Below are 54787 nucleotides of genomic sequence, written 5' to 3' on the forward strand. Positions count from 1 at the left end.
CGTGTGAAAGTAGGTCATCGTCAGGCTATTACAGCCCTCAAAACCCCCTCCCTTTACTGGGCGGGGGTTTTGTCTTTGGGGACTCCAAAACCACTACCCCCTCTCTCGCCAAACGCCAAACGCCAAACGCAGAGCAGGCAAGCTCACCACACCCCACAACAAAAAACAGCTCCCAAAGGAGCTGTTCTTGTTGGAAAAATGACGCCCAGAAGCGTCGCCAATTACTTCAAACGTTTGATCAGGCTGGATGTGTCCCAGCGCTGCCCACCCATTTGCTGGACATCGGCATAAAACTGATCGACCAAGGCAGTCACGGGCAGGCGAGCACCATTGCGCTTGGCTTCGTCCAACACCAAACCCAAGTCTTTTCGCATCCAGTCCACAGCGAAACCAAAATCGAACTTGTCGGCCACCATGGTCTTGCCACGGTTGTCCATCTGCCAGCTTTGGGCAGCCCCTTTGCCGATCACATCCAGTACCTGTTCCATGTTGAGGCCCGCCTTTTGGCCAAAGGAAATGGCTTCAGACAGACCTTGAACGAGGCCCGCAATGCAGATTTGGTTCACCATCTTGGCCAATTGCCCGGCACCGCTCTCACCCAGCAGGGTGAATGCGCGGGAAAAAGCCAAGCCCACGGGGCGGGCTGCTTCAAAAGCGGCGCTGTCCCCCCCACACATGACGGTCAGTGCGCCGTTCTGAGCACCGGCTTGGCCGCCAGACACAGGTGCATCAACAAACTTCAGACCAATTTGACGTGCGGCAGTGGCCAGCTCCCGCGCCACAGCGGCTGAAGCCGTGGTGTGATCCACGAACACAGCTCCCGGCTTCATGCCCGCAAAAGCGCCATCGGCACCCAAGGTGACCGAGCGCAGGTCCTCATCATTGCCGACACAGCAAAAAACCAGGTCGGCCTCTTGCGCTGCCAAGCGGGGCGTGGCTGCCGTCCGGGGGGCTGCGGTGCCGGAGAATTCCTGGACCCAGGCTTCGGCTTTGGCCGGCGTGCGGTTGTACACAGTGACTTGGTGGCCGGCCAGCGCCAAGTGGCCAGCCATGGGGTAGCCCATGACGCCCAAGCCGATGAAAGCGACTTTTTGCGAGGAGATGGCGTCGTAAGCGCGTGCGTTGGTGCTAGACATGTGGTTTCAATGAGCTCGTGTGGGTGACATGAAAACGCCCGCCACCGCCTTCAGGCGCTGGCGGGCGCTGTAGATTAAACAATGGCGAAGTGTTCGGTACCGGCTGAAAGGTCTTGATTGCGTGCTCGCTGGCTGTTGAGCTTGATCTGCAAGCGAAGGTCGTTCAGCGAATCGGCGTTTCGCAGCGCATCTTCATAGGTGATCACGTTGCCTTCGTACAGGTCGAACAGGGACTGGTCGAAGGTTTGCATCCCCAGGTTGCGGCTCTTCTTCATGACTTCCTTGATTTCAGAGACCTCGCCTTTGAAGATGAGATCAGAGATCAAGGGGGTATTGAGCATCACCTCGACCGCCGCTGCCCGGCCTTTGCCGTCTTGCTTGGGAATGAGGCGTTGCGAGATCATGCCGCGCAGGTTCAGCGACAAGTCCATCAACAACTGGGCACGCCGCTCCTCAGGGAAGAAGTTGACGATGCGATCCAGCGCCTGGTTGGCACTGTTGGCGTGCAAGGTGGCCAGGCACAGGTGACCGGTCTCGGCGAAGACCACGGCGTGCTCCATGGTTTCGCGGTCGCGGATCTCCCCCATCAGGATCACATCAGGGGCCTGGCGCAAGGTGTTTTTGAGCGCGGCCTCCCAGCTGTCGGTGTCCAGCCCCACTTCGCGGTGGGTCACCACGCAGTTCTTGTGGGCGTGCACAAACTCCACCGGATCTTCCACCGTGATGATGTGCCCATAAGAATTCTCATTGCGCCAGTCCACCATGGAGGCCAGGGTGGTCGATTTGCCTGAGCCCGTTGCCCCCACCATGATGCACAGGCCGCGCTTGGTCATGGCCACTTCCTTGAGCACCTGGGGCAGGCCCAGTTGGTCGATGGTGGGCAGGGTCATAGGGATCACGCGCAGCACCATGCCCACCTTGCCTTGTTGCAGGAAGGCGTTGACGCGGAAGCGGCCAATGCCCGCCGGCGAAATCGCGAAGTTGCATTCCTTGGTGCGCTCAAACTCCGCCGCTTGCTTGTCGTTCATGATGGAGCGGGCCAGCGCGATGGTGTGCGTCCCCGCCAAGGGCTGGGGCGACACCTTGGTGATGCGGCCGTCTACCTTGATCGCAGGCGGAAAGTCAGCGGTGATGAAAAGGTCACTGCCGTTGCGGCTGACCATCAGCTTGAGCAGGTCGTTGATGAACTTACTGGCCTGATCACGTTCCATGTGCAGATATCCTGTTTACTTGTGGTTGTCGCTGAGGCGGGCGCTCACCACCCGCAAGCGCAGCGACAACTTGCGGGCCAGCAAGGCCACCAAGCTGGCAGCCAGTTGCGGGTCTTGCGTCATCATGTCGTCCAAGGCTTCGGCGCTGAGCACCGCAACCTCGCAGTCGGTCAAGGTGGTGCAGGCCGAGAACCGAATGCCACTGTCTAGCAGTGACATTTCGCCCAGGATGTCCCCCGGACGTGTTTCAGCCAAGCGCAGATGCTCACCCCAAGGTTGAGCCCGGTCCACGGCGATGGTGCCGGTGAGCAGCACCACCATGAAGTTGCCATATTCGTCTTGAAGGATCAGGTCGCGGTTGGCCGGTACGGTGGCAAACACGAAGAAGCGCTCCATGCGTTCCACCCCGTTGGCTTGCAGCAAGGCCATGTACTTGTCCTTGGCCCACAGGTTCTGCAGCAATTTGCTGCCCCGTGAGGCGGACAGGCGTTTGGCCCCCACTTCAACCGCTCGCGCTTCCCAGGGCACCAGCATGGACTGGTCCACGCCTTGGCCCGCGAAGGCGGTGGAGAACAGGATGGAGTCCTGCGTTTCCTCGGGGCGTGGGGCGGTCTTTTGCTTGAGCAGACCCAGAATGCCTTTCATGGTGACTCCCTTTTTTAGTTTTGTCTTGTGAGCTGGGGGCGGATTGGCGGACTCAGCCCGGGAAGTTGTCCGGTACCTTGGCCTTGCCGCGCGCTTCAGCTGGACTGATGACGTTGCGCCGCACCAGGTCACTCAGGCACTGGTCCAGCGTCTGCATCCCCATGCTGTTGCCGGTCTGGATGGCGGAATACATCTGCGCCACCTTGGCCTCGCGGATCAGGTTGCGGATGGCGCTGGTGCCGACCATGATTTCATGCGCGGCCACGCGGCCTTGGCCGTCCTTGGTCTTGCACAAGGTTTGTGAGATCACCGCCTGCAACGACTCAGACAGCATGGCGCGCACCATCTCTTTTTCTTCCGCCGGGAACACGTCAATGATCCGGTCGATGGTCTTGGCCGCGCTCGAGGTGTGCAGCGTGCCAAACACCAGGTGCCCTGTTTCCGCCGCGGTCATGGCCAGGCGGATGGTTTCCAGGTCGCGCATTTCACCCACCAGAATGGCGTCCGGGTCTTCACGCAGCGCGGACTTGAGCGCCGCGTTGAAGCTCAGGGTGTGCGGGCCAACCTCGCGTTGGTTGATCAGGCACTTCTTGGACTCGTGCACAAACTCGATCGGGTCTTCCACCGTCAGGATGTGGCCGTACTCGTTTTCGTTGAGGTAATTGACCATGGCGGCCAAGGTGGTCGACTTGCCCGAGCCTGTGGGGCCCGTGACCAAGACCAAGCCCCGGGGCTTGAGGGCCAGGTCGGCAAAAATCTTGGGCGCGTTGAGTTGCTCCAGCGTCAGGATCTTGGACGGAATGGTTCGGAACACCGCGCCCGAGCCGCGCTGGTGGTTGAAGGCATTGACCCGGAAGCGGGCCAGACCTTCGATCTCGAACGAAAAGTCGACCTCCAGAAACTCTTCATACGCTTTGCGCTGCGAGTCATTCATGATGTCGTACACCATGGCGTGCACGGTCTTGTGGTCCAGCGCATCCACATTGATGCGGCGCACGTCGCCGTGGACCCGGATCATGGGCGGCAGCCCGGCCGAGAGGTGGAGGTCAGACGCCTTGTTTTTGACGCTGAAAGCCAGTAACTGGGTGATGTCCACGAATTCCCTCTTGGTTGTTTGCTACGCTCTGAGGCAATTATGACGATGATTGTTAACAAGCTCCACCTGGTGCGGGATCGCATTCACCAGGCTTGCCAAGACGCCGGCCGTGACCCTGCTTCTGTGCAGCTGCTGGCCGTGTCCAAGACCTTCGGTCCCGAGGCTGTGCGCGAGGCGGCCGCGGCTGGCCAAACGGCTTTTGGCGAGAACTACCTGCAAGAGGGCGTGGACAAGATGGCGGCTTTGGACGCCCCGCCCCATCCCCTCCTGCCCCGCCCGGCGTGGCATTGCATTGGTCCGGTGCAGTCCAACAAGACCAAGCTGGTGGCGACCCATTTTGACTGGCTGCACACCCTGGATCGGCTCAAGATCGCCCAGCGCCTGAATGAGCAACGCGGTGACGACCAGGCCCCCTTGCAGGTTTGCCTGCAGGTCAACATCGACGGCGGCGCCAACAAATCCGGACTGGCGCCCCAAGAGGTGTTGCCCCTGGCCCGCGCGGTCCTGGGCCTGCCCCGGCTGCGCCTGCGCGGCCTGATGACCATCCCGGAACCTCAACCTGATTTCGAGTCGCAAAAGCAAGTGCACCTGCAGGCGCGAGCGTTGTTCGACTTCGTGCGTCAGACCTTGCTGGAGGAGGGCCTGCCCGGTTCCGCCGACTTTGACACCCTGTCCATGGGCATGACGGGCGATCTGGAGGCGGCCATCCATGCGGGCAGCACGATGGTGCGGGTGGGCTCGGCTATTTTTGGTGGGCGCAGTTACCCTGCCGCGACTTGAGCGAACCCGAACCAGTTGAAGCGCGCCGGGGTCAGCCCTGTGATGTGGCCGGGCCCACCGGCCGGTGACCTGGAACCGGCCCGGCTCAGAGCAGGCGCAAATGGGTGGAGTTTTTCACTTCTTCCATGACCGCGTAGGTGCGGGTTTCCCGAACCCCCGGCAGCTGCCACAGCACGGTGCCAGCAAAGGCGCGGTAGGAGGCCATGTCGGCCATGCGCGTCTTGAGCAGGTAGTCAAAGCCACCCGCCACCATGTGGCATTCCATGATCTCTGGGCGCACCTGGACGGCCGCTTGGAACTCATCGAACACATTGGGTGTGGTGCGGTCCAGCAGCACCTCGACAAACACCATCATCGCCGCGCCCAGCTTGAGTGGGTTGAGCCGCGCCTCGTAGCCGAGGATGTAGCCCTCGCGGGTCAGCCGCTGCACGCGCGCCAGCACCGCCGTGGGCGACAGGCTCACGCTCTCCGCCAATTTGAGGTTGGACAGGCGACCATCTTGCTGCAAGGCTTGCAGGATCTTCAGGTCGATGCGGTCCAGTTCAGGCAGGGGGGAGTTCATGGGCGTTTGGTGGTGAGGCTGCCCGATTATGGAGAAAGTCACCTGGATGAAACTGAAATGCCCGTGAGTTCGTCGGTGAACCCTGCGTGAAGCAGAGAGCGCCGGGCAGAGCTGCTCAGGTATCGCCGTCCATTCGACATGGACGCCCGACTGGCGAATGACCATGCCCACGGCCCCGGGCCAAAGACGGGGCTGTCGCTGTGCATGCCATGTCCGGGCCCCGTGGCGCAAAGGGCTTTGGCGCGCAAAGTCCTCCGTGGAGCCCCCCACCAAAGCGGTGCCAGGGCCAGATTGTCGCCATGAACTCTGCGGCACACTGGCGCACCAGTGACCGAGCGGCGAGAGCCTTCATGCCAGACGCACTGGGCCCGTGGACCGATCCAAGGAGACGCGATGCTCCCTCCTCCCCCCCACCGCGCGCGCGTCGTTCACGCGCGGTTCAATCCCCGCGCGGCGCTGGCTGCCTTGCTGTGTTGGGGCGGCGGCGTGGTCTGCGCACAGACCTTGTCGGACGTGGTGGTGTCGGCCAGCCGCAGTGAGCAAAAGGCCATGGATACAGCGGCCTCGATCAGCCTGATTCAGCAGGACCAGATTCAAGAGGGCCAGGCCCAGGCCCATCTCTCTGAAGCCTTGGTGCGCGTGCCCGGTGTGTCGGCGCTGAACCGGCACAACCACGCCCAGGACCTGCAAATTTCGGTGCGCGGCTTCGGTGCCAACTCCACCTTTGGCGCGCGCGGCCTGCGCATCCTGGTCGATGGCATCCCCGGCACTGTTGCCGATGGGCAGGGTCAGATCTCGCACATCGACCTGGCCTCTGCCGCGCGCATCGAGGTCCTGCGCGGACCGTTCTCAACCCTTTACGGCAACGCCTCTGGCGGGGTGATCCAGGTCTTCACCGAACAGGGCCAAGCAGGTCAGCAGCTCACCCCTTACCAGGAGACCGGCTCCTACGGCTTTGACAAGGGCGGCATCAAAGCCAGCGGCGAGCAAGACGGGATCAACTACCTGTTGGACGCCGGTCGTCTGCACAGCGATGGTTTTCGCCAGCACAGTGCCGCCACGCGCAGCAACGGCAATGCCAAGCTGAAGCTGGACCTGGGGCGTGGCACCCAGGTCCAACTGGTGGCCAACACCGTGTCTTTGAACGCACAAGACCCGCTGGGCTTGACGCGCACGCAGTGGCAGCAAAACGAGCGCCAGGCTGGCCACAACGCGCTCGCCTACGACACCCGCAAATCCGTGCACCAGACCCAGTACGGCCTGGTGCTGACCCAGCAGGTCGACGGTCTCAACACCGTGGTGATTTCGCCTTACTACGGCGAGCGCCGCACCACCCAGTTCCTGGCCGGCAGCGCTGCCAGCGGTGCCACCCCGGCCAGCAATGGCGTCATCAAGTTGTCCCGCACTTTTTATGGCGTAGACGCCCATTGGCGCCACCAAGATCAACTGGCGGGTGGTCCCTGGCATTGGGTGGCCGGGTTGGACACCAACCGCAACAGCGACCGCCGACTGACCGCCAACAACATGGCGGGCATCGCCTTGCCAACCGCCGCCAGCCACCAGGACCTGCGCCAGTACGCGAGCAACCTCGACGGCTACCTGCAGACCGAGTGGCGGCCCGAGCCGCGCAGCACCCTCGGTGCCGGTCTGCGCCAGTCACACACCGAGTTGGGATCGACCAGCAGCAACGCCCAGCCCGGCAGCGGGCAGAGCCGCTACAACGCGACCACGGGCCTGCTGTCGGCTCAGCACCATGTGCGCGACGACACCCATGTCTACCTCGCCTTCGGCACTGGCTGGGACACCCCCACGCTCAACCAAGTGGCCTACAACCCGGCCACCTTGCTCAACAGCGGCGTACCCAACGCCGGCAACTTCGGCTTGCAGGCTGCGCGCACGCGTCAGTGGGAGCTGGGCCTGAAAAGCGAGCTGGCCGACGGCGCCCGTGTGCAGGCCGCCTGGTTCGATGCCCGCACCCGCAACGACTTGGTGATCGGCGTCAGCAATGGTGGCCGCACCGCCTTCACCAACACGCCCCAAACCAGTCGCCAAGGCCTCGAATTCAGCGCCCATGTGGACCTGCTCCGGCAGTTGCAGCTCAACAGCGCGCTGACCCTGATGCGCGCCACGGTGGACACGCCCTACACCAGCTACGCGGGCAGCAGCCCAGTCACCATCGCAGCGGGCCGGCGTATCCCCGGTGTGGCCGGGCGCAGCCTCTACACCGAACTGCTGTGGCAGCGCGCCGACAAGGCCTGGGAGTTCGCCATCGAGGGCCGCGCCGTGGGCAACATGGCGGGCAACGATGCCAACACCGCTTGGGCCTCGGGTTACGGATGGCTCAACGCGCGTTGGTTGACCCGCCAGCAGCTGGGGCCTTGCTTGGTGACGGGCTTTGTGCGGGTAGACAACCTTTTGAATCGGTCCTATGTGGGATCGATGATCGTCAACCAGGCCAACAGCCAGTTCTATGAGCCGGCCCCCGGGCGCCAATGGCTGCTGGGGGTCAAGGCCTTGTGGCGGTATTGAGCGTTGTGCGGCGACCGCCAACCGGCCCCATGTCACCTCACTGCGGCCGCGCCATGCGGCACTCCGTGCCCTGGGCGAGTTCGTTGCCGCTGTAAAGCGCGTCGGTCCGAAAGCCGTAATTCGTGCCTTCCCAGCCCAGTTTGACGGCCTTGCCATCCACCGGCGCGATGGTGTTGACCACCTGGGGCAGCAAAGCCTGGTGGTCTTCACCACGCATGCGAACCGGGCCGACCACGGTGTCCAGGCTCAGGTCTTCCAGCGCGCGTGCGATCTGCCGTGCTTCCAGCGATTGGGCCTTCTGGATGGCGGCAGCCAAAAAGCGCGGCGTCATGTCGATGCGCGGTGCCAGAAAGTCTTTGCCGGTGCGGGCACGGTAGGCCTTGGCCAGCGCGTCCACCCGGGCTGAATCGGCTTGGCCCGGATGCCATTCGGCGACCCAGGTCAGCTCGCCCATCTTGGCCTGCGACACGGCCAGCACCGTGCCCGGCACCGAGCCGGCGCTGTGGTTGAAGTAGCGCAGCTTGTAACCCGCATCGCCCGCTGCCTTGAGCAGCAGCGTCATGTCCTGGCCCCAGTTGCCGGTGATCACCGAATCGGCCCCACTGGCCTTGATCTTGGCCACGTAGGGCGAAAAATCCTTGACCCGGCCAATGGGGTGCAGGGTGTCGCCCACGAACTGGATGTCGGGCCGAGCCAGGCCCACCAGCTCCTGCCCGTAGCGCGCCCATTGCTTGCCGTGCGCGTAGTCCTGGTTCAGCAGGTAGACCTTCTGGATGCTGGGCTGCTTCTTGATGGTGTTGGCAATCGCCTTCATCTTCATGGCCGTGTTGGCCTCGAATTGGAAGTGCCAGAAATTGCAGCTCTTGCCTGTCAGGTCGGGGTCGATGGAGGAGTGGTTGAGCACCAGCACCGCCCGATCCGGGTTGCGCTCGTTGTGCTTGGCGGCGGCCTGCACCAGGGCCGACACCACCGAGGAGCCCGAGCCCCCGGTGATGATGGCGCGCGCCCCTTGGTCGATGGCGGCTTGCAGGGCGCTCAGGCTCTCCTGTGCCGACAGCTTGCTGTCGAACTGCAGCAGCTGCAGCTTGACGCCTTGTGGCCCCGGCTTGAGCACACCGCCCTTGGCGTTGATCTCGTCCACCGCGTACTGGGTGTGCAGCAGCATCAGCTCGCCCACGTTGGCAAACGGGCCCGACAGCGGATCGATGTAGGCGATCTTGAACGTCGCCGGGTCAGCCGCCTGGGCCGCAGCGGCCAGGCTCAGCAGGGTGCTGGCACTGAGGTGGCGCAGGAGGTGCCGCGGTGGGCGGGCGGGTGGGCAAGAAGCAAAAGGCATGGCGATGTCTCCGGACAGGGGTGGAACGGTCTGCGCCGTCTAGGGTTGAAGGCGCCGTCGGCTGCGGCGCAGGCCCAGCACACGCCAGGCCAGGGGGGTCAACTCGCGCACCACCTCGTCCGGCGAAAGCCGGCCCTCGGGGCGGTACCAGTTGTACAGAAAACCAGGCAGGCTGCAGGCAGCCAACGCGGTGATGCGGGTTTCGTTGAAGTCGAACATGCCTTCGGCCCGCCCTTGCTCCAGCAAGGCGCACAACTGGTCATAGAAGTGCGTGGCCAACTCTTTTTGCGCGGCCAAGTAGGCCGGTCGGTACACCTGCGGCTCGCGGTAGGGAAAGAAGGCCGCGGGGTGGTGTGCCAAGGTCGCGCGGATCAAGCGCTCGATGCCATCGCACACCTTGACGTGGGCGGGGCGCAGGTCGTCGGGTGGGAAGTCCATGCTGGTGAAGCAGGCCACGGCGGGGCGCCATGAGAGGGTCTCGAAGATCTCTTGCTTGTTGTGAAAGTAGTAGTAGACGAAGGGCTTGGTCACGCCCAGTTGCTCGGCAATCTGGGCCAGCGTGGTGTTGGCGTAGCCCTGGCGCGCAAACAGGCCTTCGGCGGCCTGCAGAATGCTTTCACGCTTCTCATCGGTTTGGGCGTTGTCGGCCTTTTGGCGGCCACGGGGTCGGGCCTGTGCTGGCTTCATGCGCCTTCCTTGTTCTTTGAATGCGGGCTTGTCACTTGTGTTCTACCCATGGGTAGCATTGTTCTACCCGTGGGTATATATTGGCAAGACGCTGGCGGGTGGGCGGCCCTATCGCAAACCCTGAGAACCGGCGACCGACCTTCCGCTCAGGAGACAAACACCATGGCCGAGACTGCGCAACCGGGGCAAGCCTTGCCTGCTGCCGCCCCCGATCTAGCTTCCGCTTCCTTCCAGCCCCTGCATGAGCGCTTGCGTGAACATGCGCGGCGCCAGCCCGACCGCACCGCCTACCAGTGGTATGGCCGCAGCCTCAGCTGGGCCGAGCTGGACCAGGCCAGCGACGCTTTTGCCGCCCGCCTGCAGGCCTTGGGCGTGGCCCGTGGCGAGCCGGTGGCGCTGTTCCTCAACAATTGCCCGCAGTACGTGGTGGCGCACTTCGGCATTCAAAAAATCGGGGCCATCGTCTGCCCCTGTGGCCCGCTCAACAAGGAGCACGAACTCAGCTACCAGCTGCAGGATCTGCAGGCCCGCGTCATCGTGGCGGCCGACGTGCTGCTGCCCGTGGTCGAGCAGGTGCGCGCCCAGACCGCCCTGGCCCATGTGTTCGTTGTGCGCCAGGCCGAGCTGCTGCCGGCCCAGCCCAGCCTGCCGGTGCCCACCGACTTGGTGGCCCAGCAGGCGGCGCCACAGGCATGGCCCGCCGGCGGTGAAGATTTCTGGGCGGTGGCGCTGTCGGGCGCGCGCCCCACGCCGGTCCGCGTGAGCGCCGACGAGGTGGCGTTGATGACCTACACCTCGGGCACCACCGGCCTGCCCAAGGGCGCCATGCTCAGCTACGGCAACGCGGTCTTCAAAACCCACGCCGCGGCCAGTTGCAACGGCGTGGGCCCCGACGATGTGCTGCTGGCCGTGGCGCCTCTGTACCACATTGCCGGCATGCTGATGGGCATCAACGTGGCGGTCTACAGCGGCGCCACCACCGTGCTGCTGCACCGCTTCGACCCCCTGGCCGTGGCCCAGGCGCTGGCCTTGTACCGGGTCAGTTGGTGGTACAGCATCGCGCCCATGAATGTGGCGGTGATGCAGGTGCCCGGCGCAGCGGCCCTGGACTGGTCAGCACTGCGCATGAACCCCGTGACCAGTTTTGGCATCACCTTCACCGAGGCCCTGGCGCGCCAGTGGCAGGCGCTGGCGCCGAACTGCCACTGCTTTGAGGCCGCCTACGGCCTCAGCGAAACCCACACCGCCGACACCTACATGCCGCACGACGCCATCCGCTGGGGCGCGCATGGCAAGCCGGTGCCCGGCACCGAGATCCGCATCATCGACCCCGACAGCGGGGCCGTGCTGCCATCCGACACGGTGGGTGAAATCATCTTGCGCAGCCCGGGCAATTTCAAGGGCTACTGGAACAAGCCCGAGGCCACGGCCAAGACCTTGCGCGAGGGCTGGGTGCACACCGGTGACATGGGCCGTCTCGACGCCGACGGCTACCTGACCTTCATCGGCCGCTTCAAGGAAATGATCAAGGTCTCGGGCTACAGCGTCTTCCCTGAAGAGGTCGAGACCCTGCTCATCAAACACCCGGCCGTGGCTCAGGCGGCCGTGTTGGGCGTGCCGGACCCCGACAAGGGCGAGGTGGTGCGGGCCTTCATTGTGCTCAAAGCCGGTCAGCAGGTCGACGCGGCCGAGCTGATCGCCTGGTCGCGTGCCAACATGGCGCCCTACAAGGTGCCGCGCGAGCTGCGCTTCATCACCGCCCTGCCCACCACGGGTGCGGGCAAGGTGCTGCGCCGCCTGCTCAAAGATCCGTCCTGAACCGGCCGCCCTCGGCCCCACCTTGCGGCTGCGGCCGCCGGAAGAACCTGTGTCCAAGCCCCTGTTTTCCAAAGTTCTGGTTGCCAACCGCGGTGAGGTGGCCTTGCGCATCGTGCGCGCTCTGCACGACCTGGGCATTGCCAGCCTGGCCGTCTATGCCCAAGACGACGCGGGCGCCCCCCATGTCAGCGCCGCCACCGAGTCAACGGCCCTGGGCGCCACCGGCCCCTCGGCCTACCTCGATGTCCCCGCTCTGCTGGCCCTGGCCCGCGCGCACGGCTGTGATGCGGTGCACCCGGGCTATGGCTTTCTCAGCGAACGCGCGGATTTCGCCGAGGCCTGCGCCCAGTCGGGTCTGCGCTTCATCGGCCCCACGGTCGAGCAGCTCAGCCTGCTGGGCGACAAGGCGCGCGCCCGCGCGCTGGCCCAGCGTTGCGGCCTGCCCCTGATGCCCGGCAGTGCCGGCGCCGTCACCCTGGAGGCCGCGCAGGCCTTCTTCGCCGCGCAGGGGCGCGCGGGGGTGATGGTCAAGGCCATTGGTGGTGGCGGTGGGCGCGGCATGCGCGCCGTGCTGAATGCGGCCGACCTGCCCGACGCCTGGGACCGCTGCCGCTCCGAGGCGCTGGCCGCCTTTGGCGTGGAGGGCGTGTACGTCGAGCGCCTGATGCCAAGCGCCCGCCACATCGAGATCCAGGTGTTGGGCGATGGCCACGAGGTCATGGCCTTGGGCGAGCGCGAGTGCAGCCTCCAGCGTCGCTTTCAGAAGCTGGTCGAGATCGCGCCCAGCCCCAGCCTGGGCTCGCTGCTGCGCCAGTCCCTCATCGATGCCGCCCTGCGGCTGGCGCGCGAGCTGCGCTACCAGGGCCTGGGTACTTTTGAGTTTTTGGTCGACCTGGACAGCAGCGAGCTGCCCTTTGTCTTCATCGAAGCCAACCCGCGTTTGCAGGTTGAACACACGGTGACCGAAGAGGTCACCGGCCTGGACTTGGTGCAGCTGCAGATCGCCCTGGCCGCCGGCCGCCGCCTGAGCGAGCTGGGCCTGAACCCCTTGCAAGCACCGCAGCCCCAAGGCTTTGCTATCCAGTGGCGCATCAACGCCGAAACCCTCGACGCCCAGGGCCAGTCCCGCCCAGGCCACGGCACCCTGACGCGCTTTGACCTGCCCAGCGGCCCCGGCATCCGGGTGGACAGCCATGGCGTGACCGGGGCCCGTCCCTCGCCGCATTACGACACCCTGCTGGCCAAGCTCATTGTCAGCGGCCGCAGCGCGTCGTTTGCCGACGTGCTGCGCCGCTCGCAGCGCGCGCTGGCCGAGTGCCGCATCGAAGGCGTGGCCCACAACCTGGACCTGTTGCAGGCCCTGGCCGCCCGGCCCGAAATGGCCAGTCAGGCGGTGCACACACGCTGGCTGGAGCCCCTCTTGCCCGAGCTGCTGCAAGCCGCCGAGGCCCTGGCCGCACAGCGCCAGGCGCGCGCGCCGCAGGCCGCGGTCACGGCGGCCGTGCGCGTGGCCGCGCCCGAAGACGCGGTCTGCGCCCCCATGCCTGCCCGCCTGGTGCAAAGCCTGGTGGCCGTGGGCGACGTGGTGCCGGCGGGCGCGCCGCTGGCCGTGCTGGAAGCCATGAAGATGGAGCATGTGCTGCAGGCCCCCCAGGCCAGCCGCGTGCTGGCCTTGCTGGCCGAAGCGGGGGCTTATGTGCTTGAAGGCCAGGCCTTGCTGCGCCTGGAGGCGGTGGCCGGCGAGCTGGCGCCGACCCGCACCGAGGCCGCCTTGGACCCGGCGCACATCCGCCCCGACCTGCAGCGCGTGCTCGACCGCCATGCTTTCACCCTGGACGCACAGCGCCCCGCGGCCGTGGCCAAGCGCCACGCGCAAGGCGGGCGCACGGCGCGCGAGAACATCGCCCAGCTGTGTGACGAAGGCAGCTTCATCGAGTACGGCGCCTTGGCCATTGCCGCCCAGACCCGGCGCCGCAGCCTGGAGGACCTGGTCGCCAACACCCCCGCCGATGGCCTGCTCACCGGCCTGGGCACCATCAACGCGGCGGACTTTGGGCCGCAGCGCTCGCGCGCTGCCGTGCTGGCCTATGACTACACCGTGCTGGCCGGTACCCAGGGCCTGCGCAACCACCAGAAGACCGACCGCCTGCTGGCGCTGGCCCACCAGCTGCGCCTGCCGGTGGTGCTGTTTGCGGAAGGCGGCGGGGGCCGGCCGGGCGACACCGACATGCCCATCGTGGCCGGCTTGAACAACCACACCTTCAGCCAGTTCGCCGCGCTGTCGGGCCAGGTCCCGGTGGTGGGCATCGTGCACGGGCGCTGCTTTGCCGGCAACGCGGCCTTGTTGGGCTGCGCTGACGTGATCATCGCCACCGAGGCCAGCAACATCGGCATGAGCGGGCCCGCCATGATCGAAGGCGGCGGCCTGGGCCGCTTCAGTCCCGAGCAGATCGGCCCCAGCCCCGTGCAGTCAGCCAATGGCGTGATCGACGTGCTGGTGCGCGATGAGGTCGAAGCTGTGGCCGTGGCCCAGCGCTACCTGAGTTACTTCCAAGGACCGGTCGCGCACTGGCAGGCTGCCGATCAGCGCCTGCTGCGCCACGCCATTCCCGAGAACCGGCTGCGTGTCTACGAGGTGCGTGAGGTGATGCGCGGCCTGGTGGATGAGGGCTCGCTGCTGGAGCTGCGCGCTGGCTTCGGGGCTGGCATGGTCACCGCGCTGGCCCGCATCGAGGGCCGTCCCGTGGGCGTGATCGCCAACAACCCCCAGCACCTGGGCGGTGCCATCGACGTGGCGGCGGCCGACAAGGCGGCGCGCTTCATGCAGCTGTGCAACGCACATGGTCTGCCCATCGTCTCCCTGACGGACACCCCGGGCTTCATGGTCGGCCCTGACATCGAGGCCCAGGCCCAGGTGCGCCATGTGTGCCGCTTGTTCGTGGTGGCGGCCCACCTCAGCGTGCCATTCTTTGCCGTGGTCTTGCGCAAGGGCTATGGCTTGGGCGCCCAGGCCATGACGGCTGGCGGCTTCGATGCGCCCGTGTTCACCGTGGCCTGGCCGAGCGGCGAGTTCGGCGCCATGGGCCTGGAGGGGGCGGTGCGCCTGGGCTACCGCAAGGAACTGGAAGCCGTGGCCGCCGGACCCGAGCGCGACGCCTTGTTCCAGCAACTGGTGGCCCAGCAGTACGCCAATGGCGAGGCGATGAACATGGCGGCGACCTTGGAGATCGACGCCGTCATTGACCCGGCCGACACCCGCTCCTGGCTGGTGCGCGGGCTGGACTCGGCGGCGCGGCAGCCGCGCACCGTGTCGCGCTTTGTGGACACCTGGTAAGCCCGGTTCGAGTGGGAAGGGCTGCGTGCTAAAGTGATCAGCCCCGGGCCAGCGCGGGTGCGGACGGCGTGCCCCAGGCACCGGGATTTGACTGAGAGAGACAACATGCCCGGACTTTTGCCCCAGGTGGACCCCGACGGTCTGCTCGAATTCTCGGTGGTCTACACCGACCGCGCCCTCAACCACATGTCCGCGCGCTTTCGCAGCGTCATGCTCGACATCGGCGACATGCTCAAGGAAGTCTACGGCGCACACAGCGCCGTGCTGGTGCCCGGCAGCGGCACCTTCGGCATGGAGTCCGTGGCGCGCCAGTTCGCCACCGGCCAAAAGGTCCTGATCCTGCGCAACGGCTGGTTCAGCTTCCGCTGGTCGCAAATCCTGGAGATGGGTGGCATCAGCCAGGACGTCACCGTGCTCAAGGCCCGCCGCACAGGTTCGGGGCCTCAAGCGCCCTGGGCCCCCGCACCCATCGAACAGGTGCTGGCCACCATCCGCACCGAGCGACCCGCCGTGGTCTTCGCACCCCACGTTGAAACCGCCAGCGGCATGATCCTGCCCGACGATTACCTCAAGGCCGTGGCTGACGCGGTGCACGAGGTGGGCGGCCTGTTTGTGCTGGACTGCATCGCCTCTGGCGCGGTCTGGGTCAACATGAAGGACACCGGGGTGGATCTGCTGATTTCCGCCCCGCAAAAAGGCTGGAGTGGCTCGCCGGCCTGCGCGATGGTCATGTTGTCCGAGCGCGCCCGCACGGCGATCGAGGGCACCACCAGCACCAGCTTTGCTTGCGACTTGAAGAAGTGGTTGCAGATTGCCGAAAGCTACGAAAACGGCAGCCACGCCTACCACACGACCATGCCCACCGACGCCCTGCTGCGTCTGCGCGACACCATGCAAGAGACCCGTGCCCTGGGCTTTGCCCGCATGCGCGAGGCCCAGTGGGCGTTGGGTCGGGCCGTGCGTGGCCTGTTCGAGTCGCGCGGCATTCCCAGTGTGGCCGCGCCAGGCTTCCAGGCCCCGGGTGTGGTAGTCAGCTATACCGAAGACCCGGACATCCAGTCGAGCCAGAAATTCCGCGCGGCGGGTCTCCAAACCGCCGCCGGCGTGCCCTTGCAGTGCGATGAAGGCGCCGACTTCCGCACTTTCCGCATCGGCCTGTTTGGTTTGGACAAGTGGCAGCACATCGACCGCACCGTGGCCCATTTGGCCGCTGCGTTGGACGAGGTGGGCTACCCCGCGCGTGAGGCCGTCAGCGCCTGATCCAGGCCGCGGGTCGGCTTGGCTGGGCCTGGCCCACCAGCTCCTGGTGTCGCCGCCCCCAAGCCGATGAAAAACAGTGCTGTTTTCGCGTGTTTTCAGGGCCTGTTCGCAGGCCCTTTTTCATGGGGTGTAAATCCTGATGAAGGCGTGTCAGCTTTCTCGCCACCCGCTCCTTAATAATCACCACTGATCCATGAATCTGGCTTGTTATTTCATGGTGTAACGTCCTTGCAATAATTGCAGTATTTGAAATAACACTTTCACATTCACCTCCCCGTACATTTTCAGCCAGGGTGTCTTTCTGGGGCTGCCCAGAGGGTCTTCAAATCAATGGCGAATTCATCCGGCTGAGGTGTTTATGGGGCGCTTACGGTTTTCAAGTCTGTCTTGGGTCATGGTGTGCGGGTGCGCGCTTTCAGGCACAGCCGCCCTGGCGGCTGAGGGCTTTCAGGTGCGGTACAACATTGCGGGCTCTTTAGGGGGTGAAATGTTCGCTCCTCCTGATTTGTCGGGATGGGTCGGGGGCATGGCCCTCACCCACATCAATATCAGCCGAACGACTGGCGGGGATGGCGGTGATTTCCGGGCCACCATGCCAGGTGGTCATCTGCCTTTGTCGAATAATGCAGCACTGAATCCCACGTTTGGCAGCAGCCAAGTCGCGGTGATTGGTACCGGGTCCATGAACATGTGGAACCTGGGGGCGGCATATGCCACCACCGGGGAATATGCCGGGGGACGTTTGGTGTTTGGCTTGAACATCCCATACGCGACCATGAAGCAAAACGTGCGCAACGTGGGGACCGCCCCTGCCTTGCATTGGCCGACCCAAGGGGCTCCCAGTGCCGCGGTGCAGAATGGTGTTGCCCAGCAATTCAATGCGGCCTACCAGCAAGAACTCAGTGCAGCAGCGGCGGGCCAAAATGGTGAGTTGGCGGGTTTGGGCGATGTGGAGGTACTGGCCAGCTGGGCGCACCGAACCGAGCAGTTCCGCACAACGGTGGGCCTGAATTTGGTATTGCCCACCGGCAATTACAACTCTGCTGCCGCGTTTTATGTGGGTGGGGGCAACTTTTACACTGTGCGGCCTGGTGTGCAATTGGTTTACTTGCCCACCCCCAAAGTGGCCTTGGCTGGCAAGGTCTCGCTGGGCTTGAACAGCCGCAACCAAGACACCCATGTTCGCAGTGGCAATTGGGCCGGCTTAGAAGCCGCCGCGGGCTATTTCACCCCCTTGGGCCCCGTGGGCGTCCACTGGGTGCGGGTGCAGCAATACCACGATGACGTGGACAACCCTCTTGGTACCAACCGCCTGCGTTTGAATAATTTCGGAGCCTTTTTCACCACCAAGGTGCCCATGCTGGATGCAGCGCTCACTTTGCAATACATGAATACTGCCAACTCCCAATATGCCAAGTCGGGTAGTTTCACCCAGCTTCGGATGAGTAAAGAGTTTTAAGTCCAGTCATTGGGGCGGTTATTTCGATCGGATGGCGCCGCAACTCCCTGCATTCACTCCCAACACGAAAGATCAGCCATGGGCCTCAACCGAGTCAAAGCGGGCAGCGACGCTCCAAACACCTTCAATGTGGTCATTGAGATCCCCATGGATGCCGACCCCATCAAATACGAGGTGGACAAGGAATCCGGCGCCATTTTTGTCGACCGGTTCATGGGAACCGCCATGCATTACCCGGCCAACTATGGCTATGTGCCGCAGACCCTCGGTGGAGACGGTGACCCGGTGGATGTGTTGGTGATCACGCCTTTCCCCCTGATCCCCGGCGTGGTCGTGACCTGCCGCCCCATCGGCATTTTGAAGATGGAAGATGAAGGGGGCGAAGACGGTAAGGTGCTGGCTGTGCCCACCGACAAGATCCTGCCGATCTACACCCAGTGGCAAACGCCCGACGATGTGAACCCCATGCGTCTGAAGCAAATTGCCCACTTCTTTGAGCACTACAAAGACCTGGAGCCCGGCAAGTGGGTCAGGGTGCTGGGCTGGGAAGGCGTGGACGCCGCCAAGCAGGAGGTCGCGGACGGTATGAGCCGTTACCGCGAGTCGGTTTAGGGCACAGGCTGGCGCTCCTGCCAGCCCAGCGCCTCGGCGGGGCTTCAGAAGCGGGGCAGATCCGGGTGCTTGATCTTCCCGCCTCGCACCAATTCTTTGCCGTACTCGGCACAGCGGTTTTTGCTGGGAATCACTTTGCCAGGGTTGAGCAGGCCTTGGGGGTCGAACGCGTGCTTCACGCCCAGCATCTGCTCACGCTCTTCCGGGCTGAACTGCACGCACATGCTGTTGAGCTTTTCGATGCCCACGCCATGCTCGCCCGTCACCGTGCCACCCATGGCGACACTGGTTTCCAGAATATCGGCGCCGAACAGCTCACAGCGGTGAAGCTGGTCCGCGTCGTTGGCATCGAACATGATCAGCGGGTGCAGGTTGCCGTCGCCCGCGTGGAACACGTTGGCGCAGCGCAGTTGGTACTTCTTTTCCATCTCGGCAATGGCCAGCAGGATGTCCGCCAGGCGTTTGCGCGGGATGGTGGAGTCCATGCACATGTAGTCGGGACTGATCCGTCCGCTGGCTGGGAAGGCGTTCTTGCGGCCGCTCCAGAAACGCAGGCGCTCGCCTTCGTCGCGGCTGACCGCGATGGCGGTCGCACCGCAGCGGCGCAGCACATCGCTCATGCGGCCGATTTCTTCTTCGACCTCCTCGGGGGTGCCGTCGCTCTCGCACAGCAAAATGGCTTCGGCGTTCAGGTCATAGCCGGCGTGGACAAAGTCCTCCACCGCCGCCGTCATGGGCTTGTCCATCATTTCCAGGCCCGCCGGGATGATGCCCGCGGCGATGACCTGGGCCACGGCGTCGCCCGCTTTGCGCATGTCGTCAAAGCTGGCCATGATGCAACGCGCCAGTTGGGGCTTGGGGACCAGCTTGACTGTGACCTCCGTGGTCACGGCCAGCATGCCCTCGCTGCCCACGACCACGGACAGCAGATCCAGTCCGGCGCAGTCCAGTGCGTCGCTGCCAAATTCGACAGGCTCGCCAGCCATGGTGAAGCCGCGAACCTTGAGCACGTTGTGCAAGGTCAGACCGTACTTGAGGCAATGCACACCGCCAGAATTCTCGGCCACGTTACCGCCAATGGTGCAGGCGATCTGACTGCTGGGGTCGGGCGCGTAATACAGGCCAAACGGAGCAGCCGCCTCGCTGATGGCCAGGTTGCGCACACCGCCTTGCACCACGGCGCTGCGGCTGGCCGGGTCAATGCGCACGATTTGGTTGAATTTGGCGAGCGACATGGTCACGCCCATCTTGTGCGGCATGGCGCCACCCGAGAGACCGGTGCCAGCGCCGCGGGCCACCACCGGCACTTTGAGGGCGTGGCAGGTGCTCAGGACGGCCTGCACTTCGTCCTCGGTCTCCGGCAAGGCCACGACCAGGGGGCGCTCACGGTAAGCGGTGAGGCCATCGCATTCGTAAGGCACGGTGTCTTCGGTGTGCCACAGCAGGGCGTGGGCGGGCAGCACGGACTGCAAGGCTTGCACCACGGTGGCCTGACGTTCGGCGCGGTGGTGGTGATCTTGGCTGGCTGCGGACAGGGGGGCGTTCATGAAACAGCACTCCAGGGGGCGATGGACTGGGGCGAGCGGTGCCTTGGGCACGGTCGCGTAGCGCTGTAATTTAAGTCAAAAGCCAGGGGCCACGGCGTGAAGTTTCTTTCAGCCCTCTGTGAAAAAGGGCCGCATGCTTGAGCTGGCACCAGCGCTTTGGGGTGGGCCGCCGCGCTGGGTAGAGGGGCCCGGTGCCGCACGCTGCCGAGATCCCCCGGCTCTCAAGCCGCCGCTGCTGCCTCAGCCGACGGCGCTTCGGCGGCGCTGGCGCCTGCCGGCACCGCTGCGGCCTTGCCAGCCTTGGGGCGGGCCGAACGGCGTGACCGTGGGACGCTGGCCGTGCTCACTGGACTGGCGGCCCCGTTGGCCGCCTCTTTGCTCGGTGGCCGTCGCCGGGGGGCGGTGGCCGCTGCGTCGCTGCGCGCTTCGCTGGGGCGTGTTTCGGTCTGGCTTTGGCGAGTGACGGCAGGTCCCGCGCCCTCGTTGAGTGCCTGTGCCGCTGCCAGCAACTGGCGGTGTTCGTCGAGCAGGAAGTCCGCCAGTTCATGGATTTGCGGCAGGGTGCGCCGGCAGGCGATGAGCCCGTAGTCCATGCGCCCGTTGTAGCTCGTCACGGTCACATTGAGTGCCATGCCATGGAAGGCGATCGACACCGGGTAGTTGCACACCACCTCGGCCCCCGCGCAGTAGAGCTGCTGCTGCAGACCCGGCACATTGGAGATGGCGACGTTGGAGAAGGGCGGTAGCCGGTCATACAGGCCCGCGCGCGCCGTCATGGCCGCGAGACCCGAGATCACCCAGGGCGCTGCCAGCACCGGCAGGTCGGTCGGAATGACCGCCTTGATGCGACCCATGAATCCTTTGCTCAGGATCGAGGCATCGCGGATCTTGTGCAGGCGCTTCACCGGGTCGGCCTCGTCAGTGGACAAGGGGATGACCACCGCGCTCACCTGGTTGTTGGCACTGCCGTCTCCCGCTTCACGCAGGCTGACTGGGACCCCGGCGGTCAGGGACTTCTCGGGCAGGGCGTTCAGGTCTTTGAGGTAGCGACGCAAGGCGCCCGCCGTAGCGGCCATCACCACGTCATTGACAGTGACCCCAAAGGCCTTGGCCACGTACTTCATCTCGGCCAACGGCACGGTGCGGGCGGCGAAGGCCCGCTGGTTGGTGATGGTTTTGTTCAGCGGTGTGCGCGGCGACAGCAGTTGCAGGTTCTTGGGCAGGGACCAGTCGCGCTGACCATCGGCATCGCGCGGAGGCACCAGCATCGACTTCGCGACGCGGGCCATGTCGGGCAGCATCTTGACCAGTTTGACGTACTGTTGGGCCGTGTGTTTGAGGCCGGAGGCCGCCAGCTCGGCCATCCCCACGCCGTCACCTTGTGCTGCGGGCTTGGGCAACGGCTTGGGGATTTTGCGGCCCTGCGGCGTCGTGTCGAACAAGGCGGCCCCCAGGGCCACGCCGGCTTGGCCGTCCATGCCGGAATGGTGAACCTTGATGTAGATCGCCACCTGGCCACTGCGCAGGCCATCGATCACCGCCAATTCCCACAGGGGGCGGCTGCGGTCCAGCAAGGACGAGTGCAGTCGGGCCGTCAAGGCCTGCAGTTGGGTGTTGCTGCCGGGCTTGGGCAGGGTAATGGCCCGGACGTGGTAGTCCCAGTCGATGTGCTCGTCCGGGACCCAGGCGGGGTCAGACAGGTCAAAGGGCATCTTGACCAGTTTTCGGGTCAGCAGGGGGGCCAGGTGCTGGCGCTCCTGGATGTGGCGCTTGACGACTTCAACGAAGTTGTCGTCATGGCCTTCTGGCAGGTTGAGCACCATCAAGGAGCCCACATGCATGGGGACTTCGGGTGCTTCGAGGTGGAGAAAAATGGCGTCCATGCCGCTGAGGTGGTCCATACGACTTCCTTTGGAATCAGAAAAATGAGGGCTGAGCCGTGTTCAGGCTTCAGGGGGCGAAGGCTGGGGGCGCAGGGGTGGTTTGCCTGGGTACAGGCAACGGGTGAGCCCCTGGAGTTTGAAGTGCGTCCAGTGCTCTTCCGCCTGCGCCAAGCGGTCACCGATCACGTACCAAACCAGCGGGTTCACGCCCAAGCCCAGGTGGCTGGCGGTGTTGACCTCGACGTTGTCCGTGCGGGGCCCGCTGTACTCCACTGAGGCCCCCCAGCCAACCACGCTGTCGGTGCGTGTGTAGATGGAGGTGGTGGGCACGGGGGGCGGGGTACTTCCCCGCACCAGCGCCGCTTGCTGGCTGGTGAAGCCAGGGTTGAGGGCTTTGAACAGCTGCCAGACCAAGGGGTTGGAGTCCTGGGCCGCGCCGTACAGTGGACTGCCCAGGCTGATCACCTGGCGGGTCAGTCCCGGGAGGTCGCGCGCCAGCTCGCGCGCAAAGACCCCGCCCAGGCTCCAACCGATGATGCTGACCTTGCGCTGCTCCATGTCGTAGAGCTGCTGCAGCTTGTCCGCCAACCGCGGGCGGACGTGGCTGCGCGGCCCCAGGTTGGAACCCAGGCCCCAACCATGGGCGTCGTAGCCGAGCAGGGCCAGGAATTGGCGCAAGGGCAGGGTCGAGGCGTCGCTGGCCATCAGGCCAGGCAGAACCAGCACGGGATGCCCATCGCCGCGCGGCAGTTGCCGCAGCAGCCAGGGCAGTGCCAGGGGCATGCTGAGGAACTCCAGCATGGCCCGGCCTTCCAGCAGTGCCAACAGCGCGGGCGGGCGGCCACTGAGCTGACTGGCAGCCCGGGGCAAGCTCCAGAGAGGTGGATTCACAAGTGTGGACATGGTGCTTGGCTTGCGCGTTGAGAGGCTGTTTCAGCGCTGGCTGGCCAGTTCGTCCATCAGCATTTTTTTGGACAGCTTGCCCACGGCCGTCTTGGGCAGCTCGTTGCGCAGTTCCATGGCGTGGACCATCTCGTGCTTGCCCAGGCGGTCTTTCAGGAATGCCTGCAGTTCGCTCAAGCTCAGGCCGCTGGCGCCTTCTTTGATCTTGATGAAGGCCTTGGGTGACTGGCCTCGGTAGGGGTCGTCAATGCCGATGACGATCACCTCTTGCACCAGGGGGTGGGCGTAGATGGCTTCTTCGATGATGCGGGGGTAGACGTTGAAGCCGCCGCACAGCAGCATGTCCTTGGTGCGGTCCACGATGTAGATGAAGCCGTCTTCGTCCATGGTGCCCACATCGCCGGTGCGCAAAAAGCCATCGTTGGTGAAGTACGCGCTGTGTTCGGCTTCTTTTCTCCAGTAGTTGGGCATGACGTTGGGGCCCGAGATCACGATCTCCCCGGGCTGCCCGGCTGGGGCTGGGCGATTGGCATCGTCAAGGTCGCGGAACTCGATCACCACGCCAGGGGCGGGAATGCCGCAAGAGCCTGGCTTGCGCACGCCGGTGGTGGGGGTGAAGGTGCCCAAGGCGCTGGTCTCCGACATGCCCCAGCCTTCGGACAAGATGCAGCCGCTGAGGGCCTCGAAGCGGTGCAGCAGTTCCACCGGCAGGGGGGCGCCGCCGGAGCCGCAGGTCTTGAGGCTGCGCAGATCGAAGTCGGCCACGTTGGGTTGGCTGGCCAGCGAGGTGAACATGGTGGGCACACCCGGGAAGCAGGAGATGTGTTTTTCAGCGATGTCCCGCAGCGCCTGCTGCGGGTCGAACTTCATGATCAACACCAGCTCGGCGCCGATGTTGGTGCCCATCAACACCGTGACCACCATCGCATAGACGTGGAACATGGGCAGGGCGACGTAGACGCGCTCCTGGCCTTCCTGGAGCAGGGTCCCGCCCATGGCCGTGAAGTGGGTGGCCTGCGCGGTGGCGGCGGTCAGGTTGGCATGGGTCAGGATGGCACCCTTCGGGAAGCCGGTGGTGCCCCCGGTGTACTGCAGTACCGCGATTTCGGTGGCCGCACCGCTGTCCGGGTAGGCGCTCAGTTCGCCGGTGTGTTCCAGCAGTTCATTGAATCTCACCAAGCCTTCCGCCTCGTGCACGATGCTGAGCTGACCGGCCTTCAGCAACTGGTCGTTGACCGCACCGGGGTCCGCGGACAAGTCACCCACCTGCCCCACCACCAGATGGCGCAGGCCGTGGAACCCCAACTGGGATTTGACCTTGTCATACAGGCTGCTCAAGTCCAGCGTGATCAGCACCTGGGTCTGACTGTCCTCGATCTTGTGGGCAATGGTGTTGGCCGCATCCAGCGGGGAGTAATTGACCACCGTGCCGCCGGCTTTGAGGATGGCGTAGAAGCTGATCACGTACTGCGGCGTGTTGGGCAGGAACAAGCCCACATGCACGCCAGGGCCGACCCCCAGGGACCGCAACCCAACGGCCATGCGGTCCACCAGCGCGCCCAGTTCGCGGTAGCTGATCAGGCGGCCCATGAAGCTCATCGCGGTCTTGTTGGGCCATTGGTCGCAGGCCCGCTCGAGCAGGCGTTCGACACGACCCAGGGCGAGCGGTGTGTCCCAGCGTGTGCCTTCGGGGTAGGACTTGATCCAGGGATGCGTGGTCATGGGTGTCTCCATCGTTGTGGGCTGCGGCTCGGGTTGAGGGGTAGAAAGAAAGGCCGCATTGAGGGCTTAATTTCTGCGACTCGACAGGGCCTTCTTGTCGCCTAGGACACAGCCGGCGGTAAGAATTTGAGGGTGTTTGTAGGCAACTGTCACGGCGTTAGATAGGCGGCTTTTTTCTCCGCCCAATGGGCGTTCTCGACCTCTCGCACTGCGGGATGCTTGAGGTCCGCACGACGGCGGAAGATCCAAAAAGCGAGGGGGATGCATGGGCTCAAGTGGCGGGAGGTACACCGGCCTTTTGATCGCAATGGCTGGGTGGGTGGCTGGGGCGGGGGGCGCTACCCAGGCGCAGGGGCTGCAGGTCGATGGCCAGATCGGCTACGGCCTGAACCACCGCAATCACCAAGTGGGGGGTGGCCGCTTGACCGACTTGAACACCGCGGCGGTGGCGGTCTCCTACCTGGGCCTGTATGGGCGTGAGGACTTGGGCGTGGGGCAATCGGTGGTGTACCGCCTGGAGTCCAGTCTCAACCCCGCCACGGGCGAAGCGGGCAAGACCTTTGCAGGCAGCCACAGGTACTTTGATCGGCAAGCCTATCTGGGCTGGGAGCACCAGGCCGGGGCCAGCCTGACGCTGGGACGCCAATTCCATGCGGCCACCGAGCGCATCGTGTACTCCTTCGACGTGTTGTTGCGCGCCGGGGCCAATGTGCACCTGTCGCCCACCGCCCTGTACGGCTTGAACTCCTACCAGGGCTATGACGGCCGGGTCGACAACGCCGTGAAGTGGAGGCTGGGTCACTTGCTCCGAGGCACGACCTTGGCCGCCAGCTATGGCATGGGTCTGCAAGACGGGGCGCGGTCGCGCGGCGCCAGCCACTCCTGGGAGCTCAGCCATGTCCAGCCCCAGGCCTACACCGTGGGACTGGCCTATGTGCGCTACAACGCCACCGTGCCCACCCCGGGCACGGATCGCTGGCCCAACAACAGCTTCTGGACCTGGGGGCTGAATTGGAACTGGGGGGCGGTCCGGCCATATGTGGCTTATTACCATTCGCGCCTGACCCCGTCGGTCACAGGCGTTGATTGGGTCAATCGAATTTGGGGCCTGGGTCTGCGCTGGCAGAGCTCGGATCGCTTCATCTGGCGCTCGGCCTACTACCTGGACAAAGGCTCAGGCCTGAATCATGTGTCGGGGCGCGATGGGCGCAAAGTCACCCTGGTGCTGTTGGGCGAGTACCTGCTGTCGTCCCACACCAGCCTGTACGGGCTGGCCGCGCGCAACACGCTGGCGGGGGGCTACCTGACCGAACCGGTGGCCAGCAGCGCGCTCGGCCGCGACAGTTCAGCCCGTGCGCTGCTGTTCTATTCGATCGGGATCAACCACCGCTTTTGAGTGCTGCGGTGCGTGCGAGGGAGGGGCTACCCGTTGGGCAGCGCTTCAGAGCAAGGCCTTGCGCAGCCATTCGGCAAAGGCCGCGCATTCCCAGCGGTCCATGGAGCCGGTGCGCCAGCACAGGTAGTGGGCGTGGGGGCTGGGCACCTCGCGTTCGTACAGGCGCACCAGCGAGCCCGCCTCCAGCCAAGGCCGGCCCAGCTTGAGTCGGATCAGGGCCACGCCCATGCCGGCCGCTGCGGCGTCGCACATCAGGCCCACGTCGTTGAACTGCGAGCCCTCGGCAGGCTCGGGCCAGTCCAGGTGATGGGCCGCGAACCAGGTGCGCCAGGGCTCCAGGGGGCTGCGCAGCAGGGGCAGGCCTTCGATGTCTTCTGGGCGTTCAAACGGGCCATGCTCGCGCAAGAAGGTGGGCGAGGCCAGGGGCGTCACATCGTCACCGGCCAGCTTGATGTGCTCCAAGTCGGCGTAGCGGCCCGGGCCAAAGCGCACGATCAGGTCGGCGTCCTCGGCGATCACGTCCAGCAGCGGGATGGAAACATGCAGCGCCAGGTCGATCTCGGGGTAGGCGTCAGTGAACTGCCTCAGGCGCGGGATCAGGATGGAACGCGCAAAGGTCGGCGTCACCGCCAGTTTGAGTTTGCGCTTGCCCGTGTGACCCTGGGCTCCGGGGAATTTTTGCAGCGCGTCCAGCCCTTCGCGCACATGGGCCAGGTACTCGCTGCCTTCGGTGGTGAGCGAAAAATCGGCCCGCCCGAACAGCTTGGTGCCAATGATCTGTTCGAGCTGGCGCACCCGGTGGCTGACCGCGCTGGGCGTCACACACAGCTCTTCGGCTGCCTGGGTCACGCTGCGCAGCCGCGCCAGGGCCTCGAAGGTGAGCAGGCACTGAATCGGCGGAATGCGCTGTGCGCTGGCCGGGCTGCTGCGTTCGTCCATGGCGGGCCGCGCCGGGTTTACTTGAAGATCACGGTCTTGTGGCCGTTGAGCAGCACGCGGTGCTCACTGTGCCACTTGACGGCGCGAGCCAGCACCTGGCTTTCGGTGTCGCGGCCCAGGGCGGTCAGGTCCTCCACCGTGCGGCTGTGGTCCACGCGGGCCACGTCCTGCTCGATGATCGGGCCTTCGTCGAGGTCGGCGGTCACGTAGTGGGCGGTGGCGCCGATCAGCTTCACGCCGCGGTCGTGCGCCTGGTAGTAGGGCTTGGCGCCCTTGAAGCTGGGCAGGAAGCTGTGGTGGATGTTGATGGCGCGGCCGGCCAGCTTGCGGCACAGGTCGTCACTGAGGATTTGCATGTAGCGCGCCAGCACCACCAGTTCAGCGCCTTCGGCCTGGATGATTTCGTACTGCTTGGCCTCGGCCTGGGCCTTGGTCGCTGCCGTCACCGGGATGTGGTGGAAGGGCACGTTGTAGCTGGCCGCCAGTTGGTAGAACTCGCGGTGGTTGCTGATGATGGCGCGGATGTCCAGCGGCAGCAGGCCCGACTTCCAGCGGAACAGCAAGTCGTTGAGGCAGTGGCCTTCCTTGCTGACCAGCAGCACGGTTTTCACGGGCTCAGCGGTGGCGTGAAGGCTCCACTTCATGCCGAAGTCGGTGGCCAGCGGGCTCAATTTGGCCTTGAGTTCGTCAAAGCTCAGGCTGTCGCAGGCGAACTGCACCCGCATGAAAAACAGGCCCGTGTCATGGTCGTTGTACTGGGCCGCTTCCTCGATGTTGCCGCCTTGCTCCAGCAGAAAACCGGAGACAGCGTGCACGATCCCCGTGCGGTCGGGGCAGGACAGGGTGAGAATGTAGGCTTTGGTCATAACCCCTGGATTGTCGCAGCACTCGGCCCCCTGCCGTTGTTCGCGGCCTTTGCCTGAGCCCTTGCGATGGTGTCTCCCCTGGTTTTGCATGCCCCGCCCGCCGTGGGCTTTGAGTCCCCGTTCGAGATGCTCGACGCCTGCCACGAGCGCGTCGAGCGCACGCTGGCGTTGCTCGAGCGCCTGAGCGCCCACCTGCAGACCCAGGGCGAGCCGGGCCCGGCCCAGTCGGCCGCACGCGATGTGCTGCGCTACTTTGATCTGGCGGCGCCGCTGCACCACGAGGACGAGGAACAGCATGTTTTCCCGCCCCTGCTGACGGGGGCCGATCCGGTGTTGGCCGCCCTGGCGCAGGCCCTGATCGACGAACACCGCCTGCTGGCGCAGGCCTGGACGCGGGTGCGCCAGGATCTGCAGGCCTGTCTGGCGCCGCCCCCGCTGCCCGCCTTCTCCGCTGCGCAGGCCCAGGGGTGGGCGGACTTCTGTGCCCTCTACCGCCAGCACCTGCGGCGCGAAGACCAAGTGGCTTACCCCGCCGCCCAGGCCGTGCTGGACCGCCCGGCGCGCCAGCACATGGGGCGCGAGATGGCGGCGCGGCGTGGCCAGCGCCCACCGGAGGCCTGACCTTGCGCGCCGGCCTCAGCCCAGGTGCCGCGCCAGGTGCTTGGCCGTGAAGTCCGCCCCGTAGGCAAAGCGCAGCAGCGGGCCAAAACTGTTGGCCGCCATCGCGCCAATGAAGTACAGGCCTGGCACCGAGCTTTGGAAATGCCCGTCCAGCACCGGCGTCTGGTTCACGGTGCGCACTGCTTCGCGCAGTTCGGGGTCGATGTAGGCCAGGCGCTGCAGATCGGTGCGGTAGCCGGTGGCGGCGATGACATGGTCCACCACCAGGCTGCTGCGGGCACCATCGGCCTGCTGGAAGGTCAGTCGCAGTTGCGCCCCCTCGGCCTGGGCGCTTTGCAAGCTCAGACCAGGCTTCAGGGTGACCTTGCCCACCACCTTGTCGCGCACAAACCAGCCCGGCGCTGGGCCCAGGTGGCGCGCCACGGCGCGCAGGCGCAGCGATTGCGGCAGGGCATGGAAGACGCGCGGTGCGTACGCACACAGGTAGGACTTCCAGCCCGGGCCCAAGCCCGAATCCGGCTGGCGCAGTCGCTGCCACAGGCTGCGCGGGCCGTTCGGTGGGTTGTGAAAGCGCACCGGGCGGCGCGAGGCCAGCGTGACCTGGGCGCCCCCTTCTTGCAGCAAGGCGGCCGTGTCACCGGCCGAGGCACCACTGCCCAGCACGGCCACGGTCTGGCCCGCAAAGCGGCTCAGGTCGGTGTGCTGGCCGCTGTGGCTGACGTGTTGGGGCGGCAGGCCGCGCAGCGGCTCGGGCAGGTAGGCAAAGGGGGCGATGCCGGTGGCCACCACCACCTGGCGCGCCAGGGCGATGTGGCCGTTGGCCAGGCTCAGGGCGAATCCTTGCGGGTGGCGGCTCAGGTGCTGCACCTCGGTGGTTTCCAACTGGGGCACGCAGCGGCGCTGGAAGGCTTCGCCGTAGGCGCAGAACTGCTCCAGTGTGACCGGCAGCCCCATGTCGGCATAGGGCTCACCGTTCTCAGCGCACCAGGTCTTGAGCGTGTAGTGGCCAGTGGGTTCGGACAGGCTGGACGCGAAGCCGTCGGACTTGAGCTGCATGCCGCGTGGCATGTGCTCGCGCCAGAAACGCATCGGGGTGCCGAAGATGCGGACCTTCACGCCCCGACCCGTCAAATGGGCGGCCAGTGACAGGCCGTAGGGCCCGGCGCCCACAATGGCGACATCGACGACTGCTTCACTCATGCTGGCTCCAGTGCTGGACGACGACACCGTCGGTGGGGCAGGCCCGCAGCCAGTCTCCATGGAGTCGAATCTGGCAACCGTCGGTCTCTATAATTTTGGGAACGCATTTTTACATGCCTGCCCCCTGGCGCTGTGGTCTGATTCGGTCCCAGCGTTTGCACCTGCGGAGAACTTTTTTTGAGTTTGAGGAAACCGGCCGTCCTGCTGGTCACCAGCAAATGGTGGCCGGCTTCCGCCCGCATGGCCTTGGCCTTGCTGCAGCACGGTTGCCGCGTGGACGTGCTCTCGCCGCCCGGTCACCCGGTGCTGCGGGTGCCGGGCCTGGGGCGTTGCTGGCGCTACCGGCCGTTTGACTCCCTGGGCAGCTTGCGCGCGGCGTTGGCCCAAGGCCGGGACCACGATCTGATCGTGCCCTGCGATGACGGCGTGGTGGCGCAGCTGGTGACCCTGTGTGCCCAGGTGCCAGCCTTGCGCGGCCTGATCGAAAAATCCATTGGGCCCATGGCCAGCCATGAGTTCCTGCTGGGCCGGCATCCCTTGCTGAGTCTGGCGGGCAGCCTGGGCATCCGGGTGCCCGAGACCCGTGCGGTGCGCGGCCCCCTGGATGTCCAGGCCTGGTTTGACGAGGGCCACGAGCAGGCGGTGCTCAAGCGCGACCTCAGCTGCGGCGGCTCGGGCGTGCGGGTGCTGCATTCGCAAAGCGAGGGCCCTGCGGCCTGGCAGGCGCTCACGCGCCAGTCCCACTGGGGCCCTTTGCTGCGCCAATCTCTGATCGAACGCGACCCGCTGACGTGGTGGAGCCGCCGTCAACCCGGCGCGTCCACGATGTCCTTGCAGCGCTATGTGCCAGGTCAGCCAGCCAACACCTTGATGCTGTGCTGGCGCGGCGAACTGCTGGCCCTGGTGTCGGTGTCGGTGGTTGAGACCCGGGGGGCCACCGGACATGCCACGGTGGTGCGGCGCATGCACAACGAGGACATGGCCGAGGCGGCACGCCGGCTGTGCCAGCGCCTGCGCCTGTCGGGTTTCCATGGTCTGGATTTCATCCTGGAGGCAGGCACCGGCCTGCCCTGGTTGATCGAGTTCAACCCGCGCAGCACCCAACTGGGCCACATGGCCTGGCCCGGCCAACCCAGCCTGGCCGCCACGCTGGCAGCCCAGCTGCGCGGGGTGCCTGTGCCGGCACCACGCCACCCGCTGCCAGAGGGCCTGGTGTCCCTGTTTCCGCAGCGCCCCTTGGGGCAGGTGCTGGGTCACCACGATGTGCCACCGGACCAACCCGCGCTGGTGCGGGCCCTGTCGGAGCCCGCCTGGCCCCAACGGCAATGGACGTACCGCTGCTACAGCGCCCTGCGCCCGGCCCGGCCCGGCGAGCGCGTGCTGCACGAGAGCCAGGACCTCTGAGCCGCCCGGCGCGGATCAAGGCGCAGGCAGGATGCTCTGACGCAAATCCGCGCAGTGGTCACGCGCGGGACCCGGGGGGCTGACCCACAGCAGGTCGGCCTCAGGCGCGCGATCAGGCGAATTCAACTCCTGGATCAAGGGGCTGCCCGGGGTGGCCGCGATCAGCAACTTCACGCGCAGCGTGGAGGGCGGTGACTCCGGCAGGTGCACCGGAATGCCCAGCGAGCGCTGCACATGGCCTGCGCCGGCCAGCAGCACCACCGTGCGGTCTTGCGGTCGTTCGATCTTGAGCAGGGCCTGGGCCATGGCCAGGTCGCGTGCGATCTGGATGCGCGTCATGGGCGCCACCTGGGCCTCGGCCAGCAGGTCGCAGTGGCCGCTGCGGATGGCTTGGCGCTGGCGCTCCAGGTCGGCCGGGCGCAGGCGAAGGTCCAGACTGAAGTCCTTCATGGCCGCGCGTTGGCGGTCGCGCGGCAGGTTGACCCCGATCACGGGCACGCCAAACTCCACCGCCGTCATGATGGCCGGCGCGTAGTCGGCCCAGGGCCAGCCCTGTTCGTTCCAGACCAGGGCGGCGCGCACCTGGGACTCGTTGGCACTGCGCGGCAGGCCGGCGGTGCTGCGGCCTTGTTCGACCATCTCCAGCGCCAGGGCGGCCAGGCGGCCCTGCACCCCCAGGATCTCAACCACCTGGCGCTCCAGCTGGTGGTGGGACGGGGCGTCATGCTGTTCGCCAATCAGCAACAGGTCCGCCGGCAGCACGGCGGAGAGCTGGCGGGCGGGTAGCAGGGGGGGGCCAGAGCAGGCCGGCAGGGCGGCCGTGATGAACAAGCAGGCCAGCCATGCCGCGACACGAGGGCGGGGCAGTCGAAACAGGTGAGGCATGGGCGGATACTAGCGCGACTGCTTGCTCCCGGCGGTGCGCCGGGACCACCCCCCTTCGATGCGCCTGTCTATTCTTCCCCAACGGCCCTGGCATGTGCTGGCCACCCTTGCGCTGGCCTGGCTGACGGCCTGGGTGTTCGCGCAACTGCACATCCCCTTGCCTTGGATGCTGGGGCCTTTGCTGTCCGTGGGTTTGGCCTGCATGGCGGGCGCTCCGGCCGTCAGCCACGGCCCGCTGCGCAACCTGGGCCAGTGGACGATTGCGGCCGCCCTGGGCCTTTACTTCACACCCGAGGTCACGGCCTTGGTCCTCAGCCTGTGGTGGGCCATCGCCCTGTGCGTGGCGTGGGCCCTGTTGCTGGGTTGGGGCTTTGGCCAGTGGTTGACCTACCGGCACCGGGCACAGCTGACCGAGTTGGATGAACCCCGGCTGCGCGCCACCACGTACTTCTCGGCGGCCATTGGCGGCGCCTCTGAGATGACTTTGCTGGCCGAGCGCGCCCACGCGCGCACCGACCTGGTGGCCGTGGCGCACAGCCTGCGCCTGGTCATCGTCACGGTGCTGATTCCCTTTGCCCTGACCTTCAGCGGCTTGCATGGACAGGATGCGCTGCCTCCCGTCAGCCGCCAGGTGAACTGGGGCGGCTTGGCCTGCCTGGCCCTGGCCACGGGGGCGGGCGCCTGGCTGATGCGCGCCCTGGGGCGGGCCAATCCCTGGTTTTTGGGCTCTTTGCTGGTGTCCAGCGGCCTCACCATGGCCGGGCTGAACTGGTCGGCGCTGCCGCCCTGGATGTCGAATGCCGCGCAGCTGGTGATCGGCATCAGCCTGGGGGTGCGCTTCACGCCGGGTTTTTGGCGCAGTGCGCCACGCTGGTTGGTGTCGGTGGTGGGGGGGACCTTGGTGATGATTGGTCTGTGTGCCGGCTTTGCCTGCCTGCTGGCCTGGTGCACCGGATTGCACCCGGCCACCGTGGTGCTGGGCACCTCCCCCGGCGGGATCGCCGAGATGGCCATCACGGCCAAGGTCTTGCAGCTGGGCGTGCCCGTGGTGACGGCCTTTCAGGTGTGCCGCCTGGTGGCCGTGCTGCTGTTGGCCGAGCCACTGTTCCACCGTTTGTACGGTCGGGCCCCGGTCAGGGCTTGACGCGGTCTGGGGCCTCAGTGCACCAGCACGGGGTTCTGGGCCAGGCCGGCGTAGCGCTCCAGTGTGTCTTCGACTTCCTCTTCGGTCGGGGCGTTGAGTTGCCAGCGCAGCACGATTTGCTGGAACATTTCCGCCCAGGCGCCGTCGAGGTAGACCTCTTTGCCCGAGCGCTTGTCCACGATCTCGAAGCCGTGCCGGGCCAGCTGCGGCACCTGGGCTGTGCCGCCTTCGGTGGGCAGGCCCGAGTCGGCCAACATGTGCACCACCACGAAGGCGTCGGAGTCATAAAGCATTTGCATGGGGTGGTTTCCTTTGGAGTCCCATGTTAAGTGGCAATGGCGAGGCTGTTTTCAAGATCCATGCCTGAATTGTGGGCATGGCCGCCACGGCGATCCGTGGCCGGGGCAGGTCAGGGTTGGCCCACGCCACTGAGCTGTTGGTCCACAAAATCGCCGTTGGCCTGGGTGATGCGGATGCGCGCCGGCAGGTAGTGGATGTCGGGCGCCAGCCACAGCTCGACGCGGGTGTCGAACTCGGCGCGTGGCGCGCGGGTGAGCTTGAGCGTGGCCATGGGGCCCTGGCTCAAGCGCAGGTCCTCGGGGCCGTCGACGGCGAACACCCAGGTTTCGGCATCGCGCGGGCCCACCGTGGGCACGCTGATGCGGGTGCCGGCCGGGTACTGCGCCGGATCGGCCGCCACCAGCGAGGCCAGTTGCATGAACACGCTGAGCCGGTCTTGCATGCCGGGCAACAGCACGGCGTCGGGCGTGTTGGCGCTGAAGCTGACCTTGCCCTGCTCGGCGTTGAAGTGAGCGGCCTGCTCGTTGCGCACCTTGTCGCCAAAACGCCTGGGCGCCAGGCCGGCGGGGGTCAGGCTGCCCTGGCTGCTTTGGCTGCGGCTGCCGATCAGGAACAGGCGGATCGAGGCCTGGGCCTCGTACTGCTGGCCGTCGTGGCGCCAGCGCATTTCACCATTGGCCTGGTAGGGCAGGCGTTTGACTTCCGCACGCACGTCGTAGCTGAGCCGGATGGGCGGCGGCACCTTGATGGCGGTGGGGCGTTGCTCTGGCGGGGGGCTGGCCGCGCTGTCCTGCGCCGGCACGCTGCCCTGGGGGCCCGTGATGAAGGGCGCATGGGATTCGGTGCTGGGGCCCTCCGGGGCGCTGTCGCCTGCGGGCGAGACCGGCGCGTCGCTACTGCTGGTGCTGGTCAGGGCGGGCGCCTCCAGCGCCGGAGCGCTCACGCCAGGGGCGCCTGGGTTGGCGGCGGGCGGGGCGGCGACCCGGGGGCGGCGCGCTGGGGCGGGCCGGGGGGCTGCCGTCTGGGGTTTGGCTGGGGCCGCAGCGGCCACGCGCACCGGGGCCTCGATGCGCCGGGTGTTCAAGACGGCGCCGCTGGGCGGGCTCAAGGGGGTGTTGCCGGTGCCGCTCGATCCGAACACCGCATCGCCGCCCCACAGCAACAGGGCATGCACGGCCAGCACCATGGCCACCAGCGCGCCCAGCACGGTGCGGGACGGACCGATGGTCGGGGTCGGCGCCAGAAGCGGCGGGGCGTTCAGCGCGGACACCTGAGAAGCCTGGGTGGGGGGTGAGCGGGTCAGCGACATGGGGGCCCACCCGGCCTCAGCCCGGGTAGCCCAGGTCGGCGGACAACTGGCGGGCAGCCTCGCGCAGCGGGGCGTCGATGGCACCGTCCCAGGCGGCGTCCAAGGTGGCGGCCGAACCCAGGGTGGTGATGCCCAGCACCAGGTGGCCGTCGGCGTCGAACACCGGGGCGCAAAAGGCCACGATGCCGGGCAGCAAGGTGTCGACCACGCGGGCGGCGCCGCGCTCGCGCACCTCTTGCAGCAAGGCCTGAACCTGGGGTTCGGTGCTGGGCAGGTCGGTGCGCTTGAGCATCTTGGCGCGGGCCAGTTCGTCGTGCAGCAGGGGGGCGATGGCCTCGGGCGCCAGGTGGGCGGCAAAGCAGCGGCCGGTGGCCGAGGACAGCAAGGGCATCACATCGCCCAGGCGCAGGTTGGCGGTCACCGACAGCGGCGACTCCTCCCAGTGCACCAGGGTGGGCCCCCGGTTGCCCCAGACCGCCAGGGCCAGGGTGTGGCCGATGCGGTCCATCAGGGCGGGCATGCGTTCGCGCGCCAGGCGCACCGCGTCCAGCCGCGACAGCGCGGCCAGGCCCAGCTTCAGGGCCGCCGGGCCCAGGTCGTAGCGGGTGCTGCGGCTGTCCTGCACCACCAGGCCCAGGCGCTGAAAACTCACCAGATACCGGTGCGCCTTGGCCGCGCTCATGCCCGCGTCAGCGGCCAGGTCACGCAGCATCAGCGGGCCCGCCGAACGGGTCAGGGCCTCCAGCAGGGCAAAGCCCACTTCCACCGATTGAATGCCTGCACGCGTCTTATCCATCTGCACTAGAATCCGCTGGTTTTCGTTTAGTTAAACCAATTTAACTATTCGTAATTTGTTGTGGATCAGATCCACGCATTGCCCGAGATTGCCACCCCTTGCTGGAGCCCCGCTTCCCATGAAACTCGCCACCTACAAAGACGGTTCGCGTGACGGTCAACTGGTCGTCGTCTCGCGCGATCTGAGCACCGCGCATTATGCGACTGGCATCGCCAGCCGCCTGCAGCAGGTGTTGGACGACTGGAACTTCCTCTCGCCCCAGCTGCAGGACCTGTACGACCAGCTCAACCAGGGCAAGACCCGCCATTCTTTTGCGTTTGATCCCCAGCAGTGCATGGCGCCGCTGCCCCGGGCCTACCAGTGGGCCGATGGCTCGGCCTACCTGAACCACGTCGAGCTGGTGCGCAAGGCGCGCAACGCCGAGGTGCCCGCCACCTTCTACAGCGACCCCTTGATGTACCAGGGCGGCAGCGACGACTTCATCGGCCCGCGCGACGACGTGGTGGTGCCCAGCGAGGCCTTTGGCATCGACTTCGAGGCCGAGATCGCCGTCATCACCGGTGACGTGCCCATGGGCACACCGGCCGACCGCGCGCTGGACGGCATCCGCCTGGTGATGCTGGTCAACGACGTGTCCTTGCGCAACCTGATCCCGGCCGAGCTGGCCAAGGGCTTTGGCTTCTTCCAGAGCAAACCCGCCACCGCTTTCAGCCCGGTGGCCGTGACCCTGGACGAATTGGGCAGCGCCTGGGACCAGGGCCGCCTGCACCTGCCGCTGCAGTCGGTGTGGAACGGCCGTCAGGTCGGTTTGTGCGACGCCGGCCCGGAGATGACCTTCCACTTCGGCCAACTGATCGCCCACATCTGCAAGACCCGCAACGTGCGCGCCGGCTCCATCGTCGGCAGCGGCACCGTCAGCAACCAGGGCGAGACCGACGCCCAGGGCCGCAGCCACTGGCCCAAGGGCTACAGCTGCATCGCCGAGCAGCGCTGCATCGAAACCATCCAGAGCGGCCAGCCGGTGACCCCATTCATGAAGTTCGGCGACACCATTCGCATCGAGATGAAGGGCCCGGACGGCCGCAGCGTCTTCGGGGCCATCGAGCAAAAGATCGTCGAGTCGGCGGCCTGAACGGCCCACAGCCCCGCACTGGACCGGGGACGACCTCGGTGCCATGTCACGGCCGATGAACAGCGTTTCGCGCTGGGTCTGCACGGTTTGGTCGCAAAGCCCCTGACGGCTCGGCCCCCGCCTCCTACATTCGCTTCCAAGGCCCTCGGGTGAGGGCTGGCAAACGAATTCAGGAGGTTCCCCATGTCGTTCCAAGCTACCCTCATGTCCGTGGCCCGTCCGGCCGCTCGCGCCCTGGGCGCTCTGGCCTTGTTGGCCGCCGTTGGCTCCGCGCAGGCTTTTCAATCGGGTTTTCGCAGCCTGACGGTGGCCGGCCCCGAGCCCATTCCCGTCGCCTTGTTCTACCCCACCGAAGCGCCGGCCCGCGCCCTGCCCATGGGCCCGTGGTCGCCCGTGGTGGCGCCCGGTGCGCCGGCGGTGGCGCGCTTCAAGGGCTTGATCCTGCTGTCCCACGGCACCGGTGGCAGCGAGCTGGGCCACCACAACCTGGCCACGCGCCTGGCCCAGGAGGGCTATCTGGTGGCCGCGCCGCGCCACCCGCAAGACGACTGGCAGAGCCGGGCCCTGGTGCGTTCGGGTCAGTACTTTGGCGAGCGGGCACGCCAGGCCAGCCGGGTGCTGGACGCCGTGCTGGCCGACCCGGCCTGGGCCGAGCGCATTCCGGCCGGCCGCATCGGCGCCCTGGGCCACTCGGCGGGCGGCTACACCGTGCTGGCGCTGGCCGTGGGGTCGGCCGTGCCGGCGCGCGCCGGGGCGCATTGCCGCACCGTGCGTGACGATCCGGGGTTTTGCCAACTGGGCCAACTGAGCGCCACAGGGTCTGCCGCCCCGGCCGAGGCGCCGCGTGAAAGCCCGGTGCAAGTGGGTGACGCTCGCGTGCAGGCTGTGCTGGTCATGGCGCCGGTGGGGGTGGTGTTCGCCCCTGAGGCGCTGGGCCAGGTGCGCCGCCCGGTGAAGGTCTACACCGCCGAGCACGACGAGGTGCTCAACAGCCGCTACCACGGCCAGTACGTGGCGGGCGCCGTGCCCGGGGCCGAGGCGGAGCCTGTGAAGGGGGCCGGGCACTTTGCGTTCATGGCCGCGCCGCTGCAGTCGCTGCGCTCGGATGCCGGTGACCCGGGCGCCGACCCGGCGGGCTTTGACCGCGCTGCCTTCCAGGCCCGTCTGGCCGAGGATGTGGTCGCCTTCTTCAACCGCAGCCTGCCCTGAGGTGGCGCCGCGCCCGGCCAGGGCGCGGCCTTGTTCAGCCGTGCAGCAACTGCGGCACCAGCACCTTGAGGCCACGCAGCGCCATCTCCACCGAGATGGCCACCAGCACCAGGCCCATCAGGCGCTCGAAAGCCAGCACCACGCGCTCCCCGATCAGGCGCTGGATGCGTTCGGCCAGCAGCAGCACCACGGCGCAGACCGCCATGGTCACGCACAGGGCACCCACCCATTCCAGGCGCCGCTCGGGCGCTTGAGAAACCAGCAGCAGCACGGTGGCCAAGGCCGAGGGGCCGGCCAGCGCCGGAATGGCCAAGGGCACGATCAGGGGTTCGCCTTCGGGCAAGGTCCCGCTTTCCTTGGCGCTGGGAAACACCATGCGCAAGGCGATCAGGAACAGCACCACCGCCCCGGCCAGTTGCAGGGCCAAGTCGCTGAGGTTCATCTGGCGCAGAAAGCCCTCGCCAAAGAACATGAAGGCCAGCAGCAGGCCGAAGGCGATCAGCACCTCGCGCAGGATCACCAGCGGACGCCGTGCCGGTGGCACGTCGCGCAAGGCGTTGGCAAACAGGGGGATGTTGCCCAGCGGATCGGTGATCAGCAGCAACAAGATGGTGGCGGAGGTGAAGGTGTAGCTGGTCACGGCGGGCTCAGGCCTGGTAGACGGTGTCCAGCGACTCGAAGCCCTTGACCTCGATCGGGTTGCCAAAGGGGTCGCAGAAGAACATGGTCCATTGCTCGCCGGGCTGGCCGGCAAAGCGCCGTTGCGGCGGCAGCACGAACTCAGTGCCCGCAGCTTGCAGGCGATCGGCCAGGGCCTGCCAGTCGGGGCGCTCCAGGATCACGCCCAGGTGAGGCATGGGCACCAGGTGGTCGCCGACATGGCCGGTGCGCTCGGTCTTGAAGGGCGTGCCCAGGTGCAGCGAGATCTGGTGGTTGAAGAAGTCGAAGTCGACCCAGGTGTCGGTGCTGCGGCCTTCGCGGCAACCCATCACGTCGCCATAAAAGCGGCGCGCCGTGTCCAGGTCGGTGACGTTGAAGGCAAGGTGAAACAGGCTTTTCATGCGCCAAAGCATAGCAGCGCAGGCCTGGCGGCCCGGCCCCTGGCGGCACCTTCCTCCACGTCGGGGCGGGGGCTTTCAGGCTTTGCGGGCGCGCCCGGGCAGGCGCCGCGCCAACTCGGCCAGGCTGGCCCGACCGGCCTCGTAGCCGGCCTGGATCAGTTCCTTGCGGGCGTTGAAGTCGGTGCTGCTGAAGCGAGCGGTGTCCGGGCGGATCAACAGGTCGGCCTGCTGGGCTTCCAGCTGGGTGATGGCGCGGCCCATGATCTCAAAGGACTGCAGGATCACCTCGTACAGCCCGGCGCCCGTGTTGTTGCGCGGCTGGGCGCCCACGTCCAGCGCGATGACAAAGTGGGCGCCCAGGGCGCGCGCCTGGCGCACCGGCAGCGGGCTGACCAGGCCGCCGTCGACCAGCTCCACGCCCTGCACCACCGTCGGTACAAAGACGCCCGGGATGGCGCAAGAGGCCCGTACCGCCTGGCCGGCATCGCCGCTGCGCAAGGCCACCACCTCGCCCGTGGCCAGTTGGGTGGCGACGGCGCAAAACGGCAGGCGCAGGCGCTCGATCGGCTGCTGGCGCAGGTACTCGTTGACCAGGCGCTGCAGTGCCTCGCCGGCGAACATGCCGCGCTTGTTGGCCGAATTGATGTCGGCCACGTCGAGGTCGCGCACCTTGAGGGCCACCTCCTCGATCTGCCAGGGGCTGAAGCCTGCGGCATAAAACGCACCCACCAAGGCGCCCGCGCTGCTGCCGGCCACCACGTCCGCGCGGTAACCGGCCTCGTCCAGGGCCTTGAGCACACCGATGTGGGAAAAGCCCCGTGCCGAGCCACCGCCCAGCGCCAGGCCCAGTTTCACGGGGGCATTGGCTGGGGGCGCGTTTTGCACACGGCCGCTGCTGGCGCTGGGTTTGGGCGCTGCGGGGCTGGGGCTTTGAGCGCTGGCGCTCAGCCATTGGCTGCCAGCGGCCAGGGCGGCCCCCAGGGCCAGTCGGCGCGCGGGACGGGGGGCGCCGTGCATCAGGCGCCCGTGGCTGGGCGAACCAGGCCGCGGTCCATCAAGGACTTGAGTTGCTCCCAGGCCGACTCAAAGGCATTGGGTGCTTCGCCCCGGGTGATCTGCTCGACCTTTTCGTCCAGGATCAGCACCTCGACGCGGCGGTTCAGCCGGCGCCCCTCCTCGGTCGCATTGGAGGCCACGGGGCGCTTGAAGGAGTAGCCGACCGTGCTCAGGCGCTGGGCCGGCACGCCCAGGGCTTGCAGTGCGTTGCGCACGGTCTGGGCACGCGCCTCCGACAAGGCCTGGTTGGTGGTGGCCGAGCCGGTGTTGTCGGTGTGGCCTTCGAGCACCACGGGGCGCTCGGTCTTGGTCATCAGCAGGGTGCTGATGCGCTGCAGGTAGGGGCCGGATTCGGTCGGGTTCAGCGTGGACTGGCCCAGCTCGAACAGGGCCGCGCTGGGCAGAAAGATCTGCACGCCGCGGTCGGACTGAGCGATGGGCAAGGTCGGGCCGCTGTAGGGTGCCACGGCGGCGGGTGCCGGGGCCGGGGCGGCTGGCGGGGGGCTTTGGCAGGCCAGCAGGCTGGCGCACAGCAGGGGTGCGGCAAGCCGCGCGGCGGCCCGGCGGACGAAAGAGAGGGTCGGCATGGCGATCGGTTCGGGGAGTGCGGGACGCGGCGGATTATGGAAAACAAAGCCCGCCAAAAACCAAGGGGCGGCCCTCGCCCGCGAACGGAAGCGTGATTTTTAGCGCACAAAGCGGCTGATCTTGGGGCAGATCGCGCGTGATGGCGGTGTTTTTGAGCCTGGGGCTGGCGTCGATGGGGCTGCCCAAGCGGACAAAAGCCCTGGCCGCGCAAGGCGTTCAGGGCTGCTGGGGCGGCGCGCAGGCCGCCGTGGGGCCGGCGCTGGGCCGGGGTCTCAGGGCTCAGGCGGCGGCCGAGGCCGGGTCGGCTGCGAGCTGGTCGAACTTCTTGAAGTACTGGCGGGCCAGTGCCACGACCTGGGCGTCACTCGGGTGGTCGGCGCTCAGCGAGTCGACGATCAGGGCCGCCACGGCCTTCTGGTGTTGCTGGCACCAGTCGCGGAAGGTGTTGCGGGTCAGGCCCGGGCCCGTCAGCAGCACCTCGCGGGTGCCCACCAGGGCTTGGGCGATGGCGCTGAAGTAGGTCGCGTCATCGGTGGCCTTGCCTTGGTGCTTGTGGTGGCTGCGCGACTTGATGCGCTGGGCTTCGACGTGCTCGCGGTCAAACATCAGCACATGGGCTTCAGAGTGGTCGAGCCAGACAACAGCGTGGTAGGTGCTCATAGCGTTTCCTTTGGCAATACAGGGGTCAAAAAAACAGTGAAAGTGGTCCGCCAGGGCTGCGTGCCTCAGGCGTGGCGCGCGTGTTCCAGGGCTTCCTGGCAGTGGATGCAGCGCTCGGCTTCCGGGGCCGCATGCAGGCGTGCGGCTGGAATGTCGGTGCCGCACTCGGTGCAGGCCCCGTAGTGGCCGTCGGCGATGCGCTGCAGTGCGGCGTCAATGGCGGCGATTTCGGCGGTTTCGCGTTCGTCCAGGGCAAAGGCCAGCTCGCGCTCGGTGGCGGTCTGGGCGTGGGATTCCTCCGGCTGCGGTGCGCGGCCCTGGGCTTCGGCGCGGTCCACCAAGCCGCCCCGTTGTTGGGTCAGTTGGGCCAGCAGCGAGGCGCGTTGTGCCTGCAGTTGATCGCGGTAAGGGGTGGTGAGGTGGTGGTGCATGGAAAAACTGCCTTTCTGCTGCCCGCTGCGCGGGTGGGTCGCGGGGGGCGCGACGCCTGCTGGGGCATGACTTCATGATCTGCCCCTGGCCGGCTGCTGTCTTTGATCCCAATCAAGCGCGCAGGGCCTGCGCCGGGCCGGTGACTGCGGGTCCAGCCCGCTGGGGCCGTGCGCCCATCCCCTTCAGAATGGCTCGGTATGTGAACCCCAAGACAAGACAGGAGACCGACCATGACCCCCTCTTCAAGACATGACGACGCCTACGCACGCTACACGACCCTGCGCATCCAGCGCCGGGGCGAGGCGGGTGCCGTGCTGGACGTGCAAATGCGCGCGCTCAACGGCAAGTTGCCCACCGCCGACAGCGATGGCCACCGCGAGTTGGCCGAGATCTGGCGCGAAGCCTCGGCCGATGAGCAGGTGCGCGTGGTCGTGTTGCGCGGGGAGGCCGGCGGCTTTTCGGGCGGCGGCGACCTGGCCATGGTGGAACAGATGAGCCAGGACGACGCCACGCGCGTCCGGGTCTGGAAAGAGGCGCGCGATCTGGTCTACAACCTGATCAACTGCGACAAGCCCATCGTCAGTGCGATGCATGGGCCCGCCGTGGGTGCAGGCCTGGTGGCGGGCTTGCTGGCCGATGTGTCCATTGCCGCGCGCAGCGCGCGCATCGTGGATGGCCACACCAAGCTGGGTGTGGCGGCCGGCGACCACGCGGCCATGGTCTGGCCCCTGCTGTGCGGCCTGGCCAAGGCCAAGTACCACCTGCTGCTGTGTGAGCCCCTGTCGGGCGAAGAGGCGGAGCGCATCGGTCTGGTCTCGCTGGCGGTGGACGAGGCCGACTTGCTGCCACGCGCCTACGAGGTGGCGGACCGCCTGGCCGCCGGCAGCCAGAACGCCATCCGCTGGACCAAGTACGCGCTGAACAACTGGCTGCGCCAGGCCGGGCCCACCTTCGACGCCTCGCTGGCGCTGGAGTTCATGGGCTTTGCCGGCCCCGACGTGCGCGAAGGCATTTCGGCCTTGCGCGAGCGCCGGCCAGCCCGTTTTTGAGGTCTGGCGGGGCGCGCGCGTCCAGCTCAAGCCCGGGGTGAATCCCTCGGGCACGGCATGCTGGCAGCTTTGGCCAGCATGTGAGGGCTTGCTTACTTCTTGTTGCGGGCCAGCATCAGCGCCGTGTTGGTCTTGCGGTCGGCGTTGATCTTTTGCACATGGGGGCGTTCGCCCAGGCGCTTGAGGTAGTCGCGCACCGGCAGGTGCTCCAGGAAGTCACGCCCGTAAACGATCTTGGTGGCGCCACTGATCAAGGGCAAATGCACCACGGCGGCGCAGTCGGCCAGGGTGAACTGCTCCCCGGCGATGAACGGCTTGTCGAATTGGGTCAGGCGAGCCAGGCCGGCGATGTTCTTTTCGAGTTGCGCGGCTGTTTTGGCTTGGGTGCCATCGCTGACCTGGCCACCGAAGAAGGCTTGCGGGTAAATCTGGCGGGCCACCAACTCCAGGTGCAGTTCCAAGAAGGTGGTGATCTCGTGCACTTTGGCGGCGGCAAATGGGTCGGCTGGCAGCAGCGGGTGTTCGGGGTGGGCGCGCTCCAGGTAGTTCTGGATCACTTCGGACTCACACAGCGCGCCTTGGGGGGTGCGCAGGTAGGGCACTTTGCCCAGCGGGCTGGCGCTCAAGTCCACCTCCCCAACCCAGGCCAGTTCTTCCTCAAAAGGAAGGCCTTTTTCCAGCAGGGCCAGTTTGACCTTGTTGTAGTAGTTGCTGGCAGAAAATCCGCAAAGTTGAAGCATGGAGGTCTCCGGGGGCGTTGTGTTGTGTTGAGGGGCTGATCGAGCAGCCCGGCCTATCGTAAAGCGCGCGTTGCCGTTCGAGCGTCTCTGGCTTGACTGGCTTGACTTTCGGCATAATTCGCTCCGTGAAAACCCTAGGTTCCCGCCCCCACATGGCCCAGTTCGTGCTGGCCTGGTTCGTGCTTTTTGTGAGCGCGTCGGTGGCGTCGCCCCTGATCAAGCCGGTGGACCTGCAATTGGTTTGTTCGGCGCTGGGGGCCAGCCGCTGGGTGGACCGTGAGGCCTTGGGCTCGGAAGCGCGCGACACCCCTGGGTCGACCCTGGATTGCCCGGCCTGCTTGCCTGGGCTGATACCCGGTCCCGCCCCGGTGCCGGCTTGGGCCCTCCGGGGGCTGGGGTCTGCCCTGGTCCTGCCTGCCCCGCCCGGGTTGTGGGCTGGGGCCCGACCGACGCCTTTTGCGGCCCGTGCCCCGCCTGTGTTGTCCTGACTTGGTTTGTTGGGCGCCCACGCGACCGTGAGCCGCCCCCCCGTCAGCCTTTGGTTCGAGCTGCTGCATTTTTTGAGCGGGCAGCTGACCACCAGACAACACAAGGAGGTCGAGATGACCCAAGAAGTTTTGCAAGACACCCAGCCTGCCACCGCCGCCGAAGCGCGTGCCCTGGCCATGGGCGAGCGTTTGCTTGATGCCGGCCAGGTGGGCCCGGTGTGGCGCGTCACGCGCGGTGTGTTCCGCCTGGAGCGCCTGAGCGACGAAGGCTGGTCTTTCGTGCAACTGGCCTTGCCCGGCGACCTGATCGGGGTGGAAGCCCTGTGCTCGGACGCCTATGCGTTTGGCGCCACCGCGGTGGTGGACAGCGAGGCCGTCGCCCTGACCCTGGAGAGCGACAGCTTGCGCCACCAGGTGCTGGCCGACGCCTTCTTGCAGCAGCAGCGCCGCAGCGCCGAGGCCGTGCGCCTGCGCAGCGGTACCGTGGCCAGCCGGGTGGACCATTTCCTGGCCACACTGGCGCACGCCACCGGCGTCATCACCCAGCGGGTGCGTGACTGCGACCTGCCTTACCTGCGCGACATCGCCCTGATCGTGGACTCGGCCCCCGAGAGCGTGTGCCGCGCCATGGGCAGCTTGGTGGCGCCGCGCACCCGCGCGCGCCCAGCCCGCCGCAAGCTGAGCCCCGCGCTGGCGTAAAAGCCACAGCCCGCCTCGGCAAGCGGATGGGCGGCATTGCATAATGCGAGGCCATGCAAACCCTGCGCTCGCTTCGAACCATCGTCCAGCTGATGCTGGCGTGTTTCGTGCTGTCGCTGGGGGTGGCGGTGGCCTCGCCTTTGGTGGCGCCGCAGTCCATGGAATTGGTGTGCTCGACCGCTGGGGCGGTGAAGCTGCTGGTGAAAGCCGAAGACGGCGTGCAAGAGCAGCGCGGTCACACCCTGGATTGCCCCCTGTGCGCCGCGCTCGGGGCACCGATTGACGTGCCCAACGTGGCACTTCCCCTGGTCCAGCCCCTGGGCCATGTGCTGCAAAGCATCCCGGCGGCCCGCATCGCGGCCCTCACCGCCGCGCCCCTGCCGCCCCGCGGCCCCCCGCTGAACGCCTGAACCCCCACCCCTTGGCTGTCCGTGCCCGGCTGTGCGCCACGCGGACGCTGTGTTGTGTTCTTTTCAGGAGTTCCCATGCGCCCAAGTCGCATGGCCGTGGCCCTGGCCACCGCCTTTCCCCGGGCTTTGCCCGCCGTGTTCACCCCTTTTCTGATCGCGGGCCTGTCCCCGGTCATGGCCCAGGCGCAAGACGCCGCCCCCAGCAAGTCGCTGGGCGTGGTCACCGTCACGGGCGGGCAGCCGAGCTCGCTGCCCACGCAAATCCCCACCACCATGGAGAGTGCGACCCGCGAGCAGATCCAGGAAACCATCAACGCCACCGACAGCGAAGACGCGCTCAAGTATTTCCCCAGCCTGTTGGTGCGCAAGCGCTACATCGGGGACTACAACCACGCGATCCTGTCCACCCGCGCCTCGGGCACGGGCAACAGCGCGCGCTCCATGGTCTATGCCGACGGCATCCTGCTGTCCAACCTGCTGGGCAACGGCGTCGGCGGTTTGAGCTTCCCGCCGCGCTGGGGCCTGGTCACGCCGGAGGAGATCGAGCGTGTGGACGTCATGTACGGCCCCTTCTCCGCTGCCTATGCGGGCAACTCGGTGGGCGCCGTGGTCGACTATGTGACGCGCATGCCCACCCAGTTTGAAGGCCATGTCTCGGCAGGCTTCGTGGTCCAGCCCTTCAGCCTTTACAACACCAACGACACCTACCGCGCTTGGCAGACCAGCGCTTCGATCGGTAACCGCAGCGGCGACTGGTCCTGGTGGCTGAACTTCAACCACACCGACAGCGATGGCCAGCCACTGACCTTTGCCACCCGCCTGGTCAGCGCCGGCACCGCCAGCAGCGCGGGCACCGCGGTCAGCGGCGCCGTGGCGGGACGCAACAACGCCAACGCCCGCTGGCTCATCCTGGGCACGGGCACCCAGTACCACACGCGCCAGGACCACGCCAAGGCGAAGGTGGCTTACGACTTCTCGCCCACGGTGCGGGCCAGCTACACCCTGGCGACCTGGCAGAACACGTCGCAGGGCAGCCCCTCGTCCTACCTGCGCAATGCCGCCGGCCAAAGCGTTTACAGCGGTGCCATCAACGTGGGCGGCACCGCGTTCTCGGGCAGCCAGGCCCTGACCGGTGGCGACTTCGTGCAGAGCCAGCAAGAGAGCATCCATGTGATGCACGGCCTGTCGGTCAAGAGCCACACCCAGGGGGTGTGGGACTGGGAGCTCAGTGGCAGCCTGTACAACTACCAGCGCGACCAGTTGCGCCAGAACGCCGCCAGCAACCCGCTGCCCAATGCTTCTTTGGGCGGTGCGGGGACCGTGGCCGATGGCCGGGGCACCGGCTGGAACACCCTGGCCGCGCGCGGCACCTGGCGGCCCGAAGGCGTCAAGGGCACGCATGTGTTTGACTTCGGCGTCCAGCAAGACAGCTACCAGCTCAGCTACGTCACCTCCAACATCAGCGGCAACTGGCTGAGCGACCCGGGCGGCAACCTGGCCGCCAATGTGCAGGGCAAGACCCAGCTGCGCAGCCTCTGGGGCCAGGACGTCTGGGCCCTGGCGCGCGATTGGAAGGCCGTGCTGGGCCTGCGCCTGGAAAACTGGAGCGCCTACGACGGTCTGACCGCTTTCTCGGCCAGCAGCTCGCAAAACTACGCCAAACGCAGCGAACAGTTCGCTTCGCCCAAGTTCGCGCTGTCCTACCAATGGCAGCCGGACACCGTGCTCAAGGCCTCGCTGGGCCGGGCCGTGCGCTTCCCCACCGTGGCTGAACTGTATGGCGCGACCTCGACCACCAACTCGCAGTACATCAACGACCCCAACCTGAAGCCCGAGAAATCGTGGACCGGCGAGCTGAGCGCCGAGAAGGACCTGGGCAATGCCCTGGCCCGCCTCACCTACTTTGCCGAGAACACCCGCGACGCGCTGTACTCGCAGTCGCTCTACGACACCAACGCCAACCGCACCATCAGCCGCGTGCAGAACGTGGGCCGCATCGCCACCCAAGGCCTGGAAGCGGCCTACAACGGCCAGGGCGTGGGCTGGCGTGAGCTGGACCTGAGCGGCAGCGTCACCTACGCCCACTCGGTCATCAAAGAGAACGCGGGCTACGTCAGCACCCCGGGCGACACCCTGGGCAAGCAGCAGCCCAACATCCCGAAGTGGCGGGCCACCGCCTTGGCCACCTGGCGCTTCAACCCGCAGTGGAGCACCAGCCTGGGCGCGCGCTACAGCGGTCCGCAGTACCGCACGCTCAACAATGCCGACGTCAATGGTTATGCCTACATGGGGGTGAGCAAGTACTTCACCACCGACCTGCGGGTGCAGTGGCGCATCAACAAGACGCTCACCGCCTCGTTCGGCATCGACAACCTGAACAACTACAAGTACTGGAACTTCCACCCCTACCCGCAGCGCAGTTACCACGCCAACCTGAGGGCGGATTTCTGATGCCGGGATGCCAAACCAACCAGCGTTCTTCACGGGAGAAACCCATGTTCTGGATTCGCCTTGTCGGTGCCAGCGCCGCCTTGTTGTCGGCCCTGGCCTCGGCCCACGTCACCCTGGAGCAGCCGCAGGCCGCTGCGGGCAGCGCCTACAAAGCGGTGTTCAAGGTCGGCCACGCCTGCGCCGGGGCCACCGCCACCACGGGCATCACGGTGCGCCTGCCTGCGGGCTTTCGGGGCGCCCAGCCCATCCCCAAGGCAGGCTGGACGGCGCGCGTGCAGCGGGCCCCGCTGGCCGTGCCTTACGAGAGCCATGGCCGGCGCATCACCGAAGACGTGGTCGAGGTCAGTTGGCGTGCCAACAACGCCGACGCGGCCTTGCCCGGCGCCTTCTACGACGAGTTCACCGTGCGTGGCACACTGCCCGCGAGCGAAGGCGCGCTGTGGTTCAAGGTGCTGCAAAGCTGTGATGTGGGCGAGGCCGACTGGGCGGAAGTCCCGGCCAGTGGTACGTCCACCGAAGGGCTGAAAGCCCCGGCAGCCCGCTTGCTGCTCGGCCCCGCTCCGGCTGCGGTCCATGTGCACTGAGGCCTGAACCATCGGCCCATCGCCGCGGGGGCCCGTGCCCTTGCCGAACGGGCTGCTTCCACCGGCACCTCGAACCTGGGGCGCCACGGTATTACTTTTTTGCTTTCTTCCTTTTCATGGAGTTTTTCATGCGCAAGTTCTCCTCCTGCCTGGGCGCTGCCTTGCTGGCCCTGTCCTTCACCGCAGGCGCCCAAGTGGTCGATGTGAAGAGCGCCTGGGCCCGTGCCAGCGTGCCGGGTCAAAAGGCCACCGGCGCCTTCATGACCCTCACCGCGCCAGCGGGCGCCACCTTGGTCGGCGTGCGCTCGCCGGCGGCGGGCGTGGCCGAAGTGCACGAAATGAAGATGGACGGCGACGTGATGAAAATGCGCGCCATTCCCTCCCTGGCCCTGCCCGCGGGCCAGGCGGTGGAGCTCAAACCCGGTGGCTACCACCTCATGCTGCTCGACCTGAAGGCGCCACTGGCCAAGGACAGCCAGGTGCCCATCACCTTGGTGCTGCGCGACGCCAAGGGCGTGGAAAGCCAGTTGGAGCTCAAAGTGCCGGTCCAGGCCGTGGCGCCGGCAGGCGGCATGGCCGGGCATTCGCACTGAGCTTCCGGGCGGTCGTCCTCGTCCGCCCAATCGTTGTCCCGCATGGCGGGGACGGATGGCCTTCAGTTAAGCTGAGCCCCCTCAGAACACACAATGACGGAGCAAGGCATGAGCGATTCCACCCCCTTCGGTTTTGGTAAGTTGGTCCCGGGTTTCGAGTTCCTGCAAAACCTGGCCCAATCCGCGGTCAAAGGTGCGTCGCAAGGCCTGCCGCACATGCCCAGCCTGTCCCATTGGGTGGCGCCGACCATGAACGTCGAAGAGCTGGAAAAGCGCATCGAAGAGCTCAAGGCCGTGCAGTTCTGGCTGGATCAAAACTCGCGGGCCCTCAGCGCCACGGTGCAGGCGCTGGAGGTGCAAAAAATGACCTTGGCCACGCTCAAGGGCATGAACTTCAGCATGGGCGACCTGGCCGAGTCCTTCAAGCTCAAGACAGCCGACGTGATGGCCAACGTGCAAAAAGCCAGCGACACCTTCACCGGTGCCGCGCGCGCAGCGGCCAGCGCCGCCGGCCCCACCCCGGCGCCGCCGCCAGAACCCACCCCCGCCCCTGAGGCCGCGCCCCCCGCGCCTGAAGCGGCCGCGCCGGCGGCAGACGCCGAGGCCGCCCGCCCCGGCGTGGTCGACCCGCTGCAGTGGTGGGGTGCGCTGACCCAGCAGTTCCAACACATTGCCAGCAGCGCTTTGAAGGACGCTGCTTCCGCCAGCGCCCTGGACGGCAGCCACCAGTTGGCCCGCGAGGCCTTCAAGACCGCCGCAGAGACGGTGGCCAAGACCGTGGGCGCCGGCCTGGAGGCCGCCAAGGCCGGCACACGTGCTGCGGCGCCCAAAGCGGCCAAGGCCGCCGCCAAAAAGCCAGCCGCCCCGGCGGCCAAAAAAGCCCCGGCCAAGAAGGCCGCCACCAAGGCCCCTGCACGGCGCAGCAGTCGCTGAGAGGGTCGGCCCGCCCAACTTGCGTGCGGCGGGCCATTTTTGCGGTTGAATGGGGGGTCTGACCTAGCGGAGCCTCCATGTCTCTTTTCCCTTCGGGCCATGCCACCCACCCCCAGTGGCGCATGGCCGCCAGCCTGGTGCTGGCGCAGTTGCGTGCCCAGATGGCCTTGCCCGAGTACGCGCACAGCCCCTCGCTGGGCCTGCTCTACATCACCGACCACTACGCGCCCGAGGCGCAAGACCTGCTCGATTTCCTGTCGGCAGAGCTGCCCGAAGTCACCGACTGGGCCGGCACCGTGGGTGTGGGCGTGTCGGCCAACAACGCCGAATACTTTGACGAGCCCGCCCTCAGCGTGCTGCTGTGCGACCTGCCAGCCCACCACTACCGGGTGTTCTCCGGTGTGGCGCCGCTGGGCCTGGGTTTTGAGCCCCACACCGCCTTGGTCCATGCCGACGCCAGCACGCCTGATGTGGCCGAGCTGATTGCCGAAATGGCCGAGCGCACGGCCACCGGTTACCTGTTTGGCGGCCTCGCCGCCAGTCGCCAGGGCACGGTGCAGTTCGCCATGGGGGGCGACGGCAATATGCGCGGCCAGGGCGCGGCACGCGGTGTCTTCAGCGGGGGCCTGAGCGGGGTCGCTTTTGCCGAAGACGTGGCCTTGATCTCCCGCGTCACCCAGGGTTGCCTGCCGGTGTCCAAGGTGCACGAGGTCACGGCGGTGGACGGCCATGTGCTGCTCGAATTGGATGGTGAGCCCGCGCTGGGTGTGCTGCTGCGCGACCTGCAGGTCAGCCTGGATTTGCAAGGCCCGCAACGCAGCCCGGCGCTGCAAAAAGCGCTGGAAGTGGTGCGCTCCACCCTGGTGGGCCTGAGCTCGCCCGGCCAGGACAGCGTGGACCGCAGCGGCCACTTTGGCGCCGACGTGCTGGTGCGCCACATCATTGGCCTGGACCCGGCGCGCCAAGGCATTGCCGTGGCCCACCCGCTGGAAGTGGGCTTGCGGCTGGCCTTTTGCCAGCGCCATGTGCAGGCCGCGCGCGCCGACCTGATGCGCATCTGCGCTGAAATCCGCGAGGAGCTGGAGCCCGAGATGTGGCCGGCCGACCTGGCCACCCCCGGGGCGGGTGGCAGCGCTGCGGTGGCGCCGCAGCCGGCGCGGCGCATCGCGGGCGCGGTGTATGTGAGTTGCTCCGGGCGCGGAGGGCCGCATTTCGGCGGTCCCAGCGCCGAGCTGCAAATCCTGCGGCATGCCCTGGGCGACGTGCCCCTGGCCGGCTTCTTTGCGGGCGGCGAGATCGCCCGCCAGCACCTGTATGGCTACACCGGGGTGCTGACGGTGTTCACCACGCCGGCCTGAGCCTGGGCGATCAGGCGGTCGAACAGGCCACTGAGCAGCGCTTGTTCGCTGGGGCTGAGGCTGCCAAAGATGGCTTGGTTGCGCTGCTCGATCAGGGCCATGACCTGTTGCCAGGCGCGGCGGCCCGCTTCGGTCAGGCTCAGCACCACGCCGCGGCCGTCGTGCTCGCTGCCGGTTTTGCTGACCAGACCTTGCTCGACCAGGGACTGCGCCGCTCGGCTGGCCTGGCCTTTGTTGAGGTTGGCGCTGCGCGCCAGCGCGTTCACCGACAGGGGCTCAAACGCGCCGATCGAGGCCAGGCAGCGCCCGTCGCTCATCGACAGACCCGTTTGCGCGAGGTACGCGCGTTGGCTCTCCTGGTCGGTCAGCTTGTGCAGCAGGTGCAGTCGGTAGCTCAGGGTGCGTTCCAGGGCCAGGGGCGAGGCCGGGTCAGCGGGGTCAAGGCGTGGGTCCATGGCTCAAGTCTAAGACCAGGCCCTTGGGGCGGACCCGCTGGTGGACGGTCGTGGGATCGCCCACAATCCAGCGCGCAGCCCCCTGGCTTGCACCCACTTCAGCAGGAGACGCTTTCGATGTCCGATTCCCCCTCAACCCTTTCCCGGCGCCAGTGGCTGGGCCGTGGTGGCGCCGCCCTCGCGGCCTGGAGCCTGGGCGCCTGGACTTCGCCCGCCTTCGCCCAGCCGCGCCCGTTGCCGGCGTACGCCGCCTGGAAGGACGCCCCGTCCCTGATCGTGCACAGCAACACCACGATGGAGACCCGGCGCGGCGCTTTTGGCACCAGCGTCATCACACCGAGCAACCAGCTCTACATCCGCAACAACCTGCCGCCCCCGGAAGCTGCCATCTTGGCTCAGCGCGACGAGTGGGTGCTGGAGCTCGTGGGTGTGGCCCAGGCGCGCAGCCTGCGCCTGGCCGAGCTCAAGACCCTGGGCCTGGAGACCGTGGCCACCGTGTTGCAGTGCTCGGGCAATGGCCGCGCCTTCTTCCCCGGCAAACCGAGCGGCACGCCCTGGACCGTGGGCGCTGCCGGTTGCGTGGTCTGGAGCGGGGTGCCCGTGCGCAACGTGGTCAAGGCCTTGGGCGGTGTTCAGGACGGCATGAAGTTCTTGACCGGGACCGGTGGGGAGAAGCTGCCTGAGGGCATCGACCCCAAGAGCCTGGTGGTCGAACGGTCGGTGCCCCTGGCGGCGCTGGACGACGCCCTGCTGGCCTGGGAAATGAATGGTGAGCCGCTGTCGCTGGCGCATGGCGGGCCGCTGCGCCTGATCGTGCCGGGCTACCAGGGCGTGAACAACATCAAGTACATCCAGCGCCTGGCCTTCACGGCCCGCGAGACGGATGCGCGCATCATGGCCCACGGCTACCGACTCACGCCGCCGGGCCAGCAGCCTGACCCGGCCCAACCCTCGGTCTGGGAGATGGGCGTGAAGTCCTGGATCAACAGCCCCCAACCGGCCCAGGAGCCGCTGGCCGCCGGCCCGGTGCTGATCCATGGCGTGGCGTTTGGCGGTGTGCGCGGGGTGCAGCAGGTTGAGGTCTCGGTGGATGGCGGCAAGCAGTGGAAGCCGGCTGAACTGGTGGGGCCCGACCTGGGCCGCTTTGCCTGGCGCCAGTTCGCTTTCAAGACCACCCTGGCCAGTGGCACCCACCTGCTGGTCTGCCGGGCCACCGACACGGCGGGCCAGGTGCAGCCCCAGGCCCGGATGGACAACACCGGCGGCTACAACAACACCAGTTGGCTCGACCATGGCGTCAAAGTCCAGGTGGCTTGAGCCGATGCGCGCCATGCGAGGCGCTGCGGCCTGGCTGCTGGGCGCTGCCGCGTTGACCGGCGCCGGGGCGGTGCTGGCCCAGAACGCGTCGGAGCTGGCCTCGCAGCGCGGCCGTCAACTTTTCAACCAGGGCGCACCGGCCTGTGCGCTGTGCCACACCCTGAAGGACGCGGGCGCCACGGGTGAGATCGGCCCGGTGCTCGACGAGCTGCAACCCGAGGCCGACCGCGTGCTGCGCGCCCTGCGCCAGGGCGTGGGCGTGATGCCCTCGTTTGCCGGGCGCCTCAATGAGGCCGATCTGCAGGCCCTGGCCCAGTACGTGGCGCGGGCCAGCCGAGGCCAACCCTGAGCGGGGGCGGGGCGCCAGACCGGGTGATGAGGGCCCGGGCCTGACGCGTCACAAGCCCGGGGCACAATGCCCCTGGTCACGGTGGCCCGGGTTGGCTGGGCCCCGGCCCCGACCTGTTCCTAAGGACTTTTCGCCATGGCCTCATCCGCGCCCCCGCCCGCTGCCGGCGGGCTTGCCGAGCCCGCCCACCCCAACCAGTTTGCCCTGCTGGGCCAGCGCCGCTTCGCCCCGTTTTTCTGGACCCAGTTCGCCGGTGCGGCCAACGACAACCTGTTCAAGTTCGCCTTCACGGTGATGGTGACCTACCAGCTGCAGGTGGCCTGGCTGCCGTCCAGCCTGGCGGGGCTGGTGATCGGGGCGCTGTTCATCTTGCCCTTCCTGCTGTTCTCGGCCACCTCGGGCCAGCTGGCCGACCGCTGGGACAAGACCCGGCTGATGCGCCTGGTCAAGAACCTGGAGATCGCCATCATGCTGATCGCGGCCTGGGGCTTTGTCCAAAGCCAGGTGCCGGTGCTGCTGCTGTGCACCTTTTTGATGGGCCTGCACAGCACCTTGTTTGGCCCGGTCAAGTTTGCCTACCTGCCCCAGGTGCTCAATGAGCGCGAGCTGACCGGGGGCAACGGCATGGTCGAGATGGGGACTTTCGTGGCCATTTTGCTGGGTCAAGTGGCCGGCGGCCTGCTGGTGGCCGTGCCCGGCGTGGGGCCGAGCTGGGTCGCGCTGGGCTGCGTCGGCGTGGCTTTGTTGGGCCGGGGGGTGGTGCAGTTCATTCCGGCGGCCCCGGCCACCGACCCCGGCCTGAAGATCAACTGGAACCCCTTCACCGAAACCGTGCGCAACCTGCGCCTGGCGCGGCAGAGCCCGGTGGTGTTCCGCTCCCTGCTGGGCATCAGCTGGATGTGGTTTTTTGGCGCGGTGTTCTTGAGTCAGTTCCCCAGTTTTGCCAAGGACGTGCTGCATGGTGACGAGCAGGTGGCGTCGCTGCTGCTGGTGGTGTTTTCGGTCGGCATTGGTGTGGGCTCGCTGCTGTGTGAGCTGCTCTCGCGCCGCCATGTGGAGATCGGCCTGGTGCCCTTGGGCGCCATCGGCATGAGCGTGTTCGCGGTGGACCTGTACTTCGCTTCGCGCGGGCTGCCGGCCTCGGCGCCGCAGGGTCTGGCCACCTTTGTGGCGCAGGGCGCGCACTGGCGGGTGCTGGCCGACCTGGCGCTGCTGAGCCTGTTTGCCGGCCTCTACAGCGTGCCCATGTACGCGCTGATCCAGCTGCGCAGCCAGCCCACGCACCGGGCTCGCATCATCGCGGCCAACAACATCCTGAACGCGCTGTTCATGATCGCCAGCGCGGTGCTGGCAGGGGCCTTGCTGGCGCTGGGTTGCAGCATCGCCCAGGTGTTCCTGTTCGTGGGGCTGGCCAATGCGGTGGTAGCGACTTACATCTTCCTGCTGGTGCCCGAGTACCTGCTGCGCTTTGTGTCCTGGGGCCTGTCGCGCTTCATCTACCGCTTTCGCGTGCAGGGCGACCAGCACCTGCCGACCCAGGGGGCGGCGGTGCTGGCCTGCAACCATGTGAGCTTCATTGACGCAGTGCTGCTGATGGCCGCCAGCCCGCGCCCGATCTACTTTTTGATGGACCACCGCATCTTCCGCCTGCCGGTGCTGGGCACGCTGTTCCGGCTGGCGCGGGCGATTCCGATTGCGCCGCAAAAAGAAGACCCGGTGGCCTACGAAGCCGCTTTTGATCGGGCCGCCCAGGTGCTGCGCGAAGGCGATTTGCTGGCCATCTTTCCGGAAGGCGGCATCACACGCGATGGGCAGTTGCAACCCTTCAAGGGCGGCATCGTCA

Annotated in this window: 50 protein-coding genes (1 of these 50 cut by a window edge); 24 read left to right on the plus strand and 26 right to left on the minus strand. The window is 66.8% G+C overall.

The window, feature by feature from the left end; all coding sequences use genetic code 11:
• Nucleotides 1–221: 221 nt before the first annotated feature.
• From PSQ39_RS20525 to PSQ39_RS20540, 4 genes are all read right to left on the minus strand, one after another.
• Complete coding sequence (locus PSQ39_RS20525; RefSeq protein ID WP_273929361.1) at nt 222–1136, minus strand: NAD(P)-dependent oxidoreductase; 915 nt, start codon at nt 1134–1136, stop codon at nt 222–224.
• Between the two features lie 74 nt (nt 1137–1210).
• On the minus strand, nt 1211–2347 hold the full coding sequence (locus tag PSQ39_RS20530) for a PilT/PilU family type 4a pilus ATPase (protein WP_273929363.1): 1137 nt from the start codon (nt 2345–2347) through the stop codon (nt 1211–1213).
• A gap of 15 nt (nt 2348–2362) precedes the next feature.
• Nucleotides 2363–2992: a cyclic nucleotide-binding domain-containing protein gene (locus PSQ39_RS20535; RefSeq protein WP_273929364.1), complete on the minus strand. Its 630-nt coding sequence runs from the start codon at nt 2990–2992 to the stop codon at nt 2363–2365.
• Between the two features lie 52 nt (nt 2993–3044).
• Nucleotides 3045–4088 carry a type IV pilus twitching motility protein PilT gene (locus PSQ39_RS20540; RefSeq protein ID WP_273929366.1) on the minus strand — a complete coding sequence of 348 codons (1044 nt, stop codon included), beginning with the start codon at nt 4086–4088 and terminating at the stop codon, nt 3045–3047.
• A gap of 39 nt (nt 4089–4127) precedes the next feature.
• Between PSQ39_RS20540 and PSQ39_RS20545 the strand changes: the two genes are divergently transcribed.
• Entirely contained in the window at nt 4128–4868 is a 741-nt protein-coding gene (locus PSQ39_RS20545; RefSeq protein WP_273929368.1) for a YggS family pyridoxal phosphate-dependent enzyme, read from the plus strand.
• An 85-nt stretch (nt 4869–4953) separates the two neighbouring features.
• Here the strand turns inward: PSQ39_RS20545 and PSQ39_RS20550 are convergent, their stop codons facing one another.
• Nucleotides 4954–5430: an Lrp/AsnC ligand binding domain-containing protein gene (locus PSQ39_RS20550; RefSeq protein ID WP_273929369.1), complete on the minus strand. Its 477-nt coding sequence runs from the start codon at nt 5428–5430 to the stop codon at nt 4954–4956.
• Nucleotides 5431–5823: 393 nt separating this feature from the next.
• Between PSQ39_RS20550 and PSQ39_RS20555 the strand changes: the two genes are divergently transcribed.
• Nucleotides 5824–7959 (plus strand): TonB-dependent receptor family protein, encoded by a 2136-nt coding sequence (locus PSQ39_RS20555; protein ID WP_273929372.1) that lies wholly within the window; start codon nt 5824–5826, stop codon nt 7957–7959.
• Between the two features lie 37 nt (nt 7960–7996).
• Here PSQ39_RS20555 and PSQ39_RS20560 read toward each other — a convergent pair whose 3' ends face one another.
• The gene (locus PSQ39_RS20560; RefSeq protein ID WP_273929374.1) at nt 7997–9295 is read right to left on the minus strand and encodes a branched-chain amino acid ABC transporter substrate-binding protein; all 1299 of its coding nucleotides are present in this window, start codon (nt 9293–9295) and stop codon (nt 7997–7999) included.
• A 39-nt stretch (nt 9296–9334) separates the two neighbouring features.
• Nucleotides 9335–9982, minus strand: a complete 648-nt coding sequence (locus PSQ39_RS20565; protein WP_273929376.1) for a TetR/AcrR family transcriptional regulator — start codon at nt 9980–9982, stop codon at nt 9335–9337.
• Between the two features lie 162 nt (nt 9983–10144).
• Between PSQ39_RS20565 and PSQ39_RS20570 the strand changes: the two genes are divergently transcribed.
• The 5 genes from PSQ39_RS20570 (at nt 10145) to ppa (ending at nt 18465) form a co-directional block, all read left to right on the plus strand.
• On the plus strand, nt 10145–11800 hold the full coding sequence (locus PSQ39_RS20570) for an AMP-binding protein (RefSeq protein WP_273929377.1): 1656 nt from the start codon (nt 10145–10147) through the stop codon (nt 11798–11800).
• Nucleotides 11801–11861: 61 nt separating this feature from the next.
• Complete coding sequence (locus tag PSQ39_RS20575; RefSeq protein WP_273929468.1) at nt 11862–15134, plus strand: acetyl-CoA carboxylase family protein; 3273 nt, start codon at nt 11862–11864, stop codon at nt 15132–15134.
• A 105-nt stretch (nt 15135–15239) separates the two neighbouring features.
• Nucleotides 15240–16394: an aminotransferase class V-fold PLP-dependent enzyme gene (locus tag PSQ39_RS20580; protein WP_273929379.1), complete on the plus strand. Its 1155-nt coding sequence runs from the start codon at nt 15240–15242 to the stop codon at nt 16392–16394.
• 526 nt (nt 16395–16920) lie between these two features.
• Complete coding sequence (locus PSQ39_RS20585) at nt 16921–17853, plus strand: transporter (RefSeq protein WP_273929382.1); 933 nt, start codon at nt 16921–16923, stop codon at nt 17851–17853.
• Between the two features lie 78 nt (nt 17854–17931).
• Nucleotides 17932–18465 (plus strand): inorganic diphosphatase, encoded by a 534-nt coding sequence (gene ppa, locus PSQ39_RS20590; RefSeq protein WP_273929384.1) that lies wholly within the window; start codon nt 17932–17934, stop codon nt 18463–18465.
• A gap of 44 nt (nt 18466–18509) precedes the next feature.
• Here the strand turns inward: ppa and PSQ39_RS20595 are convergent, their stop codons facing one another.
• From PSQ39_RS20595 to PSQ39_RS20610, 4 genes are all read right to left on the minus strand, one after another.
• Nucleotides 18510–20012, minus strand: a complete 1503-nt coding sequence (locus tag PSQ39_RS20595) for an FAD-linked oxidase C-terminal domain-containing protein (protein WP_273929387.1) — start codon at nt 20010–20012, stop codon at nt 18510–18512.
• Between the two features lie 221 nt (nt 20013–20233).
• Complete coding sequence (locus PSQ39_RS20600) at nt 20234–21913, minus strand: WS/DGAT/MGAT family O-acyltransferase (protein WP_273929389.1); 1680 nt, start codon at nt 21911–21913, stop codon at nt 20234–20236.
• A 42-nt stretch (nt 21914–21955) separates the two neighbouring features.
• Nucleotides 21956–22798 (minus strand): esterase/lipase family protein, encoded by an 843-nt coding sequence (locus PSQ39_RS20605; RefSeq protein WP_273929390.1) that lies wholly within the window; start codon nt 22796–22798, stop codon nt 21956–21958.
• Between the two features lie 30 nt (nt 22799–22828).
• Nucleotides 22829–24520, minus strand: a complete 1692-nt coding sequence (locus tag PSQ39_RS20610; protein ID WP_273929392.1) for a long-chain-fatty-acid--CoA ligase — start codon at nt 24518–24520, stop codon at nt 22829–22831.
• Nucleotides 24521–24827: 307 nt separating this feature from the next.
• Between PSQ39_RS20610 and PSQ39_RS20615 the strand changes: the two genes are divergently transcribed.
• Entirely contained in the window at nt 24828–25916 is a 1089-nt protein-coding gene (locus PSQ39_RS20615) for a porin (RefSeq protein WP_273929394.1), read from the plus strand.
• 45 nt (nt 25917–25961) lie between these two features.
• Here PSQ39_RS20615 and PSQ39_RS20620 read toward each other — a convergent pair whose 3' ends face one another.
• Nucleotides 25962–26855: a LysR substrate-binding domain-containing protein gene (locus PSQ39_RS20620; protein WP_273929396.1), complete on the minus strand. Its 894-nt coding sequence runs from the start codon at nt 26853–26855 to the stop codon at nt 25962–25964.
• Nucleotides 26856–26872: 17 nt separating this feature from the next.
• Nucleotides 26873–27721 carry a formyltetrahydrofolate deformylase gene (gene purU / locus PSQ39_RS20625; protein WP_273929397.1) on the minus strand — a complete coding sequence of 283 codons (849 nt, stop codon included), beginning with the start codon at nt 27719–27721 and terminating at the stop codon, nt 26873–26875.
• A 66-nt stretch (nt 27722–27787) separates the two neighbouring features.
• On the opposite strand from purU, the gene PSQ39_RS20630 reads away from it, so the two are divergent.
• Entirely contained in the window at nt 27788–28342 is a 555-nt protein-coding gene (locus PSQ39_RS20630; protein WP_273929399.1) for a hemerythrin domain-containing protein, read from the plus strand.
• A gap of 15 nt (nt 28343–28357) precedes the next feature.
• Here the strand turns inward: PSQ39_RS20630 and PSQ39_RS20635 are convergent, their stop codons facing one another.
• Complete coding sequence (locus PSQ39_RS20635) at nt 28358–29542, minus strand: NAD(P)-binding domain-containing protein (protein WP_273929401.1); 1185 nt, start codon at nt 29540–29542, stop codon at nt 28358–28360.
• Between the two features lie 177 nt (nt 29543–29719).
• Here PSQ39_RS20635 and PSQ39_RS20640 point away from each other — a divergent pair, with 177 nt between their 5' ends.
• Entirely contained in the window at nt 29720–30946 is a 1227-nt protein-coding gene (locus tag PSQ39_RS20640) for an ATP-grasp domain-containing protein (RefSeq protein ID WP_273929404.1), read from the plus strand.
• Between the two features lie 15 nt (nt 30947–30961).
• Here the strand turns inward: PSQ39_RS20640 and PSQ39_RS20645 are convergent, their stop codons facing one another.
• Nucleotides 30962–31831, minus strand: coding sequence for a ChaN family lipoprotein (locus PSQ39_RS20645; protein WP_273929406.1), 870 nt, complete (start codon nt 31829–31831; stop codon nt 30962–30964).
• A gap of 58 nt (nt 31832–31889) precedes the next feature.
• Here PSQ39_RS20645 and PSQ39_RS20650 point away from each other — a divergent pair, with 58 nt between their 5' ends.
• Nucleotides 31890–32975, plus strand: coding sequence for an AbrB family transcriptional regulator (locus PSQ39_RS20650; protein WP_273929408.1), 1086 nt, complete (start codon nt 31890–31892; stop codon nt 32973–32975).
• A gap of 14 nt (nt 32976–32989) precedes the next feature.
• On the opposite strand, the gene PSQ39_RS20655 is transcribed toward PSQ39_RS20650, so the two are convergent.
• From PSQ39_RS20655 to PSQ39_RS20665, 3 genes are all read right to left on the minus strand, one after another.
• Complete coding sequence (locus PSQ39_RS20655) at nt 32990–33274, minus strand: BTH_I0359 family protein (RefSeq protein ID WP_273929410.1); 285 nt, start codon at nt 33272–33274, stop codon at nt 32990–32992.
• Between the two features lie 110 nt (nt 33275–33384).
• A complete protein-coding gene (locus PSQ39_RS20660) occupies nt 33385–34545 on the minus strand; it encodes a DUF3108 domain-containing protein (RefSeq protein WP_273929412.1) in 1161 nt (386 codons plus the stop codon).
• Nucleotides 34546–34600: 55 nt separating this feature from the next.
• On the minus strand, nt 34601–35380 hold the full coding sequence (locus PSQ39_RS20665; RefSeq protein ID WP_273929414.1) for an IclR family transcriptional regulator: 780 nt from the start codon (nt 35378–35380) through the stop codon (nt 34601–34603).
• A 118-nt stretch (nt 35381–35498) separates the two neighbouring features.
• Here PSQ39_RS20665 and PSQ39_RS20670 point away from each other — a divergent pair, with 118 nt between their 5' ends.
• Nucleotides 35499–36512, plus strand: a complete 1014-nt coding sequence (locus PSQ39_RS20670; protein ID WP_273929416.1) for a fumarylacetoacetate hydrolase family protein — start codon at nt 35499–35501, stop codon at nt 36510–36512.
• A gap of 183 nt (nt 36513–36695) precedes the next feature.
• Nucleotides 36696–37721 (plus strand): alpha/beta hydrolase family protein, encoded by a 1026-nt coding sequence (locus tag PSQ39_RS20675; RefSeq protein ID WP_273929418.1) that lies wholly within the window; start codon nt 36696–36698, stop codon nt 37719–37721.
• 34 nt (nt 37722–37755) lie between these two features.
• Here the strand turns inward: PSQ39_RS20675 and PSQ39_RS20680 are convergent, their stop codons facing one another.
• The 6 genes from PSQ39_RS20680 to PSQ39_RS20705 all read right to left on the minus strand — a co-directional run bounded on the left by PSQ39_RS20680 (nt 37756) and on the right by PSQ39_RS20705 (nt 41517).
• A complete protein-coding gene (locus PSQ39_RS20680; protein ID WP_273929420.1) occupies nt 37756–38361 on the minus strand; it encodes a MarC family protein in 606 nt (201 codons plus the stop codon).
• Between the two features lie 7 nt (nt 38362–38368).
• Nucleotides 38369–38782: a VOC family protein gene (locus PSQ39_RS20685; RefSeq protein WP_273929421.1), complete on the minus strand. Its 414-nt coding sequence runs from the start codon at nt 38780–38782 to the stop codon at nt 38369–38371.
• A gap of 75 nt (nt 38783–38857) precedes the next feature.
• Nucleotides 38858–39799, minus strand: coding sequence for a patatin-like phospholipase family protein (locus tag PSQ39_RS20690; protein ID WP_273929423.1), 942 nt, complete (start codon nt 39797–39799; stop codon nt 38858–38860).
• Nucleotides 39799–40425 carry an OmpA family protein gene (locus PSQ39_RS20695; protein ID WP_273929424.1) on the minus strand — a complete coding sequence of 209 codons (627 nt, stop codon included), beginning with the start codon at nt 40423–40425 and terminating at the stop codon, nt 39799–39801. Before PSQ39_RS20695 ends, PSQ39_RS20690 begins: the two co-directional genes overlap by 1 nt.
• Before the next feature lie 280 nt (nt 40426–40705).
• A complete protein-coding gene (locus PSQ39_RS20700) occupies nt 40706–41086 on the minus strand; it encodes a hypothetical protein (RefSeq protein ID WP_273929426.1) in 381 nt (126 codons plus the stop codon).
• 65 nt (nt 41087–41151) lie between these two features.
• Complete coding sequence (locus PSQ39_RS20705) at nt 41152–41517, minus strand: TraR/DksA family transcriptional regulator (protein ID WP_273929428.1); 366 nt, start codon at nt 41515–41517, stop codon at nt 41152–41154.
• Nucleotides 41518–41748: 231 nt separating this feature from the next.
• Here PSQ39_RS20705 and PSQ39_RS20710 point away from each other — a divergent pair, with 231 nt between their 5' ends.
• Nucleotides 41749–42567 carry an enoyl-CoA hydratase/isomerase family protein gene (locus PSQ39_RS20710; protein WP_273929431.1) on the plus strand — a complete coding sequence of 273 codons (819 nt, stop codon included), beginning with the start codon at nt 41749–41751 and terminating at the stop codon, nt 42565–42567.
• Nucleotides 42568–42659: 92 nt separating this feature from the next.
• On the opposite strand, the gene PSQ39_RS20715 is transcribed toward PSQ39_RS20710, so the two are convergent.
• Nucleotides 42660–43307 (minus strand): glutathione S-transferase, encoded by a 648-nt coding sequence (locus PSQ39_RS20715; RefSeq protein WP_273929433.1) that lies wholly within the window; start codon nt 43305–43307, stop codon nt 42660–42662.
• 602 nt (nt 43308–43909) lie between these two features.
• Here PSQ39_RS20715 and PSQ39_RS20720 point away from each other — a divergent pair.
• From PSQ39_RS20720 to PSQ39_RS20750, 7 genes are all read left to right on the plus strand, one after another.
• Nucleotides 43910–44494 carry a Crp/Fnr family transcriptional regulator gene (locus PSQ39_RS20720; RefSeq protein WP_273929434.1) on the plus strand — a complete coding sequence of 195 codons (585 nt, stop codon included), beginning with the start codon at nt 43910–43912 and terminating at the stop codon, nt 44492–44494.
• Between the two features lie 53 nt (nt 44495–44547).
• On the plus strand, nt 44548–44904 hold the full coding sequence (locus tag PSQ39_RS20725) for a DUF2946 family protein (RefSeq protein WP_273929436.1): 357 nt from the start codon (nt 44548–44550) through the stop codon (nt 44902–44904).
• A gap of 75 nt (nt 44905–44979) precedes the next feature.
• Nucleotides 44980–47355: a TonB-dependent receptor gene (locus tag PSQ39_RS20730; protein ID WP_273929438.1), complete on the plus strand. Its 2376-nt coding sequence runs from the start codon at nt 44980–44982 to the stop codon at nt 47353–47355.
• A 44-nt stretch (nt 47356–47399) separates the two neighbouring features.
• Nucleotides 47400–47939 (plus strand): YcnI family copper-binding membrane protein, encoded by a 540-nt coding sequence (locus PSQ39_RS20735; protein WP_273929440.1) that lies wholly within the window; start codon nt 47400–47402, stop codon nt 47937–47939.
• Nucleotides 47940–48067: 128 nt separating this feature from the next.
• Complete coding sequence (locus PSQ39_RS20740) at nt 48068–48532, plus strand: copper chaperone PCu(A)C (RefSeq protein WP_273929442.1); 465 nt, start codon at nt 48068–48070, stop codon at nt 48530–48532.
• 108 nt (nt 48533–48640) lie between these two features.
• Entirely contained in the window at nt 48641–49465 is an 825-nt protein-coding gene (locus PSQ39_RS20745) for a PhaM family polyhydroxyalkanoate granule multifunctional regulatory protein (protein ID WP_273929444.1), read from the plus strand.
• Between the two features lie 77 nt (nt 49466–49542).
• Nucleotides 49543–50823 carry an FIST signal transduction protein gene (locus PSQ39_RS20750; protein WP_273929446.1) on the plus strand — a complete coding sequence of 427 codons (1281 nt, stop codon included), beginning with the start codon at nt 49543–49545 and terminating at the stop codon, nt 50821–50823.
• Here the strand turns inward: PSQ39_RS20750 and PSQ39_RS20755 are convergent.
• Nucleotides 50784–51278: a MarR family winged helix-turn-helix transcriptional regulator gene (locus tag PSQ39_RS20755; protein ID WP_273929448.1), complete on the minus strand. Its 495-nt coding sequence runs from the start codon at nt 51276–51278 to the stop codon at nt 50784–50786. The two genes, PSQ39_RS20750 and PSQ39_RS20755, sit on opposite strands and share 40 nt — an antisense overlap.
• A gap of 117 nt (nt 51279–51395) precedes the next feature.
• On the opposite strand from PSQ39_RS20755, the gene sorT reads away from it, so the two are divergent.
• From sorT to PSQ39_RS20770, 3 genes are all read left to right on the plus strand, one after another.
• A complete protein-coding gene (sorT, locus tag PSQ39_RS20760; protein ID WP_273929450.1) occupies nt 51396–52595 on the plus strand; it encodes a SorT family sulfite dehydrogenase catalytic subunit in 1200 nt (399 codons plus the stop codon).
• 4 nt (nt 52596–52599) lie between these two features.
• The gene (sorU, locus tag PSQ39_RS20765) at nt 52600–52944 is read left to right on the plus strand and encodes a SorU family sulfite dehydrogenase c-type cytochrome subunit (protein WP_409242063.1); all 345 of its coding nucleotides are present in this window, start codon (nt 52600–52602) and stop codon (nt 52942–52944) included.
• 135 nt (nt 52945–53079) lie between these two features.
• On the plus strand, nt 53080–54787 hold the 5' portion of the coding sequence (locus tag PSQ39_RS20770) for an MFS transporter (RefSeq protein WP_273929452.1). 260 nt of this gene lie beyond the right edge of the window; only the first 1708 of its 1968 coding nucleotides appear in the window; it begins with the start codon at nt 53080–53082; its stop codon lies off the right edge, out of view.

Origin of the sequence: Curvibacter microcysteis, from assembly GCF_028649455.1 — a bacterium.
GTDB lineage: Bacteria > Pseudomonadota > Gammaproteobacteria > Burkholderiales > Burkholderiaceae_C > Curvibacter > Curvibacter microcysteis.

What these genes read in the sequence shown, in the direction of transcription:
- purU (WP_273929397.1), bottom strand. Translation starts at nt 27,721, where the DNA reads ATGACCAAAGCCTACATTCTCACCCTGTCCTGCCCCGACCGCACGGGG.
- PSQ39_RS20580 (WP_273929379.1), top strand. Translation starts at nt 15,240, where the DNA reads ATGCCCGGACTTTTGCCCCAGGTGGACCCCGACGGTCTGCTCGAATTC.
- PSQ39_RS20735 (WP_273929440.1), top strand. Translation starts at nt 47,400, where the DNA reads ATGTTCTGGATTCGCCTTGTCGGTGCCAGCGCCGCCTTGTTGTCGGCC.
- PSQ39_RS20720 (WP_273929434.1), top strand. Translation starts at nt 43,910, where the DNA reads ATGACCCAAGAAGTTTTGCAAGACACCCAGCCTGCCACCGCCGCCGAA.
- PSQ39_RS20585 (WP_273929382.1), top strand. Translation starts at nt 16,921, where the DNA reads ATGGCCCTCACCCACATCAATATCAGCCGAACGACTGGCGGGGATGGC.
- PSQ39_RS20545 (WP_273929368.1), top strand. Translation starts at nt 4,128, where the DNA reads ATGACGATGATTGTTAACAAGCTCCACCTGGTGCGGGATCGCATTCAC.
- PSQ39_RS20655 (WP_273929410.1), bottom strand. Translation starts at nt 33,274, where the DNA reads ATGCAAATGCTTTATGACTCCGACGCCTTCGTGGTGGTGCACATGTTG.
- sorT (WP_273929450.1), top strand. Translation starts at nt 51,396, where the DNA reads ATGTCCGATTCCCCCTCAACCCTTTCCCGGCGCCAGTGGCTGGGCCGT.
- ppa (WP_273929384.1), top strand. Translation starts at nt 17,932, where the DNA reads ATGGGCCTCAACCGAGTCAAAGCGGGCAGCGACGCTCCAAACACCTTC.
- PSQ39_RS20670 (WP_273929416.1), top strand. Translation starts at nt 35,499, where the DNA reads ATGAAACTCGCCACCTACAAAGACGGTTCGCGTGACGGTCAACTGGTC.
- PSQ39_RS20570 (WP_273929377.1), top strand. Translation starts at nt 10,145, where the DNA reads ATGGCCGAGACTGCGCAACCGGGGCAAGCCTTGCCTGCTGCCGCCCCC.
- PSQ39_RS20535 (WP_273929364.1), bottom strand. Translation starts at nt 2,992, where the DNA reads ATGAAAGGCATTCTGGGTCTGCTCAAGCAAAAGACCGCCCCACGCCCC.
- PSQ39_RS20745 (WP_273929444.1), top strand. Translation starts at nt 48,641, where the DNA reads ATGAGCGATTCCACCCCCTTCGGTTTTGGTAAGTTGGTCCCGGGTTTC.
- PSQ39_RS20550 (WP_273929369.1), bottom strand. Translation starts at nt 5,430, where the DNA reads ATGAACTCCCCCCTGCCTGAACTGGACCGCATCGACCTGAAGATCCTG.
- PSQ39_RS20730 (WP_273929438.1), top strand. Translation starts at nt 44,980, where the DNA reads ATGCGCCCAAGTCGCATGGCCGTGGCCCTGGCCACCGCCTTTCCCCGG.
- PSQ39_RS20725 (WP_273929436.1), top strand. Translation starts at nt 44,548, where the DNA reads ATGCAAACCCTGCGCTCGCTTCGAACCATCGTCCAGCTGATGCTGGCG.
- PSQ39_RS20600 (WP_273929389.1), bottom strand. Translation starts at nt 21,913, where the DNA reads ATGGACCACCTCAGCGGCATGGACGCCATTTTTCTCCACCTCGAAGCA.
- PSQ39_RS20605 (WP_273929390.1), bottom strand. Translation starts at nt 22,798, where the DNA reads ATGTCCACACTTGTGAATCCACCTCTCTGGAGCTTGCCCCGGGCTGCC.
- PSQ39_RS20700 (WP_273929426.1), bottom strand. Translation starts at nt 41,086, where the DNA reads ATGAGCACCTACCACGCTGTTGTCTGGCTCGACCACTCTGAAGCCCAT.
- PSQ39_RS20555 (WP_273929372.1), top strand. Translation starts at nt 5,824, where the DNA reads ATGCTCCCTCCTCCCCCCCACCGCGCGCGCGTCGTTCACGCGCGGTTC.
- PSQ39_RS20620 (WP_273929396.1), bottom strand. Translation starts at nt 26,855, where the DNA reads ATGGACGAACGCAGCAGCCCGGCCAGCGCACAGCGCATTCCGCCGATT.
- PSQ39_RS20695 (WP_273929424.1), bottom strand. Translation starts at nt 40,425, where the DNA reads ATGCCGACCCTCTCTTTCGTCCGCCGGGCCGCCGCGCGGCTTGCCGCA.
- PSQ39_RS20610 (WP_273929392.1), bottom strand. Translation starts at nt 24,520, where the DNA reads ATGACCACGCATCCCTGGATCAAGTCCTACCCCGAAGGCACACGCTGG.
- PSQ39_RS20635 (WP_273929401.1), bottom strand. Translation starts at nt 29,542, where the DNA reads ATGAGTGAAGCAGTCGTCGATGTCGCCATTGTGGGCGCCGGGCCCTAC.
- PSQ39_RS20595 (WP_273929387.1), bottom strand. Translation starts at nt 20,012, where the DNA reads ATGAACGCCCCCCTGTCCGCAGCCAGCCAAGATCACCACCACCGCGCC.
- PSQ39_RS20630 (WP_273929399.1), top strand. Translation starts at nt 27,788, where the DNA reads ATGGTGTCTCCCCTGGTTTTGCATGCCCCGCCCGCCGTGGGCTTTGAG.
- PSQ39_RS20665 (WP_273929414.1), bottom strand. Translation starts at nt 35,380, where the DNA reads ATGGATAAGACGCGTGCAGGCATTCAATCGGTGGAAGTGGGCTTTGCC.
- PSQ39_RS20755 (WP_273929448.1), bottom strand. Translation starts at nt 51,278, where the DNA reads ATGGACCCACGCCTTGACCCCGCTGACCCGGCCTCGCCCCTGGCCCTG.
- sorU (WP_409242063.1), top strand. Translation starts at nt 52,600, where the DNA reads ATGCGCGCCATGCGAGGCGCTGCGGCCTGGCTGCTGGGCGCTGCCGCG.
- PSQ39_RS20705 (WP_273929428.1), bottom strand. Translation starts at nt 41,517, where the DNA reads ATGCACCACCACCTCACCACCCCTTACCGCGATCAACTGCAGGCACAA.
- PSQ39_RS20685 (WP_273929421.1), bottom strand. Translation starts at nt 38,782, where the DNA reads ATGAAAAGCCTGTTTCACCTTGCCTTCAACGTCACCGACCTGGACACG.
- PSQ39_RS20690 (WP_273929423.1), bottom strand. Translation starts at nt 39,799, where the DNA reads ATGCACGGCGCCCCCCGTCCCGCGCGCCGACTGGCCCTGGGGGCCGCC.
- PSQ39_RS20565 (WP_273929376.1), bottom strand. Translation starts at nt 9,982, where the DNA reads ATGAAGCCAGCACAGGCCCGACCCCGTGGCCGCCAAAAGGCCGACAAC.
- PSQ39_RS20710 (WP_273929431.1), top strand. Translation starts at nt 41,749, where the DNA reads ATGACCCCCTCTTCAAGACATGACGACGCCTACGCACGCTACACGACC.
- PSQ39_RS20615 (WP_273929394.1), top strand. Translation starts at nt 24,828, where the DNA reads ATGGCTGGGTGGGTGGCTGGGGCGGGGGGCGCTACCCAGGCGCAGGGG.
- PSQ39_RS20740 (WP_273929442.1), top strand. Translation starts at nt 48,068, where the DNA reads ATGCGCAAGTTCTCCTCCTGCCTGGGCGCTGCCTTGCTGGCCCTGTCC.
- PSQ39_RS20715 (WP_273929433.1), bottom strand. Translation starts at nt 43,307, where the DNA reads ATGCTTCAACTTTGCGGATTTTCTGCCAGCAACTACTACAACAAGGTC.
- PSQ39_RS20645 (WP_273929406.1), bottom strand. Translation starts at nt 31,831, where the DNA reads ATGCCTCACCTGTTTCGACTGCCCCGCCCTCGTGTCGCGGCATGGCTG.
- PSQ39_RS20750 (WP_273929446.1), top strand. Translation starts at nt 49,543, where the DNA reads ATGTCTCTTTTCCCTTCGGGCCATGCCACCCACCCCCAGTGGCGCATG.
- PSQ39_RS20675 (WP_273929418.1), top strand. Translation starts at nt 36,696, where the DNA reads ATGTCGTTCCAAGCTACCCTCATGTCCGTGGCCCGTCCGGCCGCTCGC.
- PSQ39_RS20530 (WP_273929363.1), bottom strand. Translation starts at nt 2,347, where the DNA reads ATGGAACGTGATCAGGCCAGTAAGTTCATCAACGACCTGCTCAAGCTG.
- PSQ39_RS20560 (WP_273929374.1), bottom strand. Translation starts at nt 9,295, where the DNA reads ATGCCTTTTGCTTCTTGCCCACCCGCCCGCCCACCGCGGCACCTCCTG.
- PSQ39_RS20650 (WP_273929408.1), top strand. Translation starts at nt 31,890, where the DNA reads ATGCGCCTGTCTATTCTTCCCCAACGGCCCTGGCATGTGCTGGCCACC.
- PSQ39_RS20525 (WP_273929361.1), bottom strand. Translation starts at nt 1,136, where the DNA reads ATGTCTAGCACCAACGCACGCGCTTACGACGCCATCTCCTCGCAAAAA.